This is a genomic window from Novosphingopyxis sp. YJ-S2-01, from assembly GCF_016093175.1.
Lineage (GTDB): Bacteria > Pseudomonadota > Alphaproteobacteria > Sphingomonadales > Sphingomonadaceae > Novosphingopyxis > Novosphingopyxis iocasae.
In genome coordinates, this window is sequence record NZ_JAEDAI010000001.1 from 2,354,307 (window position 1) to 2,408,761 (window position 54,455).

Genomic DNA, 54,455 nt, shown 5'->3' on the forward strand with positions numbered 1-54,455 from the left:
CGATGTACGCCACGACATGCTGCTCGAAGCGATGGAAGGCCTGAACGACCGCGAAAAGCACATCCTGACCGAGCGTCGCCTGACGGAGAACCCGCAGACGCTCGAGCAGCTGAGCCAGGTTTACAATGTCAGCCGCGAACGCGTGCGCCAGATTGAGGTTCGCGCGTTCGAAAAGGTGCAGAAGGCAATGTTGCGGATCGCTGGCGAAAAGCGCCTGCTCCCCGCCGCCGCCTGATCAAACTTTAATTGGCTAAACGAACCGCCGCGGCCCAACCGGGTCTGCGGCGGTTCTTTTTTATCCTATCCGGCCGGTGCCAGTTCCAGCACCGCGGCCACCATTGCCTCGGTGCCCAGCGTTACCGATGGGCGCGGTGCGATCTGGAACAGCGGGGAATGGTGCGAAGGCACCGGCGCACCGCCGTTTTTCGCAGCTTCGAACACCTCAGGCGGCGTGCCTCCCACCGCGAAATAATAGCCCGGCACGCCGGTATCGCGGCCCACGAAATAGGCGAAGTCTTCCGCGCCCATGGTGGTCTGCTGGAACGGCATGAAGCCGTTCGGCCCGAAGCTCTCCACCATCACCGCATTCAGGCGTTTCGCCAGTTCCGGATCGTTGTGCGTCACCGGCGTGCCCTCGATTCGCGTCACCACCGGTAGCTTGTCTTCCGGCAGTCCGTGCGCGCGGCCCACATTCACCGCCACCCGCTCGATCGCATCGAGCAGCTGCGCCCGCGTTTCCTCGTCGTTCGAGCGCACCGTCAGCTGCAGGTCCGCCCGGTCCGAGATGATGTTGTGCTTGGAGCCCGCGTGGAAGGAGCCGACCGTGATGACGCCGGGCGAGAGCGGCATGATCTCCCGGCTGACGATCGACTGCAGCGCGGTCACGATCTGGGAGGCGATATACACCGGATCGCGCCCCATATGCGGCGCGGCGCCATGCGCGCCGATGCCCGGCACCATGATGTCGACCGAATCGGAACTGGAATATTGGATGCCTTCGGATGCGGAGAGCACGCCCGTCGGCAGCAGCGAGGTGACGTGGAAGGCGAGCGCATAATCCGGCTTGCCGAACTTTTCGTACAGCCCGTCTTCCATCATCGCTTCCGCCCCGCCGACGACCTCTTCGGCAGGCTGAACGACGAACATCGCGGTGCCGCTCCACTGATCTTTCATCGCCGCCAGACGGCGCGCGGTGCCGACCATCGACGTAATGTGCACATCATGCCCGCAGGCGTGCATCACCGGATATTCCTTGCCATCCCGTCCGGTCTGCATCGCGTCGGACGCGTAAGGCAGCCCGGTCTTCTCCTCGACCGGCAGTCCGTCCATGTCCGCGCGCAGTAGGATGAGCGGACCTTCGCCATTCTTCATGATGCCGACCACGCCCGTACGGCCCACGCCCTCGGCCACTTCCGCGCCCGCCGCGCGCAATTCCGCGGCCATGCGCTTGGCCGTGTCGGTTTCCAGAAAGGACAGCTCCGGATTTTCATGAAAGTGCACGAACAGCTCTTCCAGATGCGCGTCATAATCCGCCGCAACCGCCTTCGATACGGCAGCATCCTGCGCCGCTGCCGGCATGGTGATCATCGCAGCGCCCGCCAGCGCCAAAGCCTTGATAGTGTTTCGCATGGCCCCAATTCCTCCTGTTACCCTGACCTCAAGAACCAGCATCGCAGCCGCGCCCGCAAAGGCAAGTCCTTCCGCCAGCGCAATTGAGCGCATCGGGCGTAGCCGCTATCCCCAAACGCTATGGCCATCTTCATCAAACTCATCGCCTGGATCGCCGGGCTGTTCATCGCCATCAGCCTGCTGCTGGTCGTTCTATACAAGTTCGTGCCGGTGCCCGTGACGGCCACGATGCTGATGGACCCGAACGGCATTACGAAGGATTGGGAGCCACTATCGAACATCTCGCCCAATCTGGTCCGCGCGGCGATCGGCGCGGAGGACGGCAAGTTCTGCAGCCATGACGGCTTCGATACCGAAGCGATCGAACAGGCCATGCGCCGCAACGCGGAAGGAGGGCGCATCCGCGGCGGCTCGACGATCAGCCAGCAGACCGCGAAGAACGTATTCCTGTGGCAGGGCGGCGGCTATTTCCGCAAAGGGCTGGAGGCCTGGTTCACCTTTTTGATTGAGCAGATCTGGGGCAAGCGGCGGATCATGGAGGTTTACCTCAATGTCGCGGAAACCGGCATCGGCACTTATGGCGCTGAGGCCGGTGCGGAGCGCTATTTCGACAAGCCCGCCAGCGAGCTGACGCCCAGCGAAGCCGCCCGCATGGCCGCGGCCCTCCCCTTACCCAAACGCCGCGCCGTCCTCAGCCCAAGCGGCTTCGTGCGCCGCTACGGCAACAGCATCGCGCGGCGCATTGGCGTCGTGAAGCGGGATGGATTAGACAGCTGCATTTACGAATAAGCCCGGTTCGGTCAGCGGAACCCAAAAGGGCCAGTTCGCCCGCACTGTCGAATCGTCAACTCCGCTGCAGCGCTGCAGCTTTAAGCAAGTTTGAGCCGGTGAAGCCTACCCCGGATCAACCATACCTTGCCCCCTGCCCCGCTTCATAAAATACTTTGCGTCATCGCTCTTGCCGATGCCGCAAAGAAAAGGGCGCAGGAGTTACCTCCCGCGCCCTTCTTGTTTTCGTGCTGATCGAAGCGATCAGAAGCCGACGATCATCGACACACTGACGGAGCGCGGCGAACCGATGTTCGCGAAGGTCGAGGTGGTGTTCAGACCACCCGTGACCGAGCCGATGTAAACCTCATCAAACAGGTTGTTGAGGTTTGCCTGGAAGAATGTGCCAGGCAGGCCCGCATCAGCCAGGCTGTAACGGAAGTCGAGATCGACAACCGTGAAACCGGGCAGTTCAACAGTGTTCGTATCGTCAAGATAGCGACGACCGGTCCGCTTGATCTGCGCACCGAGTTCAACCGGACCGAGGTCCAGCTGAGCGCGGCCACCGGCCAGATAGGACGGGTTCAGACGCTCGACCTTACCCTCGGTGTTGATGAAGGTGTTGGGGCCGGTCTGCACGTTCGCGCCGATGCTCGAGTCGATGTAGGAACCGAACACGTAGAGCGACAGCGGTTTGATCGGACGAACTGCGATGCTTGCGTCCACACCCCACTTCTCGACCTTGCCGAGGTTGGTGGTCACCGTGCTGTCCGCTGCCACGTCATAGGCCGTGGACAGACGGTTCTGGTAGGTGGTGTACCAGGGGAACACGCCAGCCTGAATGATCGGCGTGGTGTAGCGCAGCGCAACGTCGAACGAATCCGAGGTTTCGGCGACCGGGCGATAACCGGGCGCACCAACCGGGAAGTAGATCGAACCGTAGAGATCATCCGTGCCAGGAACGGAGATGTTCTTGGCATAGTTGAAGGCCAGCGTTGCGGCCGAGGTCAGCTCATAAATGAAGCCGGCCTGCGGCAGGAACTTGTCATAGTCATAGTCCCGCGAGGTGGGTGCCAACGCGCCGGTAACGCGGCCAGTCGTCGGGTTCACTACATAGGGGTTTGCCGCTGCATAAGCTGCCTGGTTGGCAGCGCCGTCCACGCAATCGACGCTGCCGCCTGCATTGGTGGTGAAGCAGAACTGGTTCAGCTCGCGCTTGAAGAACGGCAGGCGTCCGCCAAGCTGAACGGTCAGACGATCCTGCAGGAACTTGCCGACATATTCGCCCGAGATCTGGTTCAGCGTAGCATAGGACTGACGATTACGCTTCTGCGGCGCAAACCCTAGCGAATCGACCAGCGGGTCGTTGATCGGGAAAACGTCATAGGGCTCACCATTGCGGTACAGCAGGCCGGACTGGCCGGTCTGACGATGGTTCGCATAGTCAAAGGTGTAGCTCAAACGAACGCGCTGCGTGTCGCTGAATTCATAAGCGAGGTTGCTGATCGCCACATAACGATAAGTACGCGTCTGGCTGGGCGAAAGAATGCGGACGGTGTCGAGCACGTCGCCGTCACCGTTCAGATCGACACCGCCAAAGTAGTAATTGCCGTTGATGCCGCCGGTCAGGCCGCGCGGGCTGAAACCTTCGATGCCCGAACTGGTGCCGCCGCCATTCGCTTTGACATACTGGAACGCCGCATCGACGCTGAACGTCAGGCGATCGGTCGGGCGCAACAGGGTGCTGAAGCGGACGTTGCCGGTGTTCGACGGGTTGTAGCGACGCTCGAATTCACTGCCGCACGACCCGCGGCCATCGGCCACGCCCGGGGTAGCCTGCTGAACCGTCGACGGCGCGCAGGGGTAGTTGATTTCGTAGAAGCGGTTGGCCGGCGTCAGCTCAACGCTGTTGCGATAAGGCGAACCGTTGAAGTTGTTACGGTTCTGGTTGTAGTTGAACGCGATCGACGCATACTGGTCGCCGCCAAGTTCCTGATAGAGACGGCCGTTATACTGCTGCTTGTCGACACCGCCATAGTTGGAGAAAGTCGACTTGTTGTCGGCCTTGGAAGCGGACAGCCACAGCTTCGTGCCGCTGCCGGTGATGTCACCGGTATCGAACATGCCGAAAACGCGGGTGTAGTAGCGGTCTTCGGAATTACCGCGGGCGATAATGTTACCGTAGGTTGCGCTGGCCATCGCACCCATCGTGTCGCTGGGCACGCGCGTGCGCAGGTTGATGGTGCCGCCGACTGCCGAAGCGGTCGGGCTGTCGATGTCGGTCGAACCCAGATTGACGTTCACTGAAGAGAGCGTTTCGAGATCGGGCTGCTGGTTGGTGTACAGCGCGTAGTTACCCGAGTCGTTCAGCGGAATACCATCGAGCGTCTGCGAGATACGGTCCGAGTTGAAGCCGCGGATCGTGAAGTTACCACCCAGCGAACCGAACGGGTCGTTGTTGGTGAAGCTTACGCCAGGGACCAGATTGATGACGTCGTTGATCGCCTGGCCGGGGCGCTGACGCTGGATCAGCTCTTCGGTGAGTTCGATCTTCGCTTTGGGCGTTTCGGGAAGGACGACGCCGGCAACGCCGTCATCGGCGCGCGAGCCGGTGACAACAATGTCTTCAGCGCTGAAGTCCGTCGAGCCGGCGGACTGGGCGTGCGCGGGCGCGGCCAGCGCGATCGCGACGGAGAAGCTTGCCACTCCGGCGGCAAGATAGGTTTTGCAGTTCATGGGGTACCCCTTCGTTCGGTAGATAACCTCGCCGGTCGAGACCCGTGACCTGGCCTCGATCCTGCGCGTTGGCGCGGCCTTTGGGGGCAGAATTTGTCAGCTTTGTGAAAAGCGCAGATGAAGTTTTGCGACGCCCCAGATGCAAAAAAGGAAAGAGCTCAATTCCCTTAGGGAACCAAGCTCTTTTGTAAGGGTTCTACCCGGTCGTCCGCGGTTTAATTTGCGCGAACTGTTACTTGAAAGACACAGCTCTTCTAAGCAGCGTCTTCCTTTTTGACCTTTGCCGAGTCGCCGAACACCCGGACAGGTTCCTTGCGGCCCTCTGCCACGTCCTTGTCGACCACGATCTCGGTAACGCCTTCCATCGAAGGCAAATCGAACATGGTGTCGAGGAGAATACCCTCCAGGATGGAGCGAAGGCCGCGCGCGCCGGTTTTGCGTTCGATGGCCTTTTTCGCGATCGCCTGGAGTGCATCGTCGGTGAAGGTGATCTCCACCTCTTCCATGTCGAACAGCTTCTTATACTGCTTGATCAGCGCGTTCTTTGGCTCGGAGAGAATCTGGACGAGCGCGGGCACATCCAGGTCTTCGAGCGTCGCGGTGACCGGCAGACGGCCGACAAATTCGGGGATCAGGCCGAATTTCAGCAGATCTTCCGGCTCCAGCTTGGCCAGCACCTCGCCCGTCCGGCGCTCGTCCGGATCGGGCACATTGGCACCGAACCCGATTGACTTGCCTTCCATGCGGTTGCCGATGATCTTTTCCAGACCGGCAAACGCGCCGCCGCAGATGAACAGGATGTTCGTCGTGTCCACCTGAAGGAATTCCTGCTGCGGATGTTTGCGCCCACCCTGCGGCGGCACGGAAGCGGTGGTCCCTTCCATCAGCTTCAGCAGGGCCTGCTGAACGCCCTCACCCGACACGTCGCGCGTGATCGAGGGATTTTCGGTCTTGCGCGTGATCTTGTCGATCTCGTCGATATAGACGATGCCGCGCTGCGCCTTTTCGACATTATAGTCGCTGGCCTGCAGCAGCTTCAGGATGATGTTCTCCACATCCTCACCGACATAGCCCGCCTCGGTCAGCGTCGTGGCATCGGCCATGGTGAAGGGCACGTCGAACGTCTTCGCCAGCGTCTGGGCGAGCAGCGTCTTACCGCAGCCGGTGGGGCCAACGAGCAGGATGTTCGACTTGGCCAGCTCCACATCCGGATTCTTCGCGGCGTGGTTCAGGCGCTTATAGTGGTTGTGCACCGCAACGGAGAGCACGCGCTTGGCGCGCGCCTGACCGATGACATAATCGTCAAGCACGCCGCAGATTTCCTGCGGGGAGGGAACTTCGCCCTCCTTCTTGCCGACGAGACCACCCTTGGTCTCCTCCCGGATGATGTCGTTACACAGCTCCACGCATTCATCGCAGATGAAGACGGTCGGTCCGGCGATCAGCTTGCGCACCTCATGCTGCGATTTGCCGCAGAAGCTGCAGTACAGCGTGTTCTTCGAATCGGAGCCGCTCAATTTGGTCATGTTCTAACTACTCTTTCCGCCCGGGGGCGTGCCGTTGACCTTAAGCGACATATCCTATCGCCGGTCGAGGCACGCGCAAGGGCAATCAGCGGAGCCTTAACGCGGCTCCATTAAGATATTCCGCATAAAGCGGACGTATTCACGCACTGGTCGTTCATCGTCCGCCCGGCGTTTCATATCAGTTACCGGTCTCGCTGTCCGGCGTGGACGGGCGCTTCTCGAACACCTCGTCAACGATGCCGAAGGCCTTGGCCTCGTCCGCTTCCAGGAAGGTGTCGCGATCCATTGCCTTCTCAATCTCTTCCAGCGGCTTGCCGGTATATTTGGCATAGAGATCGTTCATCCGCCGGCGGATGCGCAGAATCTCTTTGGCCTGGATTTCGATATCGGACGCCATGCCCTGCGCGCCGCCTGAAGGCTGGTGCACCATGACGCGGGCGTTAGAGAGCGCGACGCGCATGCCCGGCTCACCGGCGGAGAGCAGGAAGCTGCCCATGGACGCAGCCTGACCGATGCAGACCGTACCCACCTTGGGCCGGATATACTGCATGGTATCGTGGATCGCCATGCCGGCCGTCACCACGCCGCCGGGCGAGTTGATGTACATCCAGATGTCCTTCTTCGGATTGTCCGATTCCAGGAACAGGAGCTGCGCGGTGATGACCGAGGCCATATTGTCCTCGACCTGGCCGGTCACGAAGATGATGCGTTCGCGCAGCAAGCGGGAGAAGATATCCCAGCTGCGCTCGCCCCGATTGGACTGCTCGATGACGACGGGGATCAGGGCATCGGTAATGGGATCGTGCATAAAATATCCGTGGCTGCTGGAGGTGTTATCAGGTTGCATCCTAGATCGGATGCCGGTGGCTATGCGTCAAGGGCGGTAACCATGCCAAAGGCCGATCGACAGAGTGCCTCACGCGCGCGGCGGCTCCCTTCGACCTTACGACCCGCCGAGTCGCGCGAGCAAAAGAAAACGCCACCCCGGATATGCTCCGGAGTGGCGCTGAACATTGCGTTCGGGAAGCGGCACCAGGGCGCCCCTTCCCGTACTTCCCGGCCCCTTACTTCTTGGCCGGAGCCTTCTTTGCGGCGGGCTTTCTCGCTGCCGGCTTTTTGGCTGCGGGCTTTTCGCCATCGTCGGCCTTCTTCGCAGCGGCTTTCTTGGCCGCCGGCTTGGCGTCCTCGCCCTTCTCAGCCGCGGCCTTTTTTGCAGGGGCCTTCTTTGCCGCGGGCTTCGCCTCGGCCTCATCCTTCTTTGCAGCGGCCTTCTTGGCAGGCGCTTTCTTCGCTGCGGGCTTTTCGTCCTTGTCCGCGTCCTTTGCAGCAGCCTTCTTTGCCGGCGCCTTCTTCTTGGCGGGGGCCTTCTTGCCCTCGCCTGCTTCCGGCTCGGCCTCGATCGCGGCCTCAATGTCCTCACGCGTCACGCTGCGCTCGGTCACGTCGGCCTTGTCGAAGAGGAAGTCGACGACCTTGTCTTCATACAGCGGGGCACGCAGCTGAGCGGCGGCCATCGGGTCCTGCTGCATATACTGCATGAACTGCTGGCGCTGCTCCTGCGGGTAACGCTGCGCGGCCTGCTGGATCAGCATGTTCATCTCGTTCTGCGAAACGTCGACGCCATTTTCCTGGCCGATCGCCGAAAGGAGCAGGCCGAGGCGCACGCGGCGCACCGCGATGTCGCGATACTCGTCCTTCTCGTCTTCCATTTCCTTCAGCGCTGCTTCGCTGTCTTCTTCCTTGGCGGCTTCGGCCTGAAGCTGCTGCCAGATCTGGTCGAACTCGGCTTCGACCATGGTCGGCGGCACGTCGAAATCATGGCTGCCGGCGAGCTGATCGAGCAGCTGACGCTTCATGTGGGTGCGGGTAAGGCCGTTGAGTTCCTGCTCCAGCTGACCCTTGATCAGGCCGCGCAGCTGCTCTTCGCTCTCGAGACCGAGCGACTTGGCGAAGTCGTCATTGACCACGACTTCGGCGGGCTTGCGCACTTCGCCGACGACGATGTCGAAGGTCGCGTCCTTGCCGGCGAGATCTTTATTCCCGTAATCTTCCGGGAAGGTGACGTTCAGCACCTTTTCGTCATTGGCCTTCACGCCGATGAGCTGATCCTCGAAGCCGGGGATGAGCTGACCCGAACCGATCTGTACGGCCATGCCTTCGCCCTTGCCGCCCTCGAACGGCACGCCGTCGACCTTGCCCTCAAAATCGATCAGGACCATGTCGCCGTCCTTCGCCTTGTAGCTCTTGGCGGCGGGTTCGAAATTGCGCTGGTTCTCGGCCAGACGCGACAACGCCTCGTCCACCTCGGCATCGGTCGGCTCGACGGTCAGACGCTCCAGCGAAATGCCTTCGATCGAGGGCGCTTCGACGTCGGGCAGCACTTCGAGGCTCATGTCGAGCTTGGCGTCCTTGCCGGCCTCATAGCCGTCCTGCAGCGAAACGTCGGGCTGGATCGCCGGGCGCAGATTGTTTTCGCTGATCGTTTTCTGAATGCCATCCTGGATGGAAGCGTTCAGCGCGTCCTGCATCAGCGCGTCATTATGCATCTTGCGCACCAGGTTGGCGGGCACCTTGCCGGGGCGGAAGCCGGGCATGCGGACCTGCGGGGCGATTTTCTTCACCTCGCTGTCAACGCGGGCCTCGATCTCGCTGGCCGGAATGGTGATGGTGTAGGCGCGCTTCAGGCCTTCGTTCAGCGTTTCGGTGCTCTGCATGATGGACTAATGCTCTTTCGTCTCAAGGGTCTGGCGCCGCCGGCAGGGTGCCGGTTCGCGTCCGTGAATTCGTCTTCTTACAGCGGCCTATGCGGCGCACTGCGTGTCGGCTCTGGTGCGGGCGAAGGGACTCGAACCCCCACATCTTACGATACTTGGACCTAAACCAAGCGCGTCTACCAATTCCGCCACGCCCGCGCGGCCCGGGCCGAAGCCCGCGCGTCTAGCGACATAAAAGCGCCGGGGCAAGCCATCAGGGCGGGAGCCGTCCGGTCTTTCACCGGTTTCATTGGCAGAAGGAGATCATAAACCATGCCCGTCGAACCGCCCATCCCGCCCAGCGAGCCGCAACCGGACCCGGCGCCCGCGCCTCCCAAACCCGAAACGCCCGGCAAACCGGCGCCCGGACAGCCCCCTGCCCCGCCACCCAGGCCGCCGGAAACGCCGGGCGAACCCGATCCGGGACAGCCGGATCAGCCGCCGCCCGAAATCGCCCCTCCGCCGCCGGACATCGACATACCCTCTCCGCAGACGCCGCCGACCACACCCGCGCCGGGCCAGCCGATGGCCTGATTCCTCGATCGGAGGCGGGGTGACGAGCCTGTAATTCGGCGGGACGGCCTGTTAGGAACCGGAGCCTGTCCCGCCCCCGGAGATTTCCATGATCGCTCGCCTACTGCTGCTATTCGCCATGGTCGTAGCTCCGTTGGCGTCCGCCGCGGCGGAAACGCTCACGGTGATGACTTATAACGTCCGCTATCCCAGCCCCGATGACGGCGCGGACCAATGGGAGAATCGCCGCGATCTGCTGGTCGATACGATCCGCAAGGCCGCGCCGGACCTGATCGGAACGCAGGAGCTGTTCCAGTCACAGGGCGATTACATCACCGCGAAGCTGCCGCATTATGCCTGGCTCGGGATCGACCGGCGGGGTGGGCATGACGACGAGCATATGGGCATTTTCTACCGGTCCGACCGGCTGAAGCTGATCGACCGGGGCAGTTTCTGGCTATCCGATACACCCGAAATCATCGGCAGCATCAGCTGGGACCATCCCTTTCCCCGCATGGTGAATTGGGGTCTGTTCGAAACCCGCAGCGGCAGGCGTTTTCGGCTCTACGACACCCACTTTCCCTATCGCGGCGAAGATGAAGCGGCGCGCACCAATGCGGCCCGGCTGATTGCCGAGCGTATTTCTGCAGACGACGGCATTCCCGCTATTCTAACCGGCGATTTCAACACCGGCGACGATAGCGAGGCGCATCGCACGCTCACTCAAACGCTTTCGGACAGCTGGACGACGGCAAAGCACCGAAGCGGGCCCACGCCGGGCTATCACGGCTTCAAAGGCGGCGAGCCCGATCGGCGCATCGACTGGATCCTGTCGCGCGGTTTCGATGTGATCTCCACCCGCAGCATCGACGCCGCGCGTGGTGGGCATTACCCCTCGGATCACTATCCGCTGGTGACGAAACTGCGTTTCGCCAAGCCTTAATCGGCGCTTTCGCCGTCCAACAGAAGTGAGCGCGGCGTGCGAGCTACGCCGCACGCCGCCACGTCAACCTAGCTTCTGCTTCAGTAGATCGTTGACGACCTGCGGATTGGCCTGCCCTTTCATGGCCTTCATGGTCTGTCCCACGAAGAAGCCGAACAGCTTGTCCTTGCCGCCGCGATATTCCTCGACCTTGTCCTGATTGGCGGCGAGCACCTTGTCGATCTCGGCCTCGATCGCGCCCGTATCGCTGGTCTGCTTCAGCCCTTCGGCTTCGGCGATTTCGCCCGGCTCGCGGCCGGTCTTCAGGACGATCTCATAGATCTCCTTGGCCTGTCCGCCGGACACGTCGCCCGCGGCCTGCATCCGGATGATCTCGGCATTCGCTTCCGCCGTGTCATTGGCGGCGTCGAACTCTTCCTCCATGCCGTTGCGCACGCCCGGCGCAATGGAGAGTGCCCAGTTGGCGGTCTGGGTGGCGACGTCCTTCTCGCTCTTGCCTAGCTTATTGGCGACCACCGAGAGCAGCTGTTCGAAGCTCTTATAGGTCTCCACCTCTGCGGTCAGCACCGCGGCGTTGTAGGCACTCAGGCCCAACTCGCTCTCGTAACGCTTGCGCTTTGCATCGGGCAGTTCGGGAAGCGAGGCTTCGCATTCCTTCAAAAATTCATCGTCCAGCTCCAGCGGCAGCAGGTCCGGATCGGGGAAATAGCGATAATCATGCGCGTCTTCCTTGGACCGCATGGACCGCGTCTCGCCGCGCGCGGCGTCGAACAGGCGGGTCTCCTGCACCACAGTGCCGCCATCCTCGATCAGATCGACCTGCCGGCGCGCCTCGACCTCGACCACCTGCTGGATGAAGCGGATCGAGTTCACGTTCTTGGTCTCGGTCCGCGTTCCGAATTCCTCACCCGGTCGGCGCACCGATACGTTGACGTCGGCGCGCATGGAGCCTTGCTCCATATTGCCGTCGCATGAGCCGACATAGCGCAGAAGGCTTCTGAGCTTGCGCACATAGGCGCCTGCTTCCTGCGGAGACCGCATATCGGGCTTCGATACGATCTCCATCAGCGCCACGCCGCAGCGGTTCAGGTCGACATAGCTCATGGTCGGGTGCTGATCGTGCATCAGCTTGCCCGCATCCTGTTCGATATGGATACGCTCGACCCCGATGGTCTTGGACGCGGAATCCGGATCCTTCTCGTCCAGCACGACCTCGACCGCGCCTTCGCCCACGATCGGGTGATAGAGCTGCGAAATCTGATAGCCCTGCGGCAGATCGGCATAGAAATAATTCTTGCGGTCGAAGCGCGAGAATTTGTTGATCTGCGCGCCCATCGCCATGCCGGTGCGCACCGCCTGACGGACGCACTCCTTGTTCGGCACCGGCAACATGCCGGGCATCGCGGCATCGACAAGCGAAACCTGGCTGTTCGGCTCGGACCCGAAATCGGTCGCCGCGCCGGAGAAAAGCTTGGACGCGCTGGTCACCTGCGCATGCACCTCGAGGCCGATTACGACCTCCCAGTCTCCGGTGGCACCCTGAATGCGGTAAGTGGATTCGCTCATGCTGAAATTCCGAACGTGAGATCGCCGATAGACTTGGAGAAGAGGCTCACCACCAGTCCTCCGGACGCGCGCTGAAGCCGCTGCGCTGTTCCAGCGCCAGGCTGGCGTTCAGCACGGTCTGCTCGTCGAGCGGCTTGCCGATCAGCTGAAGCCCCAGCGGCAAACCCTGGCTGTTGAGGCCCGCGGGTACGCTGCTGGCAGGCAGCCCGGCCATCGATGCGGGCACGGCGAACACGTCGTTCAGATACATGGTGAGCGGATCGCCGGTCAGCTCGCCCAGCCCGAACGCCGCGGTCGGCGCGGTAGGGGCGAGGATAACATCGCATGCGCCCCAGGCCTGCTGGAAATCGCGGCTGATCAGCGTGCGGACCTTGGAGGCCTGCGTGTAATAAGCGTCGTAGAAACCCGCGCTCAGCACATAGGTGCCGATCATGATGCGGCGCTTCACCTCGGCGCCGAAGCCCGCGGCACGCGTGGCGGCGTACATTTCCTGAAGATCCGCGCCGTCGGGCAGATCGCGCAGGCCGTAGCGCACGCCGTCATAGCGCGCGAGGTTGGACGATGCCTCTGCGGGTGCGACGATATAATAAGCCGGCAGCGCATATTTGGTGTGCGGCAGCGAAATCTCGACGACCTCGCCCCCCGCATCCTCCAGCCGCTTCGCGCCTTCGCGCCACAGTCCGTCGATTTCGCCGTCCATGCCCTCGACGCGATATTCCTTGGGAATCCCGATCTTCAAGCCTTTGAGATCGCCGGAAAGCGCACCGGCCCAATCGGGCACGGGCTCGTTCAGCGACGTCGAATCCTTGGGGTCGAACCCCGCCATCGCGCCGAGCATGATCGCGCAATCGGTCACGTCGCGGGCCATCGGCCCTGCCTGATCGAGGCTGGAGGCGAAGGCGACGACGCCCCAGCGAGAACAGCGACCATAGGTCGGCTTGATGCCGGTGATGCCGGTGAAGGCGGCGGGCTGGCGGATCGAACCACCCGTATCCGTGCCGGTTGCCGCAGGGCACAGCCGCGCGGCGACGGCGGCGGAGCTACCACCAGAGCTGCCGCCCGGCGACAGATCGGTATTGCCGCCGTCATTGCGGCGCCAGGGGGAAATCACATTGCCGAACGCGCTGGTCTCGTTGGATGAGCCCATGGCGAACTGGTCCATGTTGAGCTTGCCCAGCATGCCCGCGCCCGCCTTCCACAAATTGGCGGATACGGTGGATTCGTAAGGCGGGTGGAAGCCCTTCAAAATGCCGCTGGCCGCGGTGGTTTCCACCCCGTCCGTGCAGAACAGATCTTTCATGCCGATCGGCACGCCGGCCATGCTGCCCAGCTCGGCGCCTTCCGCCCGCGCCTTGTCCACCGCTTCGGCGGCGTTGATCGCGCGCTCCGGCGTGGTGACAAGGAACGCGTTAAGCGCAGACGCCTTTTCCACCCGCGTATTGAACGCTTCGGCCACTTCGACGGCGGTGAAGCTGCCGTCTTTCACGCCGTCACGGATGGCGGCGACGCCCAGTTCGGTCAATTCGCTCATTATTCGATCACCTTCGGCACGCCGAAAAAGCCCTCTTCGCTCACCGGCGCATTGGCGAGCACTTCGGCACGCTTCTGACCGTCGGTTACCGCATCTTCGCGCAGGCGCAGATGGTTCGGGATCACCGCCGTCATCGGCTCGACGCCGCTCGTATCGACTTCGCCGAGCTGTTCGACGAAACCGAGGATGTTGTTGAGTTCGGGCTCCAGCGCCCGGGCTTCGTCCTCGCTGATAGCGATCCGCGCGAGGCGGGCAATCTTCAGGACGGTCTGCGTATCGACTGACATGCTGCGCGCGCTAACACCCCCGTGGGGGGGCATCAAGATATTAGGGCGAACGACGGCGATCTGAGCGTGGCCTGAGCGTGGCCGAAATGCGCCACTCTTCAACGCATATTCATGCGCGCGCGCTACCGGGATGACATTCGCGCCGCGGCCTTTATGTGTCCGGCAAACAGAATCTCCCGCGGAAGTCCTCAACCTTGGCTCGCAAGTTCCTGTATTTCATCGCGATCTGCATCGTGCTCGTGCTCGGTGCCGGCCTCGCCTGGTCCCAGTTCGGGGACCGTTTTCTGCGATATGCGAGCGTGCCCGATGTGGCATTCGTGAAGCAGGAGAAGCTCGCGCAGAATGTCTATGACGATCCGTCGATGTGGTTCGCCCGCCCCGGCCGCCGCAAATCGGTGGTGAATTGGCTGCCCCCCGGCATCCAGCCTCAGGGCAAGGGCGATGCGGCGATCTTCTTCATTCACCCCACCAGTTACCTTGCCAAGGACCATTGGAACGCCCCGCTGGACGATGAGGAATCGCAGCGCCGAGCGGGGCTGTTCCTGCAGGGCATGGCATCCGCCTTCAATGCCGCCGGGGAAATCTGGGCACCGCGCTACCGCCAGGCCGCCTTCGGCGCGTTCCTGACCGACAAGCCGGAAGGGCAGATGGCGCTCGACGCCGCCTATCAGGATGTCGATCAGGCGTTCGACGCCTTTCTGGAGGGTATCGGGCCGGACCAGCCGATCGTACTTGCCGGGCACAGCCAGGGCGCGCTTCATCTGGAACATCTGCTGCGCGATCGCATTGCCGGTACCCCGCTCGCGAAGCGAGTCGTCGCGGCTTATGTCGTCGGCTGGCCGATCAGCGAGACGACCGATCTTCCCTCGCTCGGCCTGCCGCAATGCGAGGCCCCGGACCAGCCGGGCTGCGTCCTCAGCTGGCTGAGCTATGCCGAACCCGCCGACTTCAGCTTCATCGAAAAAGCTTATAACGGCACCACCGGTTTCGACGGAGCGAGCCGCAACGGTACGCCGATCCTGTGCACCAACCCCCTCACCGGCACTGCCGATGGCGATGCGCCGATCGAGGCCAATCTCGGCACTCTCGTGCCCAATGACGATCTGACCGCGGGTGAGCTCGTGCCCGCCTCGGTGCCTGCACGCTGCGATCCGAAGGGTTTCCTCCTGATCGGCGATCCGCCACAACTCGGCCCCTATGTGCTGCCGGGGAACAACTACCATGTGTATGATTACCCGCTGTTCTGGGCCAATGTGCGCGCAGACGTGGGGAGGCGCCTCGATGCCTATGAGTCGCAATGAACGAGGATGAACGCGCCGCAATCGTCGAGACGGCGGCGGGTCTGCGTGCGTTGCTGCCAAGCGGCGGCGCGCTGATCGGGCTGGACCTTGGCACGAAAACCATCGGCACCGCCTTCTGCGATGCCGGCTGGAGCTTCGCGACGCCCGCCACCACCATCAAGCGGCGCAAATTCCTGGCGGACCGCGAAGAGCTGCGCTCCGCCATTGCCTCCCGAAACGTGCGTGGGGTCGTTCTCGGCCTGCCGCGCAATTTGGATGGCAGCGAAGGTCCGCGCGCCCAGTCGACCCGTGCCTTCGCACGCAATATCGCCGATCTCGGCCTGCCGATTCTACTCTGGGACGAGCGCTGGAGCACGCAGGCGGTGGAACGCTCAATGATTGAACAGGATGTGAGCCGCGGAAAACGCGCAGAACGGATCGATTCGGCCGCTGCGGCCTATATCCTGCAAGGGGCGATCGACGCGTTGATGCTGGGCTGATCGGCCTGCGGTCAGACCCTTTTGATCAGATGGCCGGCGATATCCGAATACCAAAAGTTTACGATCTGAATTCATAGCAGATCAGCTATGAAGATGAAGATCGCAATCGATGACCTGAGTGTGGGAATGTACCTGCATTCCATTGAAGGGTCCTGGTTCGCCCATCCCTTCTGGCGTCGCCGTTTCCTCGTAACGGAAGAAGCCGAGATCGAAACGCTACGAGCAGCGGATATCCGGGAAGTCTATATCGACTGCTCCAAAGGCCGCGCACCCGAAACCCGCCGCAAACTGCCGGCCGCATCGTCCCGCGATCCACAGGCGCCGACGATCGCCCGCATGCCGACGCCTATGCCGTCATCGGGCAGCCCACGCGAACGGGCCGAGCTAGTTCTCAACCGTTCCAAAACGGTAATGCGCGCCGTTTTCGATCGCTCGCGCCTGGGCCAGATCGTCCACGCGACCGATGTCGACTCCGTGGTCGATGAAATCACGGAGTCGATGGATTCAAACCAGAAGGCGCTGACCGGCCTCCTGCGGCTAAAGAACAAGGACGAATATACCTACGTCCATTCGATCGCCGTCTGCGCTCTGATGATCGGTTTTGCACGCCACATGGGTGAAAGCGAGCAGCGCGTTCGCGAAATCGGTATGGCCGGACTGCTGCACGACATTGGCAAGCTGACCATTTCGCAGGAGATCCTGAACAAGCCGGGTCGATTGAGCGAGGACGAATTCCGCCAGGTCATCAAGCATGCCGAGCGCGGCGCGGACATCATCAGCCAGGGCGAAGGCATTCCCGACGTGGCGATCGAGGTATGCCGTCACCATCATGAGAAATTCGACGGCACCGGCTATCCGGACCGGCTTGCAGGGACCGAGATTTCGCTGGAGTCGCGCATGGCTGCATTGTGCGATGTGTACGATGCGCTAACGTCCGAGCGGGCTTACAAGGCTGCTGCGTCTCCCGTCGAGGCGCTGACCATCATGCACGGGCTTACCGGCCATTTCGATCCGAAGCTGCTTTTCACTTTCTGCCAATCGCTCGGAATTTTTCCGACCGGCCTGTTGTGCCGCACCAACAGCAATTTCCTTGGATTGATCGTCTCGCCGCGTGCGCGGGAGACGCTTTGCCGCCTTCGGCTGTTCTACGATCTGAGCCGCGATCAGATCGTTACTCCGCGCGATGTCGTGATTGCCGGGAGCAATCTCGATCGGCCGATCGAAGAAGTGCAACCCTCCGATTACGACATTTATGACTGGGATCGCCTTTCGGACTATCTACTGGACCGCGGCGACGCAGCCGATCGCGCTATTCTGAAGCGTTACTGGAGAGGCGCAGAACCGGTTGTCGAAGCGGCTGAACCGGCGGAACAGCCGGTTGCGAGCGGCCCGGCAGCCTCGACCTGGCAACCGGCTAGCCTGAGCTGACCGCTATCAGACAGGTAGCCGGGTATCGCAATTTTCAGTTCTGGCTCTGTCGGCGGCGCGACCGGCGATAGCATGCGGGCGATTGAAGCTATTCTGCTGATTGCGCAATCGGGCTGGTTCTGGGGCGCCCTCTTCGCGGTCAATCTGCTGACTTTCATGACATACGGAATGGACAAGGCACGTGCGCGCAGCGGGGCATGGCGTACGTCCGAGGCGAACCTATTGCTTCTCGCCATGATCGGCGGAACACCAGCGGCTTACGCGGCCTGCCACTATTTCCGGCACAAGACCGCCAAGAAGAGCTTCCAGAGTGAGCTATTTCTGGTGGCTCTCGTCCAGACGATCATCGTCGGTGCGCTGCTGGCTTCCGCAATCTAAAAAATTGGACCAATCCGGGGCGTTGTTCCGGTGATATTACCGCCCCGCAGCGGCGCGGAGAAATGCTGCCCGGCCGCCACATGCTTGCCGCTGTCAGCCCTCGTCGCTAGGAACTGCCGCTTGATGACAGCATCCGATACAGCCAGCCGCTATCCTTCGGGCAGCGCCGCCTTTCCGCACGCGAATCTCCTCGGGATCGCCGGCCTGCAACCCTGGGAAATCCTGTTCCTGCTCGACGAGGCAGAGCAGTGGGTGACGATGAACCGTCAGGCATCCAAGCATGACGATCGGCTGGCGGGTCTGACGCTGATCAACGCATTTTTCGAAAACTCCACGCGCACGCTGCTGAGCTTCGAGATCGCAGGAAAGCGGCTGGGTGCGGACGTGGTCAACATGCACGCCGCCCAGTCCAGCGTGAAGAAGGGCGAGACGCTGATCGACACCGCGGTGACGCTGAACGCCATGCGCGCCGACGCCATCGTGATCCGCCATGCCAGTTCCGGCGCGGTGCAACTGATCAGCGACAAGGTGGACTGCCCGGTGCTGAACGCAGGCGATGGCAGTCATGAACATCCCACCCAGGCGCTGCTCGACGCGCTGACGATCCGGCGTCGCAAGGGTGACATATCGGGTCTGCGCGTCACCATCTGCGGCGATGTGCTGCACAGCCGCGTCGCGCGATCGAACATGATCTGCCTCGGCACGCTCGGCGCGGAAGTACGCGTGGCCGCGCCCCCTGCCCTGCTGCCGACTGGCCTCGATGCGCTGAACGTCACCGGCTTTACCGATTTCGACGCGGCGTTGGACGGCGCCGACGTAGTGATGATGCTCCGGCTGCAAAATGAGCGGATGGCGGGGCCCTTCATCCCCAGCCCACGCGAATATGCCTATCTCTACGGCCTGGACGAACGAAGGCTCAAGCTGGCCGCGCCCGATGCGCTGGTGATGCACCCCGGCCCGATGAACCGCGGCGTGGAAATCGTTTCGACCATCGCCGACGATCCCGATCGTTCGGCGATTACCGAGCAGGTGGAAATGGGCGTGGCAATGCGCATGGCCTGCCTTGACGTGCTGACGCGCCGCGCGCGCAAGGTGGAGGGCTGGGCATGAACCTCTCGATCACCGGCGGCAAGGCGCTGCTTCCCGGCGCAAGCGAACCAAAGGATGTCGCGGTCCATGTTGCGGAGGGGCGGATCGTGGACGCTGTCTTGGCGGAGGCTGAAACGCTGGACGCTAAGGGGCTGATCGTAGCGCCCGGCATCGTCGATCTGGGCGTGTTCGCGACTGACAAGCCTGCGTTCCATTTCGGCGGCGTCACCCGCGCCGCGCTGATGCCAGATCGCACGCCGCCGCTGGATGATCCGGGCGCGGTGCGCGCTGCCACCCGCTCCGGCAAGCCGGATTTCTGGGTCCACCCGCTTGCCGCCGCGACCAAGAATTTGGCGGGCGCGGAGCTCGCCGAATATGCGCTGATGCGCGAGGCAGGCGCACGCGGCGTCGCCACCGGACGGCGCTGGATCTCCGACAGCGGCGTCATGCTGCGCGTGATGAGCTATGCCGCCGCGCTCGACCTTCCCGTCTTCGTGCATAGCGAAGATGGCGGGCTGACGGACAATGCCGTTGCCACCGCGGGCGAAACTGCGACCCGGCTCGGCCTGCCGCAAGCCCCCGCCGCCGCCGAAGCGCTGGCGATCGCGCGCGATCTGATGCTGGCGGAAGAAAGCGGCGCGCATGTGCACTTCCGGCAGGTTACGACGGCGCGCGGGCTCGATCTGATCCGCGATGCCAAGGCGCGCGGGCTGCGCGTCACCTGCGGCATCACGCCTGCGCATCTGTTCCTCTCGGATATTGCGGTGACCGGCTTCCTCACCTTTGCCCGCCTCTCGCCGCCCCTACGCGGCGAAGAGGACCGCCAGGCCTGTCTCGACGCGGTCGCGGACGGGACGATCGACGTGATCGCGTCAGGCCATGATCCGCGCGGCGAGGAGGACAAGCGCCTTCCCTTCGCAGATGCAGCGCCGGGCATGGCGGGCGCCGAAACGTTGCTGGCCATGTCGCTCAATCTGGTACGCGACGGCCGCATCACGATGGGGCGGCTGTTCGAACTGCTCAGCGGCAATCCCGCGCGCATCCTCGACGCGCCCGCCGGACGCATCGAGGCGGGGCTGGAGGCGGACCTGATCCTGTTCGATCCGGACGCGCCCTGGCAGGTCAGTTCGTCCAAAATGGCGGCGCAGGCCGGCAACACGCCGTTCGACGGTCTGCCGGTTCAGGGGCGCGTACGCCGCCTGATCAAGGGCGGCACGCTCATCAAATAAGGCGACCGCGCCGCCTCAGCGCGATGCGAGCACCCGTCCGGTCATGGTTCCGGCGGCATATTGCACCGCGCCGCCCCCGCGCATGTTGCGCACGATGCAGCGCCCACCTTCGGACTTCAGCGAGGTGCAGAACTTCTGCGCGCTGGCCGCATCGTCGAAGCCCATCGCGGCGAGGCGATAGAGCGTCTTTCCGCCGACCGCGATCTTTGCGCTGGCGCTGGAATAGCCCTTCAGTGCGGGATAGCGGCGCTGGTAGACCTCCCATGCCTTGGCCGCATTGGCAGGCGAAGAGAATGCGCCGATCTGCACGAGATGCGATCCGCGAAGACCCGTTTGCGGCGCACTGGAACGCGCGGCGATGCCGGGCTTATTCGAGGCGGCGGCCAGTTTGACGGGGGCCGGCGAAGGCTTGGCAATAGGCGCTGCTTTGGCGGGCGCGGCAGGAGCCTTGATCACGGGCGCAGCGGCAGCTGTCCTGACCGGCCGATCGGCGACCGGCTGGCGCGGTTCGGGCGCGGCGCGCGACGATGCCGGAGAGACCGATACGTCGCTCTCCTGCGCGGCGAAAATCTGGTTTCCGCCCTGCGCCGGCGCCGGGCCAACGGCGGGGAGCGGTTCATCGCCGCGCGGAATGGCGACCGACGCCACCATCTCCGCCTGCGGCTGGTTGCTGAAATCGAGTGCGAGACCGATCGGGCGGCCGGTATCGGCCACCGGCGCAACGCCGAGAAGTCCGGCGACACGCGTCTGATAGGCCCCAGGGCGGGCCATCTGCGCCCAGCTGGCGATACGCTTTTCCACTTGATCGGCGCTCATATCCTGCGCGGCCATGATCCGCGCCTCGCGCCAACGCCCGTCCAGCGCATAAGCGAGCGCAAGGTTCTGGCGCGTCTTGGCGCTGGAGGCATCGGTCCGGATCGCGGTGGTCAACACCTCGACGGCGCGTTTGCTGTCCCCGGCCAGAGCGAGAGCGAGGCCGTAATCGGCATCCGGCAGCACAGCCCGGTTCTGATCGAGCGTCTGACGCGCTGCGCCCACTTGGCCGCGCGCGGTCTGCGTAAGCGCGAGGCCAATCACGGAGCGCGGGTCGCTCTGCCCCAGGGTCATCGCCTCGCGAAAGCTGTCGCCCGCGGAGTCGAATCGCCCGGCAGCCAAATAGGCCTGGCCGAGCAGGCTGCGCAGCTGCGGATTGTCGGGGTCGGTCAGCACCGCTGCTTCGGCATAGCCGATGGCGTCATCATTATGCCCTTTCGACAGTGCCTTTTCAGCCCTCGCCTGCGCCTTCGCGGCGTTCTTGGCGGGGCGCGGCGCATCCGATGCAGCCGAAAGCTGGCCGGGCGTCACCGTCGAACAGCCCACCGTCGTCAGCGCGAACAGCGCCCCCGACGTGGCCAATCGAACGAATATAGAGGCTTTCATGATGCGATCCTGTCTCGGTTTCATGAAGAACGTGAGGGCATGTGGCGCGCCATGTCGCCCAGTTCGGGCATTCCGGCGAGGAGATCGTCCAGCGCGCCGGTGACAAGCTTTTGCGCGCTGACATTGCGCACCGCGCAGGCCAGCCGCAGCTTGAGATGACGTTCCTGATCCAGCCGCAGCGTGAAGGCCGTTTTGTTCTTCGCAGCGATTTTCGCCTTCTTCGGGCTGGCGGGTTTGGGAGAGGGCTTGGGGGCCGGAAGCGGCGCGGCCTCCGGCTCAACGGCACGCGGTTTCACGGCGAGGATCGAGCTCGGCTGCTCTTCAGGTTCCGGCTCCATCTCTACCGTCGGAGCCGCATCTTCATCCTCGGCCAGCCCGAAAGAATGGCCGTTCAGCGGATGATCGGCTTCCAGCTTGCTCGCTGCTTCTTCCAGTTCCTCATCCGATGGCAGCGCATGCGCGTTCAGTCGCTCGGACTGCTCGGCGATGCGCGCCCGGCTTGCGGGATCGGTATCGGGAATAGCGCCCATCAGGGGATTGTGGCGATAACGGCCATCATCGCCGGTCTCTGCTTCCGGATCGGGATCGACATCATAGCCCATGTCGTTCCAGCCCAGATCGTCGTGATCAAAGGCGGACGGATGGCTGGTCGGTACCGGGCGGCGCATGGCCGGCTTGGCCGCGCCCTTGCGCGCGAGCAGACCGGACGAGAGCGATGCGAAGGATTTGGCTTCACCCATGGACGCGCCCCCTCAGCTTCCGACCACGCGGCGGCCGAAACCGCCCATCGGGCGGGCGGCGATCGTGTGCTGGCTGGTTGCGGCAGGCGCGGAAAATACGGTGCGGCGAAAATTCTTCTCCAGCCGATCGGACATATAATCCCACAGCTGGGCCACCTCGGCCGCGCTGCGGCCATTGGGATCAACCTCCATCACCGTGCGGCCATCGATCATGGAGGCGGCAAAGTCGGTGCGGTGGTGCAGCGTTACAGGGGCCACCGTGCCATGCTGTGACAGTGCCACGGCGGCTTCGGAGGTAATCTTGGCCTTGGGCGTGGCGGCGTTGACCACGAAGATCAGCGGTTTGCCCGCGCGCTCACACAAATCGACGGTGGCGCCCACGGCGCGCAGATCATGCGGGCTGGGGCGCGTCGGCACCACGATCAGTTCGGCCACCGAGATCACGCTCTGGATCGCCATGGTAATCGCAGGCGGGGTATCGATGACGGCCAGCTTGAAACCCTGCTGGCGCAGGATGGCCAGGTCTGTCGCAAGGCGCGCGACCGTGGTCTGTGCAAAGGCCGGAAATTCCGGATCGCGTTCATTCCACCAGTCGGCCAGCGAGCCCTGCGGATCGATATCGATCAGGACAACGGGTCCGGCACCGGCCAGTTGGGCCTGAACCGCCAGATGGCCGGAAAGAGTGGTCTTGCCCGATCCGCCTTTCTGAGATGCAAGTGCCAGAACCCGCAAGCCTATTCCCCTTCGAAATGGTTTCGGGCTGCAGGTTTTGCAGAACAGGCTAAAGATCAGGTTAACATGCGACATTGCCGCTCTTTGATGAGCGCCGTCGCCTTGCATGGGAGTTTATGGTCTTTTCTTGAAGGCTTGGTTAAGCTGCGGGCGGGCCGGATTAACCCTTTCTTGAACGAAAACTGCCATGGCCGGGCGATCCAACGGAGTAATTCCTCATGAACCGCCGTCTGTTTGCTTTCGCCGCCCTCGCCTGCTCGCTCCCGTTGGCGGCCCCCGCGCTTGCCGACGTGAAGGCGGGCGTCGATGCATGGGCGGCGGGCGATTATGAAGGCGCGGTCAAGGAGTGGCGGGAGCCTGCACTGGCCGGTGATGCGGACGCGCAGTTCAACCTCGGCCAGGCCTATCGCCTGGGCCGCGGCGTTCCGGCCAATCTCGATATTGCGCTCGACTGGTTTCGAAAGGCCGCAGCTCCGCGCGATGGCGGCATCATCCATCAGAAGGCGGCCGACGAATATGGCCTGACGCTGTTCCAGACCGGCAAGCGCGCCGAGGCCCTGCCCTATATCCAGGCCGCCGCCCAGCGCGGCGAACCGCGTGCGCAATATGTGCTGGGCACGGCGCTGTTCAACGGCCAGCTTGTGGGCAAGGATTGGGTGCGTGGCTATGCGCTGATGAGCCGCGCCGCGAGTGCCGGGATCCCCGCCGCGCAGCGCAGCCTGGATCAGATGGATAATTATATCAGCGACGCCCAAAAGACGCAGGCGCTTGCACTGGCTTCCTCCATGGGCAGCGGTGATGGCGGCGAAGGGTTTCAGATTACCAAGGCCGAACCCGCGCCCGCCGCGCGTCCCGTCGATCTGCCGCCCTCCCAGCCTGCCGCCGTGTCGACGGCGCGCGCCGTTGATCTGCCGCCCTCCCAGCCTGCGGGCGCGACCTATGCTCCGCCATCGGACATGGCCGAAACGCCCGCGCCGGCAATGGCCGAGGCGCCAAGACCTGCGCCTGTTCCGGCACCTGCCGCGCCTGCACGCGCCGCCGCCCCATCCAGCGGCGATTTCGCGCGCATCGACGATGTCAGCGATATTCCAGGCTATGTCCCGTCCGCGCCGTTACGTGCCACGACGGACGCCACCGTTTCCGCTGCGCCCGCGCCGCGCGCCACGAAGCCTGCACCGGTCGCGAGCGGAGACTGGCGAGTCCAGATCGGCGCGTTCAGCACCGAGGCCCGCGCCCGCAAGCAGTTCGCTACGCTGGAAAAGAAAGTGTCCGCCCTGTCGGGCAAGCAGCCCTATCTGGTCGATGCAGGGCGGATCACGCGCCTCCAAGCCGGGCCTTTCGCCACCAAGGCCGAAGCGGAGCGTATGTGCGCCGCAGTAAAGCGCGCGGGCAGCGGCTGCTTCAGCCTGAAGAAATAAGCGCTCAGCCCGCCGCCCATTCGCTGCGCGGCACGCCCTGCGCGTAAAGAAGCGCCGTCAGATCACCGTGCCGGATCGCCGCATCCGCTGCTGCCGCTGCCTTGGGCTTGGCGTGATAGGCGATGCCGAGGCCCGCCGCCTCGATCATGGGAATGTCGTTTGCGCCGTCGCCGACCGCGAGCGAGTGTGTGGTTTCCAGCCCAAGATCAGCCATGCTGTCGGCAAGAAGCCGCGCCTTTGCGGCGGAATCGACAATGTCGCCGGTCACCGCACCGGTGAGCCGATCGTCTTCTACCGCGAGCCGGTTCGCCACCGCGCGGTGAAAGCCGATCTCCGCCGCCACCGGATCGGCGAAATGATGGAAGCCGCCCGATACCAAAATGCACTGCGCGCCCCAGCCGCGCATGGTGCGCACCAGTTCGCGCGCGCCCGGCATGGTCCGCACCCGCTCCTCCCGGCACTGCTCGATCGCGCTCGCCTCCAGTCCTTCCAGCAGCTTCACCCGGCCGCGCAGCGCCTCGACAAAATCCAGCTCGCCGCGCATCGCGCGCTCGGTCACAGCGCTGATTTCGTCCTTCAGCCCCGCATAATCGGCCAGCTCGTCAATGCATTCGACCGTGATCATGGTGCTGTCCATGTCCGAAATCAGCAGCATCTTGCGGCGATGCCCTTCAGGCTGAACGACAATGTCGAACGTCTCTTCGAGCGGGGACAGCGCGTCGCGCACGGCAGAGACTTCCCCCCCGCTCGTGAGATCCGCGGCCACGCCCTCTTCAATCCAGTCGCGCCCCGTCACCGCTAGCCCGGCATCGCGCAGCCGATCCGCGGCGGCATCGATGTCATGCCCTTTCAGGCTGTCGGCTGCTATCAGCGTGGTGATGGGCATGGATTCTCCTGAAACAAAGCGGCCGCTGGCGCTGATCGCAGGTCCGACGGCGAGCGGCAAGACCGCGCTGTCGCTGGCGCTGGCAGCGCACGAACCGGCGACCGTCATCAACGCCGACAGCGCGCAGGTCTATCGCGATCTGCCGATTCTCAGCGCGCAGCCATCCGAGGAGGAGCGCGGCGCAGTGCCGCACCGGTTATTCGGCTATCTGGACGGCACCCAAAGCTGCTCGGCAGCGCGCTGGGCAGCGGACGCAACGGCGCAGATCGAGGCGGCCTGGCATGCGCAGCGTCTGCCAGTCCTGGTCGGTGGCACGGGCCTTTATCTGCGCACCCTGCTGGACGGTATCGCGCCCATCCCGCCGATCGATCCCGATGTCCGCGAAGAAGTCCGCGCGATGCCGGTGGGTGAAGCCTTTGCCGCGCTGGAGCGCGAAGACGCCGGAATGGCGGCGCGGCTCAATCCCGGTGATAGCAGCCGGATCGCGCGCGCGCTGGAAATCATCCGCTCGACCGGGCGTAGTGCCATCGCTTGGCGCGCCGAAAAGCATGGTGGCATTGAAGACAGGGTGGCGCTGCGGCCGATGATCCTGCTGCCCGATCGCGAATGGCTTTACGCGCGCTGCGACCGCCGCTTTGCCGCGATGATGGATAGCGGCGCGGTGTCCGAAGTGGAGACGCTGCTGGCGCGCGGGCTAGAACCGGCGCTGCCGGTGATGCGCGCCATCGGCGTGCCGGAGATCGCGGCGATGCTGCGCGGCGGAATCGACCGGGAAGAGGCAGTCGCGCGCAGCCAGCTTGCGACACGCCGATACGCCAAGCGGCAATATACCTGGTTCCGCAATCAGCCGCCTGAGCACTGGCCGCGCTGGACGGGCGATCCGGCGGAGGCGTTGCAGCTGCTGCTGCGCGCCCCTTGAACCTGCCTCGCGCTCCTGCGACACGGGGCGATGACCAACCCAATCCTTACCGATGCCGACATCGATCCCTCGGCGATCCATGACAAAATCGTCGCCATCATCGGCTATGGCAATCAGGGGCGCGCGCAGGCGCTGAACCTTCGCGATAGCGGGGTGAATGTGCTGACCGGTCTGCGCCCCGGATCAGCCAGCGAGCAGACCGCGCGCGACGACGGGTTCGCGCCGCTGGCGATGACCGAAGCCGCGGCGCGCGCCGATATCGTCATGCTGCTGGTGCCCGATGAGGTGCAGGCGGACCTGTGGAACGATGAGTTGGCGGATGCAGTGCGAGGGGGGGCGACGATCGGCTTCGCTCACGGCCTTGCCATCCATTACGGGCTGATCGAACCGCGCGCCGATCTCGACGTCATTCTCGTTGCGCCCAAGGGGCCGGGTAAGGCGCTGCGCGCGGATTTTGAGCGTGGAAGCGGCCTCATTGGCCTTATCGCCGTGGCGCAGGACGCCAGCGGATCGGCACGCGCGACCGCCTTGGCTTATGCCGGCGCGCTCGGCTGTGGGCGCGCGGGCATTCTGGAATCGAGCTTTCAGGAAGAGACCGAGGCCGATCTGTTCAACGAACAGGGCGTGCTCTGGGGCGTGATCCCCGAACTGATCGAGGCCGGATTCGATACATTGGTGGACGCAGGTTTCGCGCCCGAAATCGCCTATTTCGAGTGTTTGACCGAAGTGAAGCTTCTCGCCGACCTCATTTACGAACGCGGCATTGCCGAAATGCGCGAGGCTATTTCGAACACCGCGGAATTCGGTGCGGCGGAAGGCAGTGGGCGCATCGTCGGCGATGCAGCGCGCGCGGAAATGAAGCGCATTCTGGGCGAAGTGCAGGACGGCAGTTTCGTGAACAAGCTGATGGCCGATGCGCGCGCCGGTTATCCGGCGCTGAAAGCCTCACGCCAACGCGCCGCCGCGCATCCGGTGGAAGCGGTGGCGGCGCGCATGCGGGCGCTGCGCGACCGAAACTAGAAGGGGGCCCGAAAGCCCCCTTAATCAAAACAGTCTTACTGGCCAGCGCCCGGTGCCGGAGCGCCCGGACCACCGGGAGCGCCGCCGCCCTGCATCATCTGCTGCATCATCATCTGCTGCTGCATCTGCATGACTTCGGCCTTCGACTTGAAATCTTCCAGTTCGACATCGAACACGAGATCGCTGTTCGCCGGGATCACGACCTCACCGGTCTGCGGATCGCGCTTTTCCTCGGCACCATAGGCCTGATCAGCGGGGATCGTCAGACGGTATTTGCCGCCCTTCTGCATCTGCTGGAGCCCGGCGGAGAAGCCGGGAATGACGCCGTCGACTTGCAGCGGCGCACGCTCACCGGAATCGAATACCGTGCCGTCCTTCAACTTACCGGTATAATTCACCAGCACGAAATCATCGGCAGCGGGGCTCGGCCCCTCGCCCGCCGTCAGCGTTTCGATGCTCGTCCCGCCGTCGAGCGTCTGACCGCTCAGCGGGCTGGTGCCGATCCAGACGAACAGGGCGGCCACCGCAACGAGGACGGCGATGCCGATCCAGAACGTGGTGAGCGTACCCTTTGTGACCGGGCGAATCGGAACGGCGGTAACGGACATTAGAAATCCTCGTCTGGGATGATCTTCGCCAGCGCGATAGGCCAGCGCGGCGGATATGAAAAGGGCGCCCGCAGGCGCCCATCTCGAATTTCTTGTCTTACGCGAAGCCGATCAGCTGTCGCGCTCGGCGCGCTTGCGCTCCATCTTGCGGGCGCGGCGCACGGCGGCAGCCTTTTCGCGAGCACGCTTTTCCGAAGGCTTCTCATAGTGGCGGCGCAGCTTCATTTCGCGATACACACCTTCGCGCTGCAGCTTCTTCTTGAGAGCCCGCAGCGCCTGATCGACATTATTATCGCGAACGATGATCTGCATAAAAGTCCGTCACTCCAAATCCGGTTGCTGGCCTGCCCTGGCCCTTTATAAAACAAAAAAGCCGCATTTCGCGGGCGGCAAAATCCTGCGGGCTGTTACAGCCTATATAGCAAAAGACAAGCCTTTTTGCCAGCGGCCAACCGAAATTCCCGGTTCACGCCGCTACGGCGACGCATGGCAGCATCACCCGGGCGCTGGCCTCCCCCCCGTAATTCCGCTAGCTTGAGCGCCAAAGAGGAACCTTAGGAGAGCAGTCATGGCCACCGCAGTCAACGCCCGTCGCGAAGTCCCGTCCGATATGAGCGAGGAAGAGTGGGAGGCCCGCCAGCAGCTCGCCGCCTGCTATCGCGTGTTCGACATGATGGGCTGGTCCGAGTCGATCTACAACCACATCACGGTGAAGGTGCCGGGTGAACAGAATGCCTTCCTCATCAATCCGTTTGGCCTGCTGTTCAGCGAAGTGAAGACGTCGAACCTCGTCAAGATCGACATCGACGGCAACAAGCTGGACGATAACCCCTATCCCGTGAACAAGGCCGGCTTCGTCCAGCATGCGATGTTCCACCGGGAGCTGGACTGGGCCCACGCCATCGCCCACACCCACACCACTGCCACCATGGCGGTGAGCGCGTTGGAAGGCGGGCTGCAGCCGGTCAATTTCTACGCATGCAACTTCATCGGCCAGATCGCCTATCATGATTTCGAGGGCGTGACCGTGCGCGAGGAAGAGGGCGTCAGGCTGCGCCAGAACCTCGGTGACAAACGCATCATGATGCTGAAGAATCATGGCCCCGTCATTCTTGGCCGGACGCTACCGGAAGTGTTCGTCACCCACTGGGCGCTGCAGCGCGCCTGCGAAATACAGCTGGCGACCCTCTCCATGGGCCAGCCGGTGAGCGTGTCCGAAGACGTGGTAAAGGTGCACCAGCGCGATCTGCACCAGACGCAGCTGCCCGGCGGCCCGGGCGCGGCGGATTTCGCTGCGATGGTGCGCAAGGTGGACAAGATCGACCAGAGCTGGCGCGAATAGAGCCTGCGCGCCTAGTCGATAGCTTTTTTACCGAAGCGGTTTCGCTGTCCTACGGGGGCTCGTTTCCGCTAAACCGAATGTGATGACGATCCACCTGCCCAATTGCCGTCCGCCACGACATGCTCTCGCTTCGCGCGCAGAGGAAAGGAGGGGGGGACGTGTGCGGACCATTGCGACTTTCCAGCCCATGGCACCTGCTCCATGACGAAGTTCACCGTGAACGATCGCCCGGTCCAGTACCGGATGGATCCGGATACGCCGCTGCTGTTTGCGCTGCGCGAGGCTTCCAATCTCACCGGCACCAAATATGGCTGCGGCGTGGGCGATTGCGGTGCCTGTATGGTGGATATCGATGGCGAAGCGATCCGCTCCTGCCTGGTCACCATCGGTGAGGTGGAAGGCCGCTTCGTCACCACCATCGAAGGCCTGTCGCGCGACCGCGGTCATCCGGTACAACAGGCTTTTGCCGCTACCGGCGCGGTGCAATGCGGTTTTTGCACACCCGGCATGGTGATGGCCGCCGCAGTGCTGCTGCGCAAATCGTCCAATCCCACGCGAGAGGAGATCGAGACGGCGCTGCCGAACTTGTGCCGCTGCGGCGTCTATCCGCGCCTTGTAGATGCGGTGCAGCGCGCAGGCCGCGTCGCGCGGCGCGAGGAACGGCTGTCTTCCGCCCCGCCGCCCGGCATCACGCCAGAGGATGCAGCGGACGCCGTGCCCGCCTTAACGTCACCCGGGCAGCGCCGGGAACCGTCAGCCGATACGCCCGGCTAAATTGGTGATGATCGCGCTTTGCTCTTCAACCGCTTCGGCGATCGGAGCACGTGCTGCCTTGATCTCCGCCGTTCCTGCGCCCGCTGCGCCCTGACTTTCCTGCGCCAGCCTTTCGATGAGCAGCTGATCAATGGTGGCCAAAGCCTCCACGCTGGGTGCCCGGGCCATCTCAAGGCGTGAGAGGAGGACCTGCGCATATATCCAGGGCTCGCTGCTCCTGCTGCTACCCGCAGCCGCGGAAACGGCGCGGCGCACGTCGGGCAAGGCGGCACGGAAGGCCGCATTGGCGGAGCGCGCCTGTTCAACAGCAGCATCCAGCGTGCGGCGCTGCTTGTCGGAAAGCGGCGTCACCGGGGCGGGCGTGGGTGCAGGCTCAGACGCCGGGCGCTTGCCCAGATCGGCCGCATCAACCTCGTAAGGACGTGGCAGCAGCGAGGGGAACGATTCCGATCCCTGAACACAGCCGGGCAACAGAAGCAGCGGGAGGAGGCAGCATAGCCTTTTCATCGTCCAGCCTCTATGACGGCCCGACCGCGCCCGCAATAGCGCAGCGCCGAAGCGGGAAAAGCGTTGACAAGCCCGCCCCCTCCCCTTAGCTGACGCCATTCCAGCGCGAGGCCGGTGGCTTCGCGCCTTTTTGGTTTTCGCGCTGGGTAACAGATTTATCGAACCCTGAATCGAGTGAAAAGCCCATGTTCGCGATCGTGCGCACGGGCGGCAAGCAATATCGCGTAGCCGCCGGAGACAAAATTGCCGTCGAAAAGCTGTCCGGTGAAGCCGGTGACAGCGTAACGCTGGACGATGTCCTGATGGCCGGCGAAGGTGCCGACCTGAAGGATGTGTCGAAGCTGAGCGTCGGCGCGCGCATCATTGCGCAGGACAAGACCGACAAGGTCATCGTTTTCAAGAAGCGCCGCCGGCACAATTATCGCCGCAAGCAGGGCCACCGTCAGCAGGTTACCCTGCTGGAGATCCTGTCGATCGGTGATGAGAAGGCCGCGCCGAAGAAGGCCGCTGCTGCTAAGTCCAGTGACGAAGCCAAGCCCGCCAAGGCCGCTGCCGACAAGGCAACGCCGAAGAAGGCGACTGCCGAGGGCAAGGGCAAGGCTGAGACCGTGACCAAGCAGGCGCCGTCCGAGAACGCTGCGAAGAACGAAGAAAAGGAAGGCTGAGCCATGGCACATAAGAAAGCAGGCGGTTCGTCGCGCAACGGTCGCGACTCAGCAGGTAAGCGTCTTGGCGTGAAGAAGTTCGGCGGCGAGCAGGTCGTCGGCGGCAACATCATCATGCGCCAGCGCGGCACCAAGATTTATCCGGGCACCAATGTTGGTCTCGGCAAGGATCACACGCTTTTCGCCCTTACCGAGGGCCGAGTCCGATTCCATGGCGGCAAGCTTGGCCGCAAATATGTGTCGGTAGACATGGCCGCCGAAGCGGCAGAATAAGCGGACAGTCGTTAAAGGGCTGTCCCGATGGGATGGCCCGGAGATCTCGGTAAAACGAGATGTCGCAATCGGAAGGGAGACGGGCCGCCCCGCCTCCCTTTTTTGTCGTGTCCGGTGCGCAAAGGTGCCGACCCGCCAGAAAGATCATCTCCCTTCAAGGACGTCGTCCGCGTTTCCCGAAGCCGTCATATCGCGGCGCTAGGGGGCTCCGGCGGCGGGAGGAGCGAGAGACATGTTTGCGATTACCGAAAGGCTTTTGTTGCGGCCCCCATGGCCGGAAGATGCAGCTGCGATTTTCGAGGCGGCCAATGACGAACGGCTGGTCCGCAATCTGGCCCGCCTGCCCTGGCCCTATCGCCCCAACGATGCCGACTTCTATTGCAGGATGGCTGCTGCCGATCCCCTGCCCCATCTGCTGATCTTCGATCGCACGATGGAGCGTCCGCGGCTGATCGGCACCTGCGGCTTGGATGAAACGGAAGGCCGGATCGCGCTGGGATACTGGATCCGGCACGATGCCTGGAACAAGGGCTATGCCACCGAAGCAGGCCGCGCGCTGGTCGCGATGGGCCGCGCGCTCGGCTATCGGCGTCTGACGGCCACCCATTTCGTCGACAACCCGGCCTCGGGCGCGGTTCTGCGCAAGATCGGCTTTCGGGATACCGGGCGGATCGAGGCGCGGTGGAGCGAAGGCCGCCAAAGCCGCGCGCCGGCACGGCACTTCGAATGGCTGGCAGGCGACATCGAAGCCGACATGGATGTGGAGAAGCGACCGGAAGCCGCCTGAACAACGTCAGGCTGCGTGCGCGATCTGCTGCGGTTCGTCCTCTTTGACAGGCTGGACTGCGGGCGCCGGGCTGGCGGCATCGGCAAACACGGATTCGCCCATCGGAATTAGATCGCGATCATCGATCTGCCAGGGGTGAAAGCCGGGCTTGAAGAACTTGATCCAGTCGCCCAACGCCGCGCGGCCCAGCCCATTCTTCCCGAAGGCGCAGCGCAGGATGGCGGGCAGCGATTTACGCGCGCTCCAGCCATCCTGACGCAGCAAATGAATCTGACCGCGAAACCGGTTTTTCACGAAGCCGACGGAAATGAGCGCCAGTGCCAAGCAGCGTGTCCAATAGCGCCGCGCGGGCGACCAGTCCTCGGTCGCCAGCATCCAGGTATCAAAGCAGACGCCCTTATGCTCGATTTCTTCCACCGCGTGCCAGGACCATATCCGGCGCATCTCCGGTTCGGCCCGCTCCATCATCGGCTCGTTTTTCAAGGTGGCCGACGAAAGGATCGCCGTCAGATGTTCAAAGCACATGGTGTAGGTTAGCCGGGCGATCGCATGCTTGCCGCGCACGGCATCGATCACGTCGTCGACAACGGCTTCGAGCGCACTGACATCATAACCGCCGGCGATGATCCCGCGGTTGAGGGCGACGTGCTCGCGCCCGTGAAACGCCTCCTGACGGATAAATTCGCTAATTTCCGCACCAAGCTTTTCGCCCGCGCGCCGCTGCCATGGGCGGATGCAATCGATGAAGAACGCCTCGCCCTTCGGAAAAACTACCGATAACGAGTTGAAAAATGACGTGGCGACCGGATCACCGCCGAGCCAATGGCGCGTTGGTGTCTGGTCCCGATCGTAGCGAAACGTTCTTCGCTTGATCGTAGGCCAAGCTGCCTCCTGCTCTTTCGCCATAATACGCCCCCCAATCGACAAATGTCTGGGAGCATTAAACAATAGCAAGCGTAACACAGGGATAATGGCTGTGGTTAACGCACTGGAAGGTTAGCGCGGATTGATCCGTTTCGGACCGATCCGCGCCTTCACGTCAGATGCTTGTAGCGGGTTCAGCCCTTGCGGAGACCGCGGCGGCATAGTCGCTCTCCGTCAGATCGATCAACGCGCGGTCGTCCTGTTGCCAAGGATGAAAGCCGGGCCGGAAATAAGCGAGCCATGGCAGCGCAATATTACGGACCATGCCTGGACGCACCAGCGCGAAGCGAGCGAGGCCCCACCAGGCGCGCAGACCGGTGATACCATCCTGGGCCAGCAGATCGAGCATTCCGCTCACGCGATAGCGTATAAACAGGAAGGTGGTGAGCAGCATCGAAATGCTGCGCAGGCGCCAGCGCTTGAATGGCGACCAGTCGCGCGCCGCGTGCCGCCAGACATCGAAGGCAACGCCCTTATGTTCGATCTCCTCGATCGCATGCCAGCGCCATAAATCTGCCGTTTCCTGCTCGGCATCCGCGAAATGCGCCGGGTTCTTCAGAGCTTCATGCGCCATGATCGCCGTAAAATGCTCCAGCGCGATGGTGACCATCAACGACGCGATCTTCGGGCGGTCGGCGGTAAGAGCCAGCTGATCCTCCACGCGCTTTTCCAGACGGGATAGATCATAGCCGGCCTGCGATGCGCGGCGGTTGAAGGCCAGATGCTCACGGCTGTGCATCACCTCCTGCTGGGTGAAAGCGCGGACTTCACGGGCCAGCCGATCGGGTACGCCATCGCGGAACGCCTTGACGCTCTCCACGAAGAACGCTTCGCCCAGCGGGAACGTGGCCGACAGGGCATTGTAGAAAGCCGTGCCGTAAGGGTCTCCCCCGTTCCACCACCTTAGCTGATCGACCGATTGGCGACCAAAGCGTCGATCGCGCGGCGTGATCGCAAGATCCGCCGGTGCTCCGATATCGCTGCCGCGAAAAAAGTTCTTCAAAACTGCGAGAGCCATAATGACCTCCTTCGGCATTGCCAGAAACTGCTCAGGCATCTTATTTACACCAACGAAAATTAAGGATTACTGACAAGCGTGTCAATAAGCTCTCTGCCCCGCCGTCGTCTGAGCCCGGAGGAAAGTCGCCTCGTCGCATTGGAAGCGGCCCGAGAAATTCTTCTGGAGAGCGGCCCGCAGGCCGTCACGCTAAAGGCGGTGGCGACACGGATCGGTAAGACACACGCCAATTTGCTCCACCATTTCGGCAGCGCATCCGGGCTCCAGCGTGCACTCGCGACTTTCCACGCCCGCTCGATCTGCGAGACCATTGCCGCGACGGTCCTGAAAACGCGGGCCGGCACGGCCACATCGCGTGATATTGTCGATCTTACCTTCGATGCGTTCGATCAGGAAGGCGGCGGTGCGCTGGCCGCGTGGATGCTGGCATCAGGCAATGAGGACGCGCTCGATCCGATCGTCGAATCGATCCACGATCTGGTCGATCAGCTCAGTCTTGCGCCCCTGATCGGCGAAGAGCTGCAGGAAAGCACGCTGGCACTGGTACTGATGGCATTGGGCGATGCGCTGATGGGCGGCCCACTGGCGTCCTCCCTTGGCCTGCCGCGCAGCCGCGCCCGCGACCTCGCCGAAGCGCGCCTCGATGCTATTGTCGAGCGCTGGCGCGCGATGGACTTGCAGGACTAGCCACCGGCAGAGCAACCATTGCCAGCGCGAGCTTCGCTCGCCCGCCGACCGTACAATTTCCAATGAAATCTGGTGGAGCCGAGGGGAATCGAACCCCTGACCTCGTCATTGCGAACGACGCGCTCTCCCAACTGAGCTACGGCCCCTCACCAGGAACGCGGGGATATAACGGGCGCGTTGGCGTGCTGCAAAGGCTAATTTTGCCGATTGGCCTACCGTGCGCAGCGTCATCAAAACTGGCCTTCCCCGCCCGGCTGCTCTAACGGCGGGTCCATGCATTTCCTCGATCAAGCCAAGATCCATCTGAAATCCGGCGCCGGCGGCCCCGGCGCGGTGAGCTTTCGCCGCGAAAAATATGTCGAATATGGCGGCCCGGACGGCGGCAATGGCGGCAAGGGCGGCGATGTGATCTTCGTCGCGGTGCCGGGCCTCAACACCCTCATCGATTTCCGTTACAACCAGCATTTCCGCGCCCAGCGCGGCCATGGCGGCATGGGGCGTGATCGCACCGGCGCTGGCGGCAAGGACATGATCATCGAAGTGCCCATCGGCACGCAGATCCTGGCTGATGACGAGGAGCGCAGCCTGCTCGCCGATCTGACCGAGGAGGGGCAGCGCGTCACGCTGCTGCGCGGCGGCGACGGCGGTCGCGGCAATGCCAGCTACAAGTCCAGCACCAACCGCGCGCCGCGCCAGCACGGCATGGGCTGGCCGGCGGAGGAACGCGATGTCTGGCTGCGGCTGAAACTGCTGGCCGATGTCGGCCTGGTCGGCCTGCCCAATGCGGGTAAATCCACCTTCATCAATCAGGTAACCGGCACGAACGCCAAGGTCGGCGCCTATCCCTTCACCACCATCAATCCGCAGCTCGGCGTGGTACGGCACAAGGCGCGCGAATTCGTGCTGGCCGATATTCCGGGCCTGATCGAGGGCGCGGCGGAAGGCGCCGGGATCGGCGACCGGTTCCTGGGCCATATCGAACGCTGCCGCCTGCTCATCCACCTGATCGATGCAACCGGCGACGATCCGATGGAAGCCTACCGCATCGTGCGGACCGAGCTGGAGAATTACGGCGAGGGGCTTGGCGACAAGCCCGAACTGATCGCGCTCAACAAGGGCGATCTGCTGGGCGACGAACTGATGGACGATGTGGCAGCGGGCCTTAAGGATCAGGGTATCGAGCTCCTCACCATCTCCGCCGCTACCGGCGAGGGCATGGACAAGCTGCTCGACAAGGTGCTGGAGCAATTGCCTGCGCGCAGCTCGATCGAGCGCAAGCGCGCCGTGGACGAGCTCGACAGCGAAGGCGATGTAATCGACTGGTCCCCGCTGCGCTGACATGGCTGCAGAGACGGGAGCAGGCACGGGAAAAGTCATCGCGATGACCGGCGCTACCGGCTTCGTCGGCGGCGCAACGCTGACGGCGGCGCTGGACGAAGGATACCGCGTCCGCGCGCTCACCCGGCGCGAACAGCTGCCGCGCGAAGGCGTCACCTGGATCGCGGGCGATCTGGCCGACGATGCCGCGCTGGACCGGCTGTGCGACGGCGCGGAGGCGGTGGTCCATATCGCGGGCGCCACCAACGCACCGAGCCGCGTGGGCTTCGAGCAAGGCAATGTCGCGGCGGTCGATCGCATGATCGCGGCGGCAAAAAATCAGGGCGTGCGCCGCTTCGTCCACGTCTCCTCGCTCGCCGCACGCGAACCCAGGCTTTCGGTCTATGGCGAGACCAAGCTGGCAGGCGAGCGACTGGTCGCGACCTCCATCCTGGACTGGACCGCAGTGCGGCCGCCCGCCGTCTACGGCCCCGGCGACACCGAGATGCTGGAAATGTTCAAGATGGCGAAGCGCGGCCTGGTGTTCCTGCCGCCGCGCGGAAGGCTCTCGGCAATCCATGTCGAAGATCTCGCCCGCCTGCTCGTCGCGCTGATTCCCGCTGGCGAGCGCACCATCGGCGAGATTTACGAGGTGGACGACGGCACCGACGGCGGTTGGACCCATCGTGGGTTCGCGCGCGCCATCGGCAAGGCGGTGGGGCGCAGCGTGGAAAGTGTCTCGATGCCGAAGCCGCTGTTGATGCTCGGCGGCTATGCGGACCGGCTGATCCGGCGCGGCAACGCCAAGCTGACGCCCGATCGCGCGCGCTATTTCGCGCATCCCGACTGGACCGTCGATCCGGCGAAACGCCCGCCGGCATCCGTCTGGAGGCCGCAGTTCGGCACCGAAGACGGGCTGGCTTCGACGGCGCAATGGTATCGCCGGAAGGGCTGGCTCTGAGGGCCCCTGCCCCCTCGCCGCCTTGACCGCGCCGCAATCGCTTGCCAATCCCCGCCCACATTTATCGATGAAGGCAAAATCCATGTCCGACCAATTGTTCGATGCGATCAAGGAAGAGATCGAGCCGTTCAACGCCAAGGGTGTCGAGGTGACGCGCGAAACCAGCTTCCAGAAGGATCTGGAGTGGGACAGCCTGACCGTGATGGACTTCGTGGCTGCGATCGAAGACCGTTTCGACATCGTCATCACCATGAACATGCAGGCCGAAATCGAAACCGTCGGCCAGCTGGTCGATGCGGTCGCCAAGCTGAAAGACGACTGACCCAGCCCCCCGCCCCGCGCTTGTCGAAGGGCCGTATTTCTTTTTGATCAAAGGACCGGGCCGCGACAGGCTTCGTCCGGATGGATGCAGGCTTCATGACCGATCTTTTTTCCAAATTCGACTCGTTGATCGAACAGCGCGAGCAGCTGCTCTCCACCGGCCAGCGCGATCCGTTCTCGCTCGTCATGGAAGAGGTGAAATCGCCCAGCGTGGCGGTGGTGAACGGCAAGGAGACGATCCTGCTCGGCACCTATAATTATATGGGCATGACCTTCGATCCCGACGTGATCGAGGCGGGCAAGAGCGCACTCGAGCAATTCGGATCGGGCACCACCGGCAGCCGCGTGCTCAACGGCACCTACCAGGGCCATAAGGAGTGCGAGGAGGCGCTGAAGGAATATTACGGCTTCGAGCATGCCATGGTCTTTTCGACCGGCTATCAGGCCAATCTGGGCATCATATCGACCATCGCTGGCAAGGACGATTACATCCTTCTGGATATCGACAGCCATGCGTCGATCTATGACGGCTGCGCGATGGGCAATGCGCAGATCGTGCCGTTCCGCCACAATGATATCGAGGCGCTGGAAAAGCGGCTGAAGCGCCTGCCCGAAGAGGCCGGCAAGCTCGTGGTGCTCGAAGGCGTCTATTCGATGCTCGGCGATGTCGCACCGCTGAAGGAGATGATCCGCGTTTCCAAGGAAGCGGGCGCGATGGTGCTGGTGGACGAGGCGCATTCCATGGGTTTCATCGGCGAGAACGGCCGCGGCGTCGCCGAGGCGCAGGGCGTCATCGACGACGTTGATTTCATCATCGGCACGTTCAGCAAATCGGTGGGCACCGTCGGCGGCTTCTGCGTGTCGAACCACCCCAAGTTCGAGGTGATGCGCCTGGTCTGCCGCCCCTATGTCTTCACCGCATCGCTGCCCCCCAGCGTGGTCGCGACAGCCGCAACCTCGATCCGCAAGCTGATGCATGGCGGCAACAAGCGCGCGCATCTCTGGGAGAATTCGCGCAAGCTACATGCGGGGCTGAAGGAGCGCGGCTTCACGCTGGGCACGGATGAGCCGCAGAGCGCGATCATCGCCGTGATCATGCCCGATCTGGAGCGCGGCGCGGCGATGTGGGAAGCGCTGTTGAATGAGGGGCTGTATGTGAACCTTGCCCGGCCGCCTGCAACGCCTGCGAACATGACGCTGCTGCGCTGCTCGCTCTGCGCCGAGCATTCGAGCGAGCAGGTCGACGAGATCCTTGGCATGTTCGAGCGCGCGGGCACGAAAGTCGGCGTGATCTGATTGTTATCCCGTTCAAGGGATATGAAAAGACCGGGGTGCGACCATTTGGCGCCCCCGGTCTTTTATGTTGTCAGGGATATTTCAGCTTGATGGTAACCGGCGTCACGCCGCTGCCAACCTTTACAGCCGCTTTGGAAACCGGCGGTTTGCCAAACGACCCTCCGGCAAGGAGCGCACCGAGCCCGATCGACGGGTTATTCGACATGCCCCAGCCATCCTTGAACGGATCATCGTCGTCATTGCCGTTATAATCGTGGCGGACGCCAACGGCGTATGTGCCGGGCGCCGGCATCGGCATACAGAACTTCATGGTCTTGCCGGTCACCGGCGTATCGATCCTGTTGAGCCAGCGATCTTTCTTCAGCCAATCGCTTTCCAGAGCGCGATAGCTTACAACGCGCACGCGGTTCACCGCGCCTTTGAAGTTCGTGACGGTCACGAGCATAGCCGGACGCGAACCGTCGCATTTCGACATGTCGTTAGAAATTCGCTCGGCATATTGCGCCTGCGCCGGGACGGCCGCAAGCAGGACGGCACCGAACGCGGCCGCTGCTGCAATGGAATATTTCATGGTTATCTCATTCCTCTTGGCTATATCGGCGGCACCCCGAACTCGGGTGCATTGATGATAAGGCCTTCTTGTCCACCATATATCAGCACCCATTGCGGCAGAATTTTGGAAATCGGACGACAATAAGTTGAAGTTGCTGACCGCCAACGATCGCTACATCGCCAGGAAGATCGCGATTCCGCTAATCGCCACGCTGGTGATCGCGGCCATGCTGCTGGTGCTGGATCAGATGCTGCGGCTGTTTGATTTCGTCGCGGCGGAGGGCGGGCCGGTGGGCGTTGTTTTCCGGATGCTGGCGAATCTTTTGCCCGAATATTTCTCCGTTGCGATCCCGCTGGCGCTGATGCTCGGCATCCTCCTTGCGTTTCGCGGGCTTGCCACCAGTTCGGAACTGGACGTGATGCGCGCCGTCGGCTTCAGCTATCGCCGGCTGCTGCGCGTGCCTTATTTCTACGCTTTCGGTCTGGTCGCGGTAAACCTCACCATCGTCGGCTATCTGCAGCCCTATGCAGAATATTATTACGAACAACTGCAATTCGATCTGCGTTCGGGCGCGCTGGGCGCATCGATCAAGGTGGGCCAGTTCAACAAGCTGGGCGATGACATCACGTTGCGCGTCGAGCAAAGCCGCGACAATGGCACCGATCTCAGCGGGATTTTCGTCGATGTAGGCACGAAGAAAGGCGAACATTTCACCGCCACCGCGCAAAGCGGCCAGTTCCTCAGCACAGCCGATCCCAATCTTCTGCTGCTACGCCTGCGCAACGGCACCGCAATCCAGCAATCGCCCAATTTCGAAGGGACGCGCGTCCTGACGTTCCGCATGCAGGATTTGCCGATTGATCTACCAGCAATGAAGCAGTTCCGCCTGCGCGGCGGCGTGGAGGATCAGGAGAATACGTTTTTCGAGCTGCTGCGCGTGGCTAACGACCCCTCCTACAGCAAGGAAACGCGCGACGCGGCCTTTGCCAATTTCAATTTCCGCGCCGTGGAGCTGGCGGTGATGCTGCTGATCCCGCTGCTCGCCTTATCGCTCGCGGTGCCGCCGAAGCGATCGAGCTCCGCGCTCGGCGTGGTCATCTCGGTGGTCCTCATCGTCACCTATCATAAGGTGAACGAATTTGGCGAAGGCGTCGCCGCGCTCGGCCGTGTCAGCCCGTTCGTTTCGCTCTGGCTACCGTTCTTCGCATTCGCCGCGCTGATCATCTGGATGTATTACGTGCTCGCCTATGTGCCGGGCGGACAGCCGATCGGCGCGATCGAAAAGCGGTTCGAGAAATTCGGCAAATGGCTGCGCCGCCGCTTCAAATTCGGGCACCGGGACAAGAAGCATGAGGCCGTGGCATGAAGCAGCTCGCCTTCTTTCCGTCTTCTTCCATGGCCTGGTACATGGCCAAGACGTTCCTGAAACGCGTCTTCGCCGTGCTGGCGATGCTGGTCATCATTCTGATGAGCCTGGATCTTCTGCGTCAGAGCAGCGACATTCTGGCGGTGCCGGGCAATGGCAGCAGTCAGATCATCACTTATATCGCCTGGCGCACACCGCAGGTTGTGGCGCAGTTCCTGCCGTTCTCGGTGCTTCTGGGCACGCTGATCATGCTGGCGGGCATGAACCAGAACAGCGAGATCGTGGCGATGAAGGCAGCGGGCCTTTCGGCGCATCAGATCCTGGCGCCGCTGGTGGTGACGGCGATCGGCATCGCCTTTCTCACCTTCATCTTCAACGATCATGTGCTGGCCCCCACCAGCGCCAAGCTGAAGGCCTGGCAAGCCGTCGATTATGCGCAAGTTCCGGGGCAAAGCGACATCCGCACCAGAGTATGGGTGCTCGATGGAGACGATCTGATCTTCGCCAAGACGGTGATTGGCGGCGGGCCATCCATGATCCTGAAAGACGTACGGATAAACGCGCGCGTGAATGGCGAACTGACATCCGTCACTCAGGGTCCGGTTGCGCGCTGGACCAATGACGGCTGGACGTTGGACGATGCCACCACCTTCACCGTGGCGAACGCCGCCACCAGCTCAGCACGGACAGTCCGGTTCGGGCAGGGACTGGAGCCCAGCCGGTTCACGATCAGTTCGCTCGATGCCGACAGCCTGGGCTTCGCAGCCCTGCGCGAGGCAATCGATGCGCAGAAAGCTGCCGGTCGGCCGGTTGAGGGCGCAGAGGCTGCCTGGTGGCACAAGCTGTCCGGCCCCCTCGCCTCCATCCTGATGCCGCTATTGGGATCGATCGCCGGCTTCGGCCTTGCGCGTGCAGGCAAGACCTTCGTGCGCGTCGTAATAGGCATGGCACTGGGCTTCACCTATTTTGTGGTCGATAATTTCGCGCTCGCGATGGGTAATCTGGGTGCTTACGATCCCTTCATTGCCGCCTGGGCGCCGTTTTTCCTGTTCCTCCTGCTGGGCGAGACGGTACTGATACGCTCTGAGGAATAGGCTTCGGTGGTGGAAGCCCCGATCGCTGATCGATGCCTTCTTCACCTTACGTCAATCACGACATAAATATGGTGATCGATAGAGGATGCGGTCGTAAATGCGCCGCAAAGCCTTATTATAAAAAACACTGGCGTCGCCGGCCCCGCCGCGCAGCGCATCGAAGAACTAGGGATTAGGACGAAGGCTATGGCCAGCGCGGACACCGCATCGAGCAATTTCTGGAACCGGTCGCACTATCTGGATCGCATGAATCTGCGAGAACTGATCGTGGCGTATTTCCAGCATTACACGATCATATCCTATCTGCTGCTGACCGCGGCCAGCATCGCTGTGTTCGTTTTCTATCCCGCCAGCCCGCTGGCGACTGCCGGCGCAGTGCTTGCCGCAGTCGTGATCTATCCGCTGGCGTGGTATCTGCTGCACCGCTTCGTCCTGCACGGGCAGTGGATGTACAAGCGCAAGATGTTCGCAAAGACCTGGAAGCGCATCCATTACGATCATCATCAGGATCCCAACCATCTCGAAGTGCTTTTCGGCGCCCTTCACACGACGTTGCCCACGATTGCAGTGGCGACGCTGCCGGTGGGCTATCTGATCGGCGGCATCGGCGGCGCGGCGGCTGCGTTTGCCACGGGCCTTCTCACCACATGCTATTATGAATTCGTGCACTGCATGCAGCATCTGGCGTTCAAGCCGAAGAGCAAGCTGATCGCTTATATGAAGCAGCGGCATCTGGAGCACCACTTTCACCACGAGAGCGGCAATTACGGCATCACCAATTATGGTTGGGACAAGATTTTCCGCACTTATTATCACCGCAAGGACATTCCCAAGCGCAGCGCGACGGTGTTCAACCTGGGCTATGACGAGGAAGTGGCGAAGAGCTATCCCTGGGTGAAGGAACTGTCCGGCGGCATTGCGTCGGGACATCCCCGCCGCCGCTCGCAGGTGAAGAGCGACGCCTGAGGCTTGCTGAAATGGTCCCGTTGTGCTCCTGCGAAAACTGGAGCCCGGGGCCTTCAGAGCTTCGCAGAACCCCGGGCTTCTGCATGCGCAGGAGCCCTTTTTCGTGACCGACCTTCAAATCATCCCCGTCACCGACAAGCATGGTGAGAATGATTTTATCGAGCTACCCTATCGTCTTTATCAGGACGATCCGGCCTGGGTGCCGCCGCTACGCAGCGATGTTCGCGAACTGCTGAACCGCAAGAAGAACCCGTTTTTCGATCATGCCCGCATGCAACTGTTTCTGGCCAAACGCGGCAGCAAAGTGGTCGGGCGAATTTCCGCGCATATCGACGACCTGGCTCTCGCTCAGCCTCCCGAGCAGGGCATGGGACCGGGTGTCGGCAATTTCGGCATGCTGGAGGTTGAGGACGAAGCCGCCGCTCATGCGCTGATCCATGCAGCCGAAGAATGGCTGCGCGGTCACGGCATGAGCCGCGCGCTAGGCCCCCTTTCGCTGTCGATCTGGGATGAGCCGGGCCTGCTGACAAAGGGCCAGGACCACAGCCCCACGGTCATGATGGGCCATCATAAAGCCTCCTATGAAAGATGGGTCGAGTCTGCCGGATACCGCCCCGTCAAACAGCTCAGCACATGGGAACTCGACATTGCCCAGGATTTTCCACCGCTGATCGATCGCATCATTCAGTCTGGCGAGCGCAGCAGCCGTATCCATGTGCGCAAGGTAGATAAGTCGAAATTCGACGAGGAAGCGGGGATCATCCTCAATATCCTGAACGATGCCTGGTCGGACAATTGGGGCTACGTGCCGCTGACCGACAGAGAGATCGCCTATGCCGGCAAGAAGCTGAAGCCGATCGTCAAGGAAGACCTTATCCGCATTGCGGAGGTGGAGGGCCGCCCGGTCGCCTTCATGATGACATTGCCGGATTTGAATGAGCCGCTGAAGGGCATGAATGGTTCGCTATGGCCGTTTAATTGGGCGAAGTTGCTGCTTTGGCTGCGCAATCCGCGGGTGCGCACCATGCGCGTGCCGCTGATGGGGGTGCTGAAAGAATATCAGGGCACCCGTCTTGCCAGCCAGCTCGCTTTCATGATGATCGAATATATCCGCCGCGCCTCGGTAGCCCATTACGGCGCGACGCGCGGCGAGATCGGCTGGATTCTTGACGACAATCAAGGAATGATCGCAATCGCCGATGCGATCGAGAGCCGCGTGAACCGGGTCTACACGGTCTATGAAAAGGCGCTCTAGGTCAGAACAGCTTCGATACGCCGATATAGAGCTGCAGGTCCGGACTGTCGCTATCCAGCGCCACCACGGTGCCGGCATCGAATTGCAGCAATGGCTTCGGCGTCCAGGCCGCGCTGACCGAAGCCACCGGCGCCCAGACGTCGCCGGAAGGATCGTTGTCATAGCTGAGGCCGACTTCTCCTGTCACACCGACGGTGTCCGACACCGACTGGCTGAGGCCGAGATATTGGGTCGCCGCGAAGTGTCGGGCGTCGCCGTCCGAATCCACTGCTGCCGCAAGAATACCCGTCGCGCCCAAGCTCAGCCCCGAACCCAGCGAGAAGCTGCTGGGAATTACCACGCCCGTGCTCCAGTCGCCTGCGGAAACCGAGGAAGCGCCGACCGGAACAGTAACATAGGGCTCGATGGCCAGCGCGATATTGCCGCCGTCATTGCCGATCAGATTGCGCCGCACGCCCAGGCGGACATCGGAAAAACCCCCATTTTCGGTGATCATCGATCCGACGCGGTTGTAATTATGCGTGTAAGCGGTGAAGCCGACCTGCACCTCGGTCTTGTTATCAACGCCGTAACGCAAAAAGCTGTCGCCGATTGAAACACTGTCGCTGCGCATGTTGTCGCTTTCATCCAGCGACCATCCCAAGACGCCGATTTCGACACTGACATGCCCCTCGCCCGTGGTGCAGGTACTACTGCCAAGGCCTGGACGATTGGGGCAGAAGCGCGGACCATCACTTTGCGCATCTGCAGGAGCAGCAGAAATCCCTGCGATCAAAGCGGCGGCGGCAAGGAAACATGTTTTCATGAAGGGGCCTTTCGAGCCAGACTGCCAAAAGCGGACGCGAAGCACGTTCAAAGAAAAGGGCTTCAATCGGCCAGCTCGATCCAGGTCGGGGCATGATCGCTGGCTTTTTCGCGGCCTCGATATTCCTTGTCGACGCCGCTAGCGCGCAACCGGTCGGCAGCCTCCGGCGAGCACAGAAGATGATCGATGCGGAAGCCATGATCCTGCTGCCAGGCGCCCCGCTGATAATCCCAGAAGGTCCAGATGCCGCCCGCAGGGTGCTGCGTCGCCAGCGCGTCGGTCCAGCCATCCGCTAGCAGGCGGCGATAGGCGGCGCGCGATTCGGGCTGCATCAGCGCATCGTCTTTCGTCGCGCGCACCGAGAAGGTGTCTCGATCATGCGGGATGACATTATAGTCGCCGGCCAGAACCGCCGGGATTTCCTCCGCCCAGATTTCGGCGGCCCGGGCGCGCAGGCGCTCCATCCAGCGCAGCTTGTAATCGAACTTCGGGCCGGGCTGCGGATTGCCGTTGGGCAAATAGATGCTGGCGATGCGCAGGCCGTGGGCGTCAGCCTCCAGATAGCGGGACTGTTCGTCCTCCGGCTCGCCCTCCAGGCCGCGGCGAATCTCTTTGGGTTCCTGACCCTTGGCGAGAATGGCGACGCCGTTGAACCCCTTCTGGCCGTGGATCAGCACGCCATAGCCCGCCTTCTCCAGATCGCCGACCGGCACGCCCTCGTCCGCGCTCTTCAGCTCCTGCAGGCACACGATGTCGGGTGCGCGCTCCTCCAGCCATTCGACGAGTCGCGGAAGGCGCGCCTTGACGCCGTTGATGTTGAAACTGGCAATGAGCATGGCCGCGTTGGTAGCGCGACGTGACGCTGATGTCAGGAGTGTTTGCGGACAACCTGAGATGCCGCGAAACCGCGTTTGTTGAAATCACGAAGAACGACGCAACCGCGCAGCCGCGATCGCAATCCGAATCAGACCGAGAAACTAGTCCCGCAACCGCAGCCCGACGCCGCGTTCGGGTTCTTCACCTCGAAATGCTTGCCGCCGAGCGATTCGACAAAATCGACTGCGCTGCCGCGCACCAGATCGAGACTGATTGCGTCGACGGCAAGCCTCACTCCCTGCTCTTCCGCAACCGTATCGTCAGGCTCGATCGCGTCGGCGAGGCCGAACTTGTATTGGAAGCCGGAACAGCCGCCGCCCTCCACCGACAGACGCAGGATAGCCGGCACTCCCTGTTTCTCGGCGATCACGGAGACGCGGCGAGCCGCGGCGGGGAGGAGAATGATGGGAGCATCGGTCATAAGCACAAGATAGGACCAACAAAAAGGGGCGGCAAGGTCTGGCCCTGCGCGCCCCGGAGTCTTTGCACCCTCTCCCAAAGGTGACCTTGGTAGGCGGGAACGGGGTTAGTCGTTCGGACCGCCTATATCGTCAGTAGCACCGGAATTATCTGCAAGTAAAGTGCCGTTCATCTGGTTCATGAAGCTGAGCGGATTGACAGGCTTGCCCGCGATGCGGACTTCATAGTGAAGGTGCGGCCCGGTGGAACGACCGGTGGAACCGACATAGCCGATCAGATCGCCCTTCTTGACCCGCTGATAAGATTCGACGTTGAGGCGCGAGAGATGGCCGTAGCGCGTCTCGACCTGGTTACCATGTTCGATCTCGATGAAGTTGCCGTAGCCGTTCACCCAGCCCGCACGCTCAATCAGACCGTCAGCGGTTGCATAGATCGGCGTGCCGGTGGGAGCTGCCATATCGATGCCGTGATGATTACCGCGCCCGCCGCTGAAGGGATCGCTGCGATTGCCGAAGTAGCTGGTAAGACGATAGCCACTAACCGGCTCGATCGAAGGCACCGAAACTTCAAGCTGCGGCTTACCGGCAGTGGCGCGGCCGCTCCAGACATCAAACATCTGCTTGAAGTTCGCATCCGCTTCTCCAAGCGGCGTGATGATTTTTTCGGAACCTTCCAGCTGATCGTCTATTTGAAAGGCATCAGCAGCGCTGCTGTTGGCATGAGCCGGCATAGCAATGGCACAGACGGTAAGCGCAAACGATGCAATGCGGCCAGCGGCCGAAAGACGAGGAAGCATAAAAGACCCAACCCTTTTTCTGCGGAAGCGACGGGAACTCTTCGCTTCCTTATTCCTTGTATGGCCAACCCCCCGGTCGGCCTTGTGTGTTAAGCTTAAAGCGCAGAAGCGGGTTGGATAGCAACAGCCCCATAAAAGTCTCGCGTTAAACCGGCCTGTCGGCGCGCTGAGTCGTTGAACGGTGGCTTAATTGGCCCACGGAAGTGGCGAGAGATTAACGAAACCCAAAGATTTGCGGGCGATTCCTCGCCTTGACAGCTTGTTTCGACATCGTTCCGAAATCCCCAATCGAACCATTTCGCACCGAAGCCGACATGGTTGATTTCATCCTCATAGATACGTTGCAGGATGCGGGCCGACGGCTCGTCTCCAGCCGCGCGGAAGCGCTCAACCATAGGCGGGGTGACGTCGAGGCCACGCGCCTCCAACACCATCGGTACCACGGCAAGCCGCGCCATGGCATCGTGCGCGGTCTCACTTGCCGCCTCCCACAGCCCAGCATGCGCGGGTAACGCGCCATAACGACTACCGAGCTGACGCAGACGCCGATCGAGAATGGCGAAATGCATCGCCTCATCCGCCCCCACGCGCATCCAGTCATCCACGAACGCCCGCGGAAATTGTCCGCCGAAGCGCCCCGCCACGTCGAACGCCAGATCAATCGCGGCAAATTCAATATGCGCAAGCGCGTGAAGCAGCGCGATTCGCCCTCTCAGCGATCCTGCTTTTCCGCGCCGTGGCATGCGGTTGGGTGGCAATAGCTCCGGTCGCGCCGGACGGCCGGGCGCATCCGGCATGTAATCATCGAACCGAAAATCGAGCCGCCCCAAGCGCCAATCGCGCGCCACCTTGCGCGCGGTCATCCGCTTGGCCTGCGGGTCCGCCGTGCGCAGAACCGCAGCGCATCCTTCAGCGATGCTTCTCACGCAGCCTCGCGCAGCGCTTCAAGCACCGCTTCGGCATGGCCCTTCACCTTCACCTTGCGCCAATCGCGCAGCAGCTTGCCGTCGGCACCGTAGAGAAAGGTGCTGCGCTCCAAGCCCATGAAGCTTTTCCCGTACATCTGCTTTTCCTTCCAGACGCCAAGGCGTTCAGACAGATCGGTCTCGGCATCCGAGAGCAGATCGACGGTAAGATCCTGCTTCTCGCGGAAGTTCGAAAGCTTTTTCGGGCTGTCTTTCGATACGCCCGCCACAGCAGCGCCGGAGCTTTTGAAATCTTCCAGCATCTCGCTGAACGCGATGCTTTCCTTGGTGCAGCCCGGCGTGTTCGCGCGCGGGAAAAAGAAAAGGACGAGCGGTTTGCCCTTATAGTCGGCAAGCGCTTTCGGCTCGCCGCTATCATCGGTCAGGGTGAGGTCAGGCATGGTTTCGGCCATATTCAGTCCTTTGCTTTTGATGGTTCGCGTGGGCCCAGCGCGGCCTCCCACGCGGCAGTCACAGCGCCTCGCGCTTGCTTCAACGCCTGCATTACCGCCGCCCAGTCTGCCAGCTCAAGGCCTTCGGCGACCAGCGCCCGCACCGGTTCCGGCGGCTCCTGACAATCGGGTGATACGAGCCGTACCAGAATGAGCAAGCGCGTCAGGAAATCGCGCGCGGCTACGAAGTCTTCGTCCACCAGCCCCGCATCCGCCAATGCACGTGCCGCCGCGGGTAGTTCGGGCGAGAGACCCTGCTTGGCGCTGAGTTGATGGAAATGGGTGACGAACTCGGCATCGATCAGCCCTCCGCTCAGCCGCTTCACGTCGAGCGGGCCGACAGGCTTCTTATGCGCCTCAATCTCGGTGCGCATGCTTCGCACGTCCTCGCCGAGATCGTCCGCAGCCGGTCGAAGGAGCACCTCGCCGATAAGCGCCTCAATGCCTTCGCGTGCGCGCTTGCTTCCATAAACCGCGCGCGCGCGCGTGAGCGCCATATGCTCCCACGTCCACGCCTTTTCGCGCTGATATTCCGCAAAGCTGGCGATCGAAACACAGGGCGGCCCCTGCGCACCGGAAGGGCGCAGGCGCGTATCGACTTCGTACAAGGCGCCCGTTGCGGTGGGCAGCGACAACGCGGCGATTACGCGCTTGGAGAGCCGATTGAAATAATCCGTCGCGCCAAGCTCCCGCGCCCCATCGGAACGCGCGGTAAAATTTCCGGTGAACAGGAAAACCAGATCAAGATCGCTGCTATGGGTCAGCGCGCGCCCGCCAAGGCGCCCTAGCGCCAGGATTACCAGTTCCCCACCGGCCACCCGTCCGTGGGTCTCCTGAAATTCGGCGATGGCACGGTCCGTCAGCACCCGGATTGCCGCTTCGGCAAGGCGCGCATAGCCGGCGGCAATCGCCAACGGATCCACCTGCCCTTCGATCAATTGCGCGCCCAGCAGAAAACGCATCTCCGTCACGTCGGCACGGACACGGTCCAGATAACGCTCATAGTCAAGCGTGTCCGGTGGACGCAGCCCGGCAACGAGCTCCTCCACCGATCCGGGCAGCCGCTTGGCATCCGGCTCCACTAGTCGGTCGACCAGGTCTGCGCGGCGCGCCAATTGATCGGCAAGCACGGGAGTGTAGCTGAGCAGCCGGCCCAGCAGCGCGATCAGGGCAGGCCGGGCCAGCAGCAGATCGAAGAAATTGATCGCACTTGGCAGGCGCTCGAACATCGAATCGAGCCGAGCGAGCGCGCGCAGCGGATCCGGCGCCTGCGCGATCGACTGCAATAAAGCGGGCAGAACTGCCTCGAAGCCCTCGCGCGCCCGCTCGCTGCGGATCGCGCGCAGCTTGCCGCTGCGCCAGCGCCGCACCAGCCGCGCGGCATTAACGGGGGCCGCAAAGCCGATGGTGACAAGCGACTCGTCCAATCGATCATCCTCAAGCGGCAGCGTCGGCGTTTCCGCCTCCTCCCAGTTTGCAAAATCGCTGTAGATCGCGTCCACCCGCTCGGCATGCGGCGCGATCCAACCGATCAGCGCCTCTCCATTTGCCAGACCGTGAAGCCGTGCCGCCGCGTCACGCTCCTCCTCCCGCTTCGGAATTTCATGCGTCTGCCGATCATGCAGCATCTGCAATCGGTGCTCTGCAGTCCGCAGCACATCATAGGCGGCGGCGATATCGTCCGCCTCCCCGCGCGGCACGTGCCCGGCCGCGGCGAGCGCGAACAGCGCCGCGCGCGTGTCGGCGGTGCGCAGCGCCTCATCTCGGCCGCCATGGATCAGCTGCTGGGCCTGCACGAAAAATTCGCATTCGCGAATGCCGCCGCGTCCACGCTTGCAGTCATAACCCGGCCCGATGGCCTGGCCTCCGCAATAATGATCACGGATCGAGCGGCGCATGGTGTCGATATTGCGGATCTGTCCGAAATCGAGCGAACGGCGCCATACGAACGGCCGGATCGCTTCCAGAAAGCGCTCGCCCAATGCGATGTCCCCAGCAGCCGCTCGGGCGCGGATGAAAGCTGCCTGCTCCCACGCCATGGCGGAGCTTTCATAATGCGAGATAGCCCCCGCGATCGGCAGTGCGATGGGGCTGACCTCCGGTGTGGGGCGCAAACGCAGATCAACGCGATAGACATAGCCGCAGGCCGTCGGCTCCTGCAGCAGCTCAAGCACGCGGCGGCCGATGCGCACCGCCGCCTTGGCAGGCTCCTCGCCCTCCTTCGTCGGCAGCGTCTCGCGATCATATAGAAGGATCGGGTCGATATCCGAGCTATAGTTCAGCTCCCGCCCGCCATGTTTGCCCAGCGCGATCAGCGCGAAGCCATGCGGCTGCGCGTCCGGCGTGCGCTCCAGAATGGCGGTGGTGATGGCGCGGTCACACGCGCGGTCCGCAAAATCGGAAAGGGTGCGCGTTACCTGCGCAAGATCCCACGCTCCGGCGAGGTCCGCGATGGCGACCGCTAGCGCCACCCCGCCCCGCTCGACCCGCAAACCATCGGAAACCGTGTCGCAAGCCTCGCCTTCCTGCCGGGCAAGAGCGAGCGCGACATCGGGATCACCTTGCCGCAGATGCGCAACGATGGCGGGGCGCTGCTCGATCAACCGGGCGAGAAACGGACTGTTGGCGGTGGCCCGTTCAAGGGCGGAAAGGAAGTCTGGCGAGGTCACCTTCTGGGGTTAGCAGCTAGCTTACATCCCCAACACCATTTCCGCATGAACCGCGCTCAGTGTCCGCCGCGTGCTTTCACCCAAAGGTGGTGCGCAGCCACCACGACCGCGCCGACGATAATGCCGACCACACCGAACAATCCGGCCTCGGCAGCCCAGCCGATCAGTCCGCCGGCGCTTTCCTCCACCACATGCGTCGCCGAATGGACGATGTGCGGTATCGTCTCCAGACCGAAGCTTTCCAGACCGTGGACGATAATTCCGCCGCCAACCCACAACATAGCCGCGGTCCCGACGACGCCGATCACCTTGAGCACCGTGGGCATCACTTTAACGAGACCGCGTCCGAAACCCGCCAGCGCGCCCTCGTCCTTGGCCAGATGCAGGCCTATGTCGTCCAGCTTCACCAGCAGCCCAACCGCGCCATACACGCCGCCGGTAATCGCAATCGATACGGCAACCAGCGTGATTGCCTGCGTCACCAGCGACTGATCGGTAATCTCGCCCAGCGAAATGGCGACGATTTCGGCGGACAAGATCATGTCGGTCCGCACGGCGCTCTTGACCTTTTGGTCTTCCAGTTCCTTCGAATTCTGCGCTGCCGCAGCGTTCTCGATCTTATGATCTTCTCCGAACAGCGCCTCGTAAACCTTTTCCGCGCCTTCGAAACATAGATAGGTGCCGCCGAGCATCAGGATCGGTGTCAGTGCCCAGGGCAGGAACGCGCTGAGCAGCATGGCGACCGGCACCAGGATGACCAGCTTGTTGAAGATCGACCCCTTGGCGATGCGCCAGATGATAGGGAGCTCACGCTCAGGCTTCAGTCCCGTGACATATTTCGGGGTGACCGCAGTGTCATCGATGACAAGCCCGGCGGCCTTGGTACCTGCCCGTCCGGCAGCCGCGCCGACATCGTCAACCGAGGCGGCAGCCAGCTTCGCAATGCCTGCGACATCATCGAGCAGCGCGGCGAGACCGGAAGGCATCAGCCGGTAACCTTCAGATAGTCCGCACGGAAGCGCGCGGCAAAATCGTTGAACTGGCTGGCTGCGATGGACTCTCGCATGGCGGCCATAAGCTGCTGATAAAAATATAAGTTATGTTCAGTCATCAGCATGGCCCCCAGCATTTCCCCGGCCCGGATCAGATGATGCAGATAGGCGCGGCTCCACCCCTTGCATACCGGGCAAGCACAGCGTTCGTCCAGCGGCGCGAGGTCTTCTGCAAACTTCGCGTTGCGAATATTGATGGGACCGTTCCAGGTGAACGCCTGCCCGTTACGGCCGGAACGCGTCGGCAGCACGCAATCGAACATGTCGATCCCCCGCTCCACCGCGCCCACCAGATCATCCGGCTTGCCCACCCCCATAAGGTAGCGCGGCGAGTCCTCCGGCAGCATGTCGGGCGCGAAATCGAGCGTGGCGAACATCGCCTCCTGCCCCTCGCCGACGGCTAGCCCGCCGACCGCATAGCCATCGAAGCCGATCTCGCGCAGCGCCTCGGCCGATCGAGCGCGAAGACCTTCGTCCAGCGCGCCTTGCTGAATGCCGAACAGAGCGCTGGTGCCATCCGTTGCGCCTTTGTCGAATGCCTCGCGCGAGCGGGCGGCCCAACGCATGCTCAGTTCCATCGACTTCGCAATCGCCTCGCGCGGCTGATCAGCGCGCGGGCATTCGTCGAACGCCATGACGATGTCGGAGCCGAGCAGCGCCTGGATTTCCATCGATCGTTCGGGCGAGAGCATGTGCTTCGATCCATCGAGATGGCTTTTGAAGCTCACCCCTTCTTCGGTGATCTTGCGCAGGTCCGCGAGGCTCATGACCTGATAGCCGCCGCTGTCCGTCAGGATCGGGCGATCCCAGCCCATGAAGCTATGGAGGCCGCCGAGGCGGTCGATCCGCTCCGCGCCGGGACGCAGCATCAGATGATAGGTGTTGCCGAGAATGATGTCCGCGCCGGCCGTGCGAACGTCGGCGGGCTTCATCGCCTTGACGGTAGCAGCGGTGCCCACCGGCATGAATGCGGGCGTCGCAATAGTACCGCGCCGCATGCGGATTTCGCCGGTGCGCGCCTTGCCGTCGCGCGCGGCGATGTGGAACTCGAAACGTGGTGGCATCATTGATCCCCTAATGCGCGGCGGGGGAATTGCAAATGGACAGGAAGCGCGCGGTATGGCGGATTGGCGTCGTGACGTCATGTCTTGCGCTGCTTTGGGGCTGCGAAAAGCAGCCGCAGACGCCGCCCTCGCCGATCCCGACCGCCTACAGCATGGCCCCGCCCGAGGAGCCGGTGCCTATGCCCCAGCCGGCATCACATGAAAAATGCTACGGGATCGCCCCATCGCAGCATAATCGCGGTGGAGCCAAAGGACCGGGCACCGCGCGGCTGGAAAAGCAGACGGATGCGTGGATTTTCGTTCCGCACGGCAAATGCGCCGATTATGGCGGGTCGCTGACGTCTCGCCGTGACAGGCGACTTTAAGACTGGTTCAGTTGGCGCTCATTCGGCGCGTCTTACGCATCACCCCTCCCGACCGTACAGGATATTGACCGCCATGATCGCCCGCCTCGCGCTTGCCGCTGCCATGTTTGCCCTGCCGGCTGCGGCAATGGCGCAGAGCGCTGACACCCGCCCCTGCATCACGCCGGAACAGAACGAGGCGGTCACCGCCTATGTCATGCCCTCGCTGGCGACCGAGATGGCCCGCAAATGCGGACCCAGTCTGGGGCAGGGCAGCTATCTGGTCAGCAACGCACAGCGCCTGTCGCAAAAGTGGCAGGCCGGTGCGGATCGCGCTTGGCCTACCGCGCGCAATGTGGTCACCAAGCTCGCAGGCATTCCGCTGGCACCCGGCAGCAGCGGCGACGGTTTTGCGAAGATGGTGCTGGCCCCTGCCCTTGCAGGGAAGATCGCGTTCGAACTGGACGCACAGGCCTGCGCGGTAACGGATCGGTTGTTACAACAGCTGGAGCCTTTGCCTGCCAACAACTTGGCGTCCGTTCTTGCGACATTACTGGAAGTAGGCGCGGCCAATCAGAGCCAGATACCCTACCGCGTCTGCCGCGAGCAGCCGAACTAGACGCAGTTCTCGTCATGCAGCAGGCACGGGATGTCCTCGCTGATCTCGATCTGCAGGGTGACATGCTCGATACCGTGATCATGCGCCAACGCTTGCTGCGTGCGCACCAGAAACTCGTCACCGGGATGGCCGCCGGGCATCACCAGATGTACGGTCAGCGCGGCCTCGGTCGTGCTCATCGGCCAGATATGCAGATCATGGACGCGCGCGACCCCCTGCTGCCCCTCCAGTAGCGCGCGGACCTTCGCGGGATCGATCTCCCGCGGCACGGCGCTGAGCGCCATGGCAACGGATTCGCGCAAGAGCCCCCATGTGCTCCAAAGGATCACTGCCACGATCACGAGGCTTACCAGCGGATCGATCCAGCGCGCGCCGGTGAACAGGATCAG

General features: G+C 62.8%; 57 protein-coding genes and 2 tRNA genes (2 of these 59 cut by a window edge). 29 read left to right on the top strand and 30 right to left on the bottom strand.

Annotated features, from left to right (window positions below; all coding sequences use genetic code 11):
* Positions 1 to 235, top strand: partial view of an RNA polymerase sigma factor RpoH gene (rpoH, locus tag I6A82_RS11530; RefSeq protein WP_187336507.1) — the 3' end only. 680 nt of this gene lie to the left of the window's left edge; 235 of the gene's 915 nt are visible here — the last part of the coding sequence; its start codon lies off the left edge, out of view; the stop codon is at positions 233 to 235.
* A gap of 65 nt (positions 236 to 300) precedes the next feature.
* On the opposite strand, the gene I6A82_RS11535 is transcribed toward rpoH, so the two are convergent.
* A complete protein-coding gene (locus I6A82_RS11535; RefSeq protein ID WP_198094988.1) occupies positions 301 to 1,629 on the bottom strand; it encodes an amidohydrolase in 1,329 nt (442 codons plus the stop codon).
* A 120-nt stretch (positions 1,630 to 1,749) separates the two neighbouring features.
* Here I6A82_RS11535 and mtgA point away from each other — a divergent pair, with 120 nt between their 5' ends.
* Positions 1,750 to 2,418, top strand: a complete 669-nt coding sequence (gene mtgA / locus I6A82_RS11540) for a monofunctional biosynthetic peptidoglycan transglycosylase (RefSeq protein ID WP_198094989.1) — start codon at positions 1,750 to 1,752, stop codon at positions 2,416 to 2,418.
* 243 nt (positions 2,419 to 2,661) lie between these two features.
* Here the strand turns inward: mtgA and I6A82_RS11545 are convergent, their stop codons facing one another.
* From I6A82_RS11545 to I6A82_RS11565, 5 genes are all read right to left on the bottom strand, one after another.
* Positions 2,662 to 5,133 (bottom strand): TonB-dependent receptor, encoded by a 2,472-nt coding sequence (locus I6A82_RS11545; RefSeq protein WP_198094990.1) that lies wholly within the window; start codon positions 5,131 to 5,133, stop codon positions 2,662 to 2,664.
* 254 nt (positions 5,134 to 5,387) lie between these two features.
* Positions 5,388 to 6,659 (bottom strand): ATP-dependent Clp protease ATP-binding subunit ClpX, encoded by a 1,272-nt coding sequence (gene clpX / locus I6A82_RS11550; RefSeq protein WP_198094991.1) that lies wholly within the window; start codon positions 6,657 to 6,659, stop codon positions 5,388 to 5,390.
* Positions 6,660 to 6,837: 178 nt separating this feature from the next.
* A complete protein-coding gene (locus I6A82_RS11555; protein ID WP_187336512.1) occupies positions 6,838 to 7,467 on the bottom strand; it encodes an ATP-dependent Clp protease proteolytic subunit in 630 nt (209 codons plus the stop codon).
* A 256-nt stretch (positions 7,468 to 7,723) separates the two neighbouring features.
* Complete coding sequence (tig, locus tag I6A82_RS11560) at positions 7,724 to 9,373, bottom strand: trigger factor (RefSeq protein ID WP_198094992.1); 1,650 nt, start codon at positions 9,371 to 9,373, stop codon at positions 7,724 to 7,726.
* Positions 9,374 to 9,486: 113 nt separating this feature from the next.
* Positions 9,487 to 9,571 (bottom strand) — tRNA-Leu (locus tag I6A82_RS11565).
* 114 nt (positions 9,572 to 9,685) lie between these two features.
* Here I6A82_RS11565 and I6A82_RS11570 point away from each other — a divergent pair.
* Complete coding sequence (locus I6A82_RS11570; RefSeq protein ID WP_198095658.1) at positions 9,686 to 9,946, top strand: hypothetical protein; 261 nt, start codon at positions 9,686 to 9,688, stop codon at positions 9,944 to 9,946.
* A gap of 88 nt (positions 9,947 to 10,034) precedes the next feature.
* Positions 10,035 to 10,868, top strand: coding sequence for an endonuclease/exonuclease/phosphatase family protein (locus I6A82_RS11575; protein ID WP_232343426.1), 834 nt, complete (start codon positions 10,035 to 10,037; stop codon positions 10,866 to 10,868).
* Between the two features lie 63 nt (positions 10,869 to 10,931).
* On the opposite strand, the gene gatB is transcribed toward I6A82_RS11575, so the two are convergent.
* From gatB to gatC, 3 genes are read right to left on the bottom strand one after another with little or no spacing between them, the layout of a single operon-like run.
* Positions 10,932 to 12,434, bottom strand: coding sequence for an Asp-tRNA(Asn)/Glu-tRNA(Gln) amidotransferase subunit GatB (gene gatB / locus I6A82_RS11580; RefSeq protein WP_198094993.1), 1,503 nt, complete (start codon positions 12,432 to 12,434; stop codon positions 10,932 to 10,934).
* Between the two features lie 46 nt (positions 12,435 to 12,480).
* A complete protein-coding gene (gene gatA / locus I6A82_RS11585; RefSeq protein WP_198094994.1) occupies positions 12,481 to 13,965 on the bottom strand; it encodes an Asp-tRNA(Asn)/Glu-tRNA(Gln) amidotransferase subunit GatA in 1,485 nt (494 codons plus the stop codon).
* Positions 13,965 to 14,252 carry an Asp-tRNA(Asn)/Glu-tRNA(Gln) amidotransferase subunit GatC gene (gene gatC / locus I6A82_RS11590; RefSeq protein ID WP_187336518.1) on the bottom strand — a complete coding sequence of 96 codons (288 nt, stop codon included), beginning with the start codon at positions 14,250 to 14,252 and terminating at the stop codon, positions 13,965 to 13,967. The genes gatA and gatC overlap by 1 nt, the downstream gene beginning before the upstream one ends.
* A 194-nt stretch (positions 14,253 to 14,446) precedes the next feature.
* On the opposite strand from gatC, the gene I6A82_RS11595 reads away from it, so the two are divergent.
* The 6 genes from I6A82_RS11595 (at position 14,447) to I6A82_RS11620 (ending at position 20,156) form a co-directional block, all read left to right on the top strand.
* Entirely contained in the window at positions 14,447 to 15,553 is a 1,107-nt protein-coding gene (locus tag I6A82_RS11595; RefSeq protein WP_198094995.1) for a DUF3089 domain-containing protein, read from the top strand.
* Positions 15,550 to 16,032, top strand: coding sequence for a Holliday junction resolvase RuvX (gene ruvX, locus I6A82_RS11600; protein ID WP_198094996.1), 483 nt, complete (start codon positions 15,550 to 15,552; stop codon positions 16,030 to 16,032). Before I6A82_RS11595 ends, ruvX begins: the two co-directional genes overlap by 4 nt.
* 87 nt (positions 16,033 to 16,119) lie before the next feature.
* On the top strand, positions 16,120 to 17,460 hold the full coding sequence (locus tag I6A82_RS11605) for an HD-GYP domain-containing protein (protein WP_198094997.1): 1,341 nt from the start codon (positions 16,120 to 16,122) through the stop codon (positions 17,458 to 17,460).
* Positions 17,461 to 17,532: 72 nt separating this feature from the next.
* Entirely contained in the window at positions 17,533 to 17,838 is a 306-nt protein-coding gene (locus I6A82_RS11610; RefSeq protein ID WP_198094998.1) for a DUF1294 domain-containing protein, read from the top strand.
* Positions 17,839 to 17,961: 123 nt separating this feature from the next.
* Complete coding sequence (locus I6A82_RS11615) at positions 17,962 to 18,948, top strand: aspartate carbamoyltransferase catalytic subunit (RefSeq protein WP_187336522.1); 987 nt, start codon at positions 17,962 to 17,964, stop codon at positions 18,946 to 18,948.
* Positions 18,945 to 20,156 carry a dihydroorotase gene (locus I6A82_RS11620; protein WP_198094999.1) on the top strand — a complete coding sequence of 404 codons (1,212 nt, stop codon included), beginning with the start codon at positions 18,945 to 18,947 and terminating at the stop codon, positions 20,154 to 20,156. Before I6A82_RS11615 ends, I6A82_RS11620 begins: the two co-directional genes overlap by 4 nt.
* 15 nt (positions 20,157 to 20,171) lie before the next feature.
* Here the strand turns inward: I6A82_RS11620 and I6A82_RS11625 are convergent, their stop codons facing one another.
* The 3 genes from I6A82_RS11625 to I6A82_RS11635 are packed head-to-tail and all read right to left on the bottom strand — an operon-like array spanning position 20,172 to position 23,047.
* Positions 20,172 to 21,575, bottom strand: a complete 1,404-nt coding sequence (locus I6A82_RS11625; RefSeq protein ID WP_198095000.1) for an SPOR domain-containing protein — start codon at positions 21,573 to 21,575, stop codon at positions 20,172 to 20,174.
* Between the two features lie 20 nt (positions 21,576 to 21,595).
* Positions 21,596 to 22,315, bottom strand: a complete 720-nt coding sequence (locus I6A82_RS11630) for a hypothetical protein (protein ID WP_198095001.1) — start codon at positions 22,313 to 22,315, stop codon at positions 21,596 to 21,598.
* A 12-nt stretch (positions 22,316 to 22,327) separates the two neighbouring features.
* The gene (locus I6A82_RS11635; RefSeq protein WP_198095002.1) at positions 22,328 to 23,047 is read right to left on the bottom strand and encodes a ParA family protein; all 720 of its coding nucleotides are present in this window, start codon (positions 23,045 to 23,047) and stop codon (positions 22,328 to 22,330) included.
* Between the two features lie 218 nt (positions 23,048 to 23,265).
* Between I6A82_RS11635 and I6A82_RS11640 the strand changes: the two genes are divergently transcribed.
* On the top strand, positions 23,266 to 24,465 hold the full coding sequence (locus I6A82_RS11640; RefSeq protein ID WP_198095003.1) for an SPOR domain-containing protein: 1,200 nt from the start codon (positions 23,266 to 23,268) through the stop codon (positions 24,463 to 24,465).
* A gap of 4 nt (positions 24,466 to 24,469) precedes the next feature.
* Here I6A82_RS11640 and serB read toward each other — a convergent pair whose 3' ends face one another.
* Positions 24,470 to 25,351 carry a phosphoserine phosphatase SerB gene (gene serB, locus I6A82_RS11645; RefSeq protein WP_198095004.1) on the bottom strand — a complete coding sequence of 294 codons (882 nt, stop codon included), beginning with the start codon at positions 25,349 to 25,351 and terminating at the stop codon, positions 24,470 to 24,472.
* Here serB and miaA point away from each other — a divergent pair.
* On the top strand, positions 25,350 to 26,270 hold the full coding sequence (miaA, locus tag I6A82_RS11650) for a tRNA (adenosine(37)-N6)-dimethylallyltransferase MiaA (RefSeq protein WP_198095005.1): 921 nt from the start codon (positions 25,350 to 25,352) through the stop codon (positions 26,268 to 26,270). The two genes, serB and miaA, sit on opposite strands and share 2 nt — an antisense overlap.
* 30 nt (positions 26,271 to 26,300) lie before the next feature.
* Positions 26,301 to 27,290 (top strand): ketol-acid reductoisomerase, encoded by a 990-nt coding sequence (gene ilvC, locus I6A82_RS11655; RefSeq protein WP_198095006.1) that lies wholly within the window; start codon positions 26,301 to 26,303, stop codon positions 27,288 to 27,290.
* A 35-nt stretch (positions 27,291 to 27,325) separates the two neighbouring features.
* Here the strand turns inward: ilvC and I6A82_RS11660 are convergent, their stop codons facing one another.
* A complete protein-coding gene (locus I6A82_RS11660; RefSeq protein WP_187336531.1) occupies positions 27,326 to 27,898 on the bottom strand; it encodes an FKBP-type peptidyl-prolyl cis-trans isomerase in 573 nt (190 codons plus the stop codon).
* A 111-nt stretch (positions 27,899 to 28,009) separates the two neighbouring features.
* Positions 28,010 to 28,210: a 30S ribosomal protein S21 gene (rpsU, locus tag I6A82_RS11665; protein WP_187336532.1), complete on the bottom strand. Its 201-nt coding sequence runs from the start codon at positions 28,208 to 28,210 to the stop codon at positions 28,010 to 28,012.
* Positions 28,211 to 28,466: 256 nt separating this feature from the next.
* Between rpsU and I6A82_RS11670 the strand changes: the two genes are divergently transcribed.
* Both I6A82_RS11670 and I6A82_RS11675 read left to right on the top strand, forming a co-directional pair.
* The gene (locus I6A82_RS11670; RefSeq protein WP_198095007.1) at positions 28,467 to 29,240 is read left to right on the top strand and encodes a class II aldolase/adducin family protein; all 774 of its coding nucleotides are present in this window, start codon (positions 28,467 to 28,469) and stop codon (positions 29,238 to 29,240) included.
* 201 nt (positions 29,241 to 29,441) lie between these two features.
* On the top strand, positions 29,442 to 30,014 hold the full coding sequence (locus tag I6A82_RS11675) for a (2Fe-2S)-binding protein (RefSeq protein ID WP_198095008.1): 573 nt from the start codon (positions 29,442 to 29,444) through the stop codon (positions 30,012 to 30,014).
* Here the strand turns inward: I6A82_RS11675 and I6A82_RS11680 are convergent.
* Positions 29,994 to 30,521, bottom strand: a complete 528-nt coding sequence (locus tag I6A82_RS11680; protein WP_198095009.1) for a hypothetical protein — start codon at positions 30,519 to 30,521, stop codon at positions 29,994 to 29,996. The genes I6A82_RS11675 and I6A82_RS11680 overlap by 21 nt on opposite strands.
* 185 nt (positions 30,522 to 30,706) lie before the next feature.
* Between I6A82_RS11680 and rplU the strand changes: the two genes are divergently transcribed.
* From rplU to I6A82_RS11695, 3 genes are all read left to right on the top strand, one after another.
* On the top strand, positions 30,707 to 31,186 hold the full coding sequence (gene rplU, locus I6A82_RS11685; RefSeq protein WP_187336536.1) for a 50S ribosomal protein L21: 480 nt from the start codon (positions 30,707 to 30,709) through the stop codon (positions 31,184 to 31,186).
* A 3-nt stretch (positions 31,187 to 31,189) separates the two neighbouring features.
* Positions 31,190 to 31,459, top strand: coding sequence for a 50S ribosomal protein L27 (gene rpmA / locus I6A82_RS11690; RefSeq protein ID WP_187336537.1), 270 nt, complete (start codon positions 31,190 to 31,192; stop codon positions 31,457 to 31,459).
* A 232-nt stretch (positions 31,460 to 31,691) separates the two neighbouring features.
* Complete coding sequence (locus I6A82_RS11695; protein WP_232343427.1) at positions 31,692 to 32,246, top strand: GNAT family N-acetyltransferase; 555 nt, start codon at positions 31,692 to 31,694, stop codon at positions 32,244 to 32,246.
* Between the two features lie 6 nt (positions 32,247 to 32,252).
* On the opposite strand, the gene I6A82_RS11700 is transcribed toward I6A82_RS11695, so the two are convergent.
* Both I6A82_RS11700 and I6A82_RS11705 read right to left on the bottom strand, forming a co-directional pair.
* Entirely contained in the window at positions 32,253 to 33,209 is a 957-nt protein-coding gene (locus I6A82_RS11700) for a metal-dependent hydrolase (RefSeq protein WP_198095010.1), read from the bottom strand.
* 76 nt (positions 33,210 to 33,285) lie between these two features.
* Positions 33,286 to 34,188 carry a metal-dependent hydrolase gene (locus I6A82_RS11705; protein ID WP_198095011.1) on the bottom strand — a complete coding sequence of 301 codons (903 nt, stop codon included), beginning with the start codon at positions 34,186 to 34,188 and terminating at the stop codon, positions 33,286 to 33,288.
* A gap of 84 nt (positions 34,189 to 34,272) precedes the next feature.
* Here I6A82_RS11705 and I6A82_RS11710 point away from each other — a divergent pair, with 84 nt between their 5' ends.
* Positions 34,273 to 34,875: a TetR/AcrR family transcriptional regulator gene (locus tag I6A82_RS11710; protein WP_198095613.1), complete on the top strand. Its 603-nt coding sequence runs from the start codon at positions 34,273 to 34,275 to the stop codon at positions 34,873 to 34,875.
* A gap of 70 nt (positions 34,876 to 34,945) precedes the next feature.
* Here the strand turns inward: I6A82_RS11710 and I6A82_RS11715 are convergent.
* Positions 34,946 to 35,021, bottom strand: a tRNA-Ala gene (locus I6A82_RS11715).
* A gap of 127 nt (positions 35,022 to 35,148) precedes the next feature.
* Between I6A82_RS11715 and obgE the strand changes: the two genes are divergently transcribed.
* The 4 genes from obgE to spt all read left to right on the top strand — a co-directional run bounded on the left by obgE (position 35,149) and on the right by spt (position 38,770).
* Positions 35,149 to 36,213, top strand: coding sequence for a GTPase ObgE (gene obgE, locus I6A82_RS11720; protein WP_187336540.1), 1,065 nt, complete (start codon positions 35,149 to 35,151; stop codon positions 36,211 to 36,213).
* Positions 36,214 to 36,256: 43 nt separating this feature from the next.
* Positions 36,257 to 37,153, top strand: coding sequence for an NAD-dependent epimerase/dehydratase family protein (locus tag I6A82_RS11725; RefSeq protein ID WP_198095012.1), 897 nt, complete (start codon positions 36,257 to 36,259; stop codon positions 37,151 to 37,153).
* An 82-nt stretch (positions 37,154 to 37,235) separates the two neighbouring features.
* Complete coding sequence (locus tag I6A82_RS11730) at positions 37,236 to 37,475, top strand: acyl carrier protein (RefSeq protein ID WP_187336542.1); 240 nt, start codon at positions 37,236 to 37,238, stop codon at positions 37,473 to 37,475.
* Positions 37,476 to 37,570: 95 nt separating this feature from the next.
* Positions 37,571 to 38,770, top strand: a complete 1,200-nt coding sequence (gene spt / locus I6A82_RS11735) for a serine palmitoyltransferase (RefSeq protein ID WP_198095013.1) — start codon at positions 37,571 to 37,573, stop codon at positions 38,768 to 38,770.
* A 70-nt stretch (positions 38,771 to 38,840) separates the two neighbouring features.
* Here spt and I6A82_RS11740 read toward each other — a convergent pair whose 3' ends face one another.
* Positions 38,841 to 39,341, bottom strand: a complete 501-nt coding sequence (locus tag I6A82_RS11740) for a DUF2141 domain-containing protein (protein WP_187336543.1) — start codon at positions 39,339 to 39,341, stop codon at positions 38,841 to 38,843.
* 133 nt (positions 39,342 to 39,474) lie between these two features.
* On the opposite strand from I6A82_RS11740, the gene I6A82_RS11745 reads away from it, so the two are divergent.
* The 4 genes from I6A82_RS11745 to I6A82_RS11760 all read left to right on the top strand — a co-directional run bounded on the left by I6A82_RS11745 (position 39,475) and on the right by I6A82_RS11760 (position 44,004).
* Positions 39,475 to 40,689, top strand: a complete 1,215-nt coding sequence (locus I6A82_RS11745) for an LptF/LptG family permease (RefSeq protein WP_442945123.1) — start codon at positions 39,475 to 39,477, stop codon at positions 40,687 to 40,689.
* Positions 40,686 to 41,783, top strand: coding sequence for an LPS export ABC transporter permease LptG (gene lptG / locus I6A82_RS11750; protein ID WP_198095015.1), 1,098 nt, complete (start codon positions 40,686 to 40,688; stop codon positions 41,781 to 41,783). The genes I6A82_RS11745 and lptG overlap by 4 nt, the downstream gene beginning before the upstream one ends.
* A gap of 186 nt (positions 41,784 to 41,969) precedes the next feature.
* Positions 41,970 to 42,749, top strand: coding sequence for a sterol desaturase family protein (locus I6A82_RS11755; protein ID WP_198095016.1), 780 nt, complete (start codon positions 41,970 to 41,972; stop codon positions 42,747 to 42,749).
* 103 nt (positions 42,750 to 42,852) lie between these two features.
* The gene (locus I6A82_RS11760) at positions 42,853 to 44,004 is read left to right on the top strand and encodes an N-acetyltransferase (RefSeq protein WP_198095017.1); all 1,152 of its coding nucleotides are present in this window, start codon (positions 42,853 to 42,855) and stop codon (positions 44,002 to 44,004) included.
* Position 44,005: 1 nt separating this feature from the next.
* Here I6A82_RS11760 and I6A82_RS11765 read toward each other — a convergent pair whose 3' ends face one another.
* The 9 genes from I6A82_RS11765 to tgt form a co-directional block, all read right to left on the bottom strand.
* A complete protein-coding gene (locus I6A82_RS11765; protein ID WP_198095018.1) occupies positions 44,006 to 44,809 on the bottom strand; it encodes a transporter in 804 nt (267 codons plus the stop codon).
* Between the two features lie 62 nt (positions 44,810 to 44,871).
* The gene (gene xth / locus I6A82_RS11770) at positions 44,872 to 45,645 is read right to left on the bottom strand and encodes an exodeoxyribonuclease III (protein WP_198095019.1); all 774 of its coding nucleotides are present in this window, start codon (positions 45,643 to 45,645) and stop codon (positions 44,872 to 44,874) included.
* A gap of 128 nt (positions 45,646 to 45,773) precedes the next feature.
* Positions 45,774 to 46,106 carry a HesB/IscA family protein gene (locus tag I6A82_RS11775; RefSeq protein ID WP_198095020.1) on the bottom strand — a complete coding sequence of 111 codons (333 nt, stop codon included), beginning with the start codon at positions 46,104 to 46,106 and terminating at the stop codon, positions 45,774 to 45,776.
* 105 nt (positions 46,107 to 46,211) lie between these two features.
* Entirely contained in the window at positions 46,212 to 46,835 is a 624-nt protein-coding gene (locus I6A82_RS11780; protein ID WP_232343428.1) for a M23 family metallopeptidase, read from the bottom strand.
* Between the two features lie 161 nt (positions 46,836 to 46,996).
* Positions 46,997 to 47,764, bottom strand: coding sequence for a ferritin-like domain-containing protein (locus tag I6A82_RS11785; RefSeq protein WP_232343644.1), 768 nt, complete (start codon positions 47,762 to 47,764; stop codon positions 46,997 to 46,999).
* Positions 47,765 to 47,823: 59 nt separating this feature from the next.
* Positions 47,824 to 48,279 (bottom strand): peroxiredoxin, encoded by a 456-nt coding sequence (locus tag I6A82_RS11790; RefSeq protein ID WP_198095022.1) that lies wholly within the window; start codon positions 48,277 to 48,279, stop codon positions 47,824 to 47,826.
* Between the two features lie 2 nt (positions 48,280 to 48,281).
* Positions 48,282 to 50,987 carry a bifunctional [glutamate--ammonia ligase]-adenylyl-L-tyrosine phosphorylase/[glutamate--ammonia-ligase] adenylyltransferase gene (glnE, locus tag I6A82_RS11795; protein WP_198095023.1) on the bottom strand — a complete coding sequence of 902 codons (2,706 nt, stop codon included), beginning with the start codon at positions 50,985 to 50,987 and terminating at the stop codon, positions 48,282 to 48,284.
* Between the two features lie 56 nt (positions 50,988 to 51,043).
* A complete protein-coding gene (locus tag I6A82_RS11800) occupies positions 51,044 to 51,973 on the bottom strand; it encodes a DUF808 domain-containing protein (protein ID WP_198095024.1) in 930 nt (309 codons plus the stop codon).
* Complete coding sequence (gene tgt, locus I6A82_RS11805; protein ID WP_198095025.1) at positions 51,973 to 53,103, bottom strand: tRNA guanosine(34) transglycosylase Tgt; 1,131 nt, start codon at positions 53,101 to 53,103, stop codon at positions 51,973 to 51,975. The genes I6A82_RS11800 and tgt overlap by 1 nt, the downstream gene beginning before the upstream one ends.
* Positions 53,104 to 53,138: 35 nt before the next feature.
* Between tgt and bufA1 the strand changes: the two genes are divergently transcribed.
* The gene (bufA1, locus tag I6A82_RS11810) at positions 53,139 to 53,468 is read left to right on the top strand and encodes a BufA1 family periplasmic bufferin-type metallophore (protein ID WP_198095026.1); all 330 of its coding nucleotides are present in this window, start codon (positions 53,139 to 53,141) and stop codon (positions 53,466 to 53,468) included.
* 73 nt (positions 53,469 to 53,541) lie between these two features.
* On the top strand, positions 53,542 to 54,066 hold the full coding sequence (locus I6A82_RS11815) for a hypothetical protein (protein ID WP_198095027.1): 525 nt from the start codon (positions 53,542 to 53,544) through the stop codon (positions 54,064 to 54,066).
* On the opposite strand, the gene I6A82_RS11820 is transcribed toward I6A82_RS11815, so the two are convergent.
* Positions 54,063 to 54,455, bottom strand: partial view of a cation diffusion facilitator family transporter gene (locus tag I6A82_RS11820; RefSeq protein ID WP_198095028.1) — the end only. It continues 537 nt past the right edge of the window; only the last 393 of its 930 coding nucleotides appear in the window; its start codon lies off the right edge, out of view; the stop codon is at positions 54,063 to 54,065. The two genes, I6A82_RS11815 and I6A82_RS11820, sit on opposite strands and share 4 nt — an antisense overlap.

Excerpts from the sequence above, each read along its gene's own strand:
- I6A82_RS11675 (WP_198095008.1), top strand. The coding sequence starts at position 29,442 with ATGACGAAGTTCACCGTGAACGATCGCCCGGTCCAGTACCGGATGGAT.
- I6A82_RS11640 (WP_198095003.1), top strand. The coding sequence starts at position 23,266 with ATGAACCGCCGTCTGTTTGCTTTCGCCGCCCTCGCCTGCTCGCTCCCG.
- I6A82_RS11625 (WP_198095000.1), bottom strand. The coding sequence starts at position 21,575 with ATGAAAGCCTCTATATTCGTTCGATTGGCCACGTCGGGGGCGCTGTTC.
- rpmA (WP_187336537.1), top strand. The coding sequence starts at position 31,190 with ATGGCACATAAGAAAGCAGGCGGTTCGTCGCGCAACGGTCGCGACTCA.
- I6A82_RS11575 (WP_232343426.1), top strand. The coding sequence starts at position 10,035 with ATGATCGCTCGCCTACTGCTGCTATTCGCCATGGTCGTAGCTCCGTTG.
- I6A82_RS11535 (WP_198094988.1), bottom strand. The coding sequence starts at position 1,629 with ATGCGAAACACTATCAAGGCTTTGGCGCTGGCGGGCGCTGCGATGATC.
- I6A82_RS11730 (WP_187336542.1), top strand. The coding sequence starts at position 37,236 with ATGTCCGACCAATTGTTCGATGCGATCAAGGAAGAGATCGAGCCGTTC.
- I6A82_RS11620 (WP_198094999.1), top strand. The coding sequence starts at position 18,945 with ATGAACCTCTCGATCACCGGCGGCAAGGCGCTGCTTCCCGGCGCAAGC.
- I6A82_RS11570 (WP_198095658.1), top strand. The coding sequence starts at position 9,686 with ATGCCCGTCGAACCGCCCATCCCGCCCAGCGAGCCGCAACCGGACCCG.
- I6A82_RS11800 (WP_198095024.1), bottom strand. The coding sequence starts at position 51,973 with ATGCCTTCCGGTCTCGCCGCGCTGCTCGATGATGTCGCAGGCATTGCG.
- bufA1 (WP_198095026.1), top strand. The coding sequence starts at position 53,139 with ATGGACAGGAAGCGCGCGGTATGGCGGATTGGCGTCGTGACGTCATGT.
- I6A82_RS11630 (WP_198095001.1), bottom strand. The coding sequence starts at position 22,315 with ATGGGTGAAGCCAAATCCTTCGCATCGCTCTCGTCCGGTCTGCTCGCG.
- miaA (WP_198095005.1), top strand. The coding sequence starts at position 25,350 with ATGGATTCTCCTGAAACAAAGCGGCCGCTGGCGCTGATCGCAGGTCCG.
- I6A82_RS11790 (WP_198095022.1), bottom strand. The coding sequence starts at position 48,279 with ATGGCCGAAACCATGCCTGACCTCACCCTGACCGATGATAGCGGCGAG.
- tgt (WP_198095025.1), bottom strand. The coding sequence starts at position 53,103 with ATGCCACCACGTTTCGAGTTCCACATCGCCGCGCGCGACGGCAAGGCG.
- I6A82_RS11610 (WP_198094998.1), top strand. The coding sequence starts at position 17,533 with ATGCGGGCGATTGAAGCTATTCTGCTGATTGCGCAATCGGGCTGGTTC.
- serB (WP_198095004.1), bottom strand. The coding sequence starts at position 25,351 with ATGCCCATCACCACGCTGATAGCAGCCGACAGCCTGAAAGGGCATGAC.
- spt (WP_198095013.1), top strand. The coding sequence starts at position 37,571 with ATGACCGATCTTTTTTCCAAATTCGACTCGTTGATCGAACAGCGCGAG.
- I6A82_RS11740 (WP_187336543.1), bottom strand. The coding sequence starts at position 39,341 with ATGAAATATTCCATTGCAGCAGCGGCCGCGTTCGGTGCCGTCCTGCTT.
- I6A82_RS11775 (WP_198095020.1), bottom strand. The coding sequence starts at position 46,106 with ATGACCGATGCTCCCATCATTCTCCTCCCCGCCGCGGCTCGCCGCGTC.
- gatA (WP_198094994.1), bottom strand. The coding sequence starts at position 13,965 with ATGAGCGAATTGACCGAACTGGGCGTCGCCGCCATCCGTGACGGCGTG.
- gatB (WP_198094993.1), bottom strand. The coding sequence starts at position 12,434 with ATGAGCGAATCCACTTACCGCATTCAGGGTGCCACCGGAGACTGGGAG.
- I6A82_RS11660 (WP_187336531.1), bottom strand. The coding sequence starts at position 27,898 with ATGTCCGTTACCGCCGTTCCGATTCGCCCGGTCACAAAGGGTACGCTC.
- I6A82_RS11725 (WP_198095012.1), top strand. The coding sequence starts at position 36,257 with ATGACCGGCGCTACCGGCTTCGTCGGCGGCGCAACGCTGACGGCGGCG.
- I6A82_RS11695 (WP_232343427.1), top strand. The coding sequence starts at position 31,692 with ATGTTTGCGATTACCGAAAGGCTTTTGTTGCGGCCCCCATGGCCGGAA.
- mtgA (WP_198094989.1), top strand. The coding sequence starts at position 1,750 with ATGGCCATCTTCATCAAACTCATCGCCTGGATCGCCGGGCTGTTCATC.
- I6A82_RS11765 (WP_198095018.1), bottom strand. The coding sequence starts at position 44,809 with ATGAAAACATGTTTCCTTGCCGCCGCCGCTTTGATCGCAGGGATTTCT.
- tig (WP_198094992.1), bottom strand. The coding sequence starts at position 9,373 with ATGCAGAGCACCGAAACGCTGAACGAAGGCCTGAAGCGCGCCTACACC.
- rplU (WP_187336536.1), top strand. The coding sequence starts at position 30,707 with ATGTTCGCGATCGTGCGCACGGGCGGCAAGCAATATCGCGTAGCCGCC.
- I6A82_RS11615 (WP_187336522.1), top strand. The coding sequence starts at position 17,962 with ATGACAGCATCCGATACAGCCAGCCGCTATCCTTCGGGCAGCGCCGCC.
- I6A82_RS11755 (WP_198095016.1), top strand. The coding sequence starts at position 41,970 with ATGGCCAGCGCGGACACCGCATCGAGCAATTTCTGGAACCGGTCGCAC.
- I6A82_RS11705 (WP_198095011.1), bottom strand. The coding sequence starts at position 34,188 with ATGGCTCTCGCAGTTTTGAAGAACTTTTTTCGCGGCAGCGATATCGGA.
- lptG (WP_198095015.1), top strand. The coding sequence starts at position 40,686 with ATGAAGCAGCTCGCCTTCTTTCCGTCTTCTTCCATGGCCTGGTACATG.
- gatC (WP_187336518.1), bottom strand. The coding sequence starts at position 14,252 with ATGTCAGTCGATACGCAGACCGTCCTGAAGATTGCCCGCCTCGCGCGG.
- xth (WP_198095019.1), bottom strand. The coding sequence starts at position 45,645 with ATGCTCATTGCCAGTTTCAACATCAACGGCGTCAAGGCGCGCCTTCCG.
- rpsU (WP_187336532.1), bottom strand. The coding sequence starts at position 28,210 with ATGCAGATCATCGTTCGCGATAATAATGTCGATCAGGCGCTGCGGGCT.
- I6A82_RS11670 (WP_198095007.1), top strand. The coding sequence starts at position 28,467 with ATGGCCACCGCAGTCAACGCCCGTCGCGAAGTCCCGTCCGATATGAGC.
- I6A82_RS11555 (WP_187336512.1), bottom strand. The coding sequence starts at position 7,467 with ATGCACGATCCCATTACCGATGCCCTGATCCCCGTCGTCATCGAGCAG.
- ruvX (WP_198094996.1), top strand. The coding sequence starts at position 15,550 with ATGAACGAGGATGAACGCGCCGCAATCGTCGAGACGGCGGCGGGTCTG.
- I6A82_RS11780 (WP_232343428.1), bottom strand. The coding sequence starts at position 46,835 with ATGCCGGCTCATGCCAACAGCAGCGCTGCTGATGCCTTTCAAATAGAC.
- ilvC (WP_198095006.1), top strand. The coding sequence starts at position 26,301 with ATGACCAACCCAATCCTTACCGATGCCGACATCGATCCCTCGGCGATC.
- I6A82_RS11545 (WP_198094990.1), bottom strand. The coding sequence starts at position 5,133 with ATGAACTGCAAAACCTATCTTGCCGCCGGAGTGGCAAGCTTCTCCGTC.
- I6A82_RS11815 (WP_198095027.1), top strand. The coding sequence starts at position 53,542 with ATGATCGCCCGCCTCGCGCTTGCCGCTGCCATGTTTGCCCTGCCGGCT.
- clpX (WP_198094991.1), bottom strand. The coding sequence starts at position 6,659 with ATGACCAAATTGAGCGGCTCCGATTCGAAGAACACGCTGTACTGCAGC.
- obgE (WP_187336540.1), top strand. The coding sequence starts at position 35,149 with ATGCATTTCCTCGATCAAGCCAAGATCCATCTGAAATCCGGCGCCGGC.
- I6A82_RS11680 (WP_198095009.1), bottom strand. The coding sequence starts at position 30,521 with ATGAAAAGGCTATGCTGCCTCCTCCCGCTGCTTCTGTTGCCCGGCTGT.
- I6A82_RS11605 (WP_198094997.1), top strand. The coding sequence starts at position 16,120 with ATGAAGATGAAGATCGCAATCGATGACCTGAGTGTGGGAATGTACCTG.
- I6A82_RS11785 (WP_232343644.1), bottom strand. The coding sequence starts at position 47,764 with ATGACCGCGCGCAAGGTGGCGCGCGATTGGCGCTTGGGGCGGCTCGAT.